This window comes from Enterococcus sp. HMSC076E04 (assembly GCF_001814285.1).
Lineage (GTDB): Bacteria > Bacillota > Bacilli > Lactobacillales > Enterococcaceae > Enterococcus_B > Enterococcus_B lactis.
This window is the reverse complement of the sequence record NZ_KV815579.1, coordinates 1-50,610: the sequence shown is the minus strand read 5'-3', so window position 1 is coordinate 50,610 and position 50,610 is coordinate 1. Positions and strand designations below refer to the sequence as shown.

The following is a 50,610-nucleotide window of genomic DNA, read 5'->3' as shown; positions in this document are numbered from 1 at the left end:
TTTCTTTATCAACATCTTTATCATGCCATGGACTCAATACAAATGGCACTTGCATTTCTTCGAGTATATCCAGATAATTTTCTGGCACACTTTCCTCGTAAATTATAAACGTCCATTTACTAGAACGTTTCTCTTTTTTCTGTTTTTTCATATTATCTGGTCCTTTGATTATTGATTACTGGTACATATTGTCGTAGTAATATGTACCGTTTCTTTCTTCCTGAAAAATACAGCGGAGCTTCTTTGCTCTTGCCGATGGCAAACAAAAGCTCCGCTGTCCTGTTTTATCTAATTCTTGTTCCTTCAAGTTTTAGATAGCTTTTTACTCGCTCAACATTTGAAAATGAATAGTCAGTTAATCGATGGGAAATTTCATCACGTATTATATCTTTGTTATCTGAAATCATGCCATGTATACCAAACTCATTAGGAATTTTCAGCAAGAAAACAACGCTATCATTGTGAACGTCAATAATCGCTTTACTGATTGCCTTATTGTATCTGAGTATCTTGTTTTCTTCTTCCTCATGAGTTGCCCTTATCTGCAAAAATTTTCTTATCCGAGAAGTAATCCAGATTGATTTACCAATGTTTATAACGGAATCCTTCAAAATCCTTGTAATGACTTCAGGTAAGATAATCGTAAGTGTGATTAAAATCGAAACGATTAGCGCCTGTTGCAATCTGTGTTGAACTATCACCACATATTTATTAAGAAATTGATTGTATTGAACCATAGTGCCATTTTCTTGACCTTTCAGGAATATCCCAATCAACTTAATACTGAAACCAGCAATAAATAGTAATACAGAAGTTAATAGCAAGTAGCCATTTAAACGGAACGTCCGCATAAAATACGATTTTTTCATTTTACATTATACCTTCTAATTTATTGAATGTAGGCGTTAGCAATGGAACAATCTGGAAAGGGTGCTCGGAGTCTATCACCTGTATCAATCCCGTCCCCATGCCTTGAGGTATGACTATTCCTTCAAGAGACAAATCAGGGAACAAAAATTGAGTGGTTTTAGAGTTGATATTACCAACTTGGATGAGCACATTTAATTGTTCCCGAACCGATATAGGTATAGCGTTATTATCGAAACGCTGTGAAACTAAGAGCAAATGAACTTTGCTCGCTCTGCCTAATAGCGCTATCTGTGAAAGTAAACTAAAGAATGCGTCTTTTATCGGTTTCGCTACACCGTCACTTAACGCCAAAACTTCATCTATGACGATGGTATAATGTTCAAAATCAGCTGTAGGGTTGTTATACAAAACTTGTTGACGTTGCTGAATTAATTCAAGAGCCTTACTCAATTCGCTATTCACTTCTGATACAAAATCAGACTTGCTTCGACTTGCATTAGGAGCGATAACAAGCACGTTATTCTCTCTACCCCAACGACTTGGCATATCAAACTTAGGATCTACAATAACAATCTTCGATGAATGTTTCAAAACACAGAGAAAATAGGTGAGGGCGTATGACTTTCCTGATCCGCTATTGCCTGCAATAGCAATACTTGTGACTTTATTCAAATCAATTGTCAGATTTTTCATGACAGGAATTTGATTGAGGGCTAAACGGGCTGTAAAGCTTTCAATATCAGTGATAATTAGCCGTTTTGAAATTCCCTTGACCCATGGGAAGAACAGGGCGCGTTTTACGTGAATATCGTCAGTATCTAGTGGAATAAAGTATGCTCCCGATTGTTTGAGCAAGGTATAGTCTGGGTAAAGCATGGCGTTCATAATGAGAAAAAGTTTCTGATACAGAATATTATCAATCAGATAGCTAGCAGGTAGGCGTGGAATGAAGGAGACTCCCTTATCCGCCACCTTTATATCAAACGAGTTGGTGTAACTGGTTTCTCCGCCAATCTGCAAGGCCATATTTAACCCCTGTAATAAATACTTTGCTAATTCTTGCCATGTATTTATTATCATTTCACCACACGAACCCCTTCGGCACGAAAGTAAACATTAGAACGAATTTCAATCGCTTCTAAGTTATCAAGTTTTACTTCCGAAAGAAATGGTGGTAATGACGGCATTTTTGCAAACTTTACTGCAAAAGGATTAACGCCTTCTTGAGAAAAGTAAAGTTTATACCCTTTGACTTCATCCGTACGTTTTTTCTCAATATAGTTGTACTGAGTTTCAACTTCAGATGATACATTGTAGATTGGCTTATCATCTACAATATATTTTCCTGTAGTTTCTGAACTGTAAGAGCTTTGTGAATTATGTGTTTTCATAGTTCTGTACCTCGTCATTTTAATAGTATCGGCTATCAGCAGTTTGCCGACCCGTCCGTCAAGCTGTTTGCAACCAACTTAGCAATTTGTTATCAAGGCCTGCTGTACTTGATGAATTGAGTATGCCAATTTTTTTCTTGAGAGGTGGGGGAGTTTAAAAATAAAAAAAATAAAACCCCCGCACTTTCTGCGAAGGTTTTATGCTTGAACTACTTTTTATTGGTTTTCTTTATCTTTATTTTGGAAACAATATGCTTCTTTTGATCTTCTTGATCAAAGAGTTGATTAAAATCGTCAAACCCAACGTTATAAATAAAAGGCAATAGAACTTCATTAATAAGCACATCCAATGAATGAGGTAAATTTTCAAATGTGAGTGTTTCTGAACTTATATTTTTAAGTCCACTATTATCAACTTTAACATCTTGGAACTCAAAAACTTCACCAACAGGCTCTAAGCTTTCGTGAACATTATAGATAAAATCAATAAAACTTGATACTAAAGACCGGCTACTTTCACCATCATCAAGAATTTCATCTTTATAATTCTTGTAAAATTTTTCAACATCTTCTTTTGTTGATAATGGAATATCCCAAAAGTAACGACTATAGTCCTTTGATTCTTGCATTTCCAAGAGTAATGTAACGATATAATCCTCAAAATAAATTTCTGGGTCTCCCCAGTACACTTCGTTTAAGTCTTTAAAGCCTAAGTTGGTTACTAACGCCTTTGCCAGATCCAAGCTAACCAGTTTAGAATAATTTCCCTCATTTATTTTTTTAGTTGTGTGATATTCCAATACATTAGTCAGAAGTTTAGTGTCGGAATAAACGTCCACCTTTGCAGGACGTTTTGGTTGACGCTCTGCCCACGCATTGTATTTTTCAGCAATGCGTTCTGAAGCTTGTGAATAAATCAATTGAGTAGTTTTGGGATATGGGTTTTCTTTGACTACTTTAACCAAGTTACTCACTCTCCCCGATATTATTCTTAGGCGTATTTTCCGCAACCATGGTCAAATCAATTTGTTCAGTCAAAACATCAAGATAGTCCACTCCAACAGTATCCATTAATTCAGGTATCGTCTTCTGACCATCGCCTTTTGTATAAAATTTCAATCCGCTGATTTTGACATTATCTACGCCGTCCTCAAATTCCATTTCAGCTTGGTGGTCTGTCATATACAGCAATAAGTCTTGTTTCCAAAGTTCGCTAACAAACCTATCACCACTCATTCCTTTTGGCTCAATAAAGATTTGAAAGTAAAAGTCGCTATCTTCAAGGAACAGAATAAAGTCAGGTTGGAAGCCTTGCAAGTGCATTTCCACGGTTTCGCCTGCACGATTGATCCGTGAGCCATATTGGTGTAACTTAAGGTTCTCACTCTTAGCTGATTCACGGTGCATATTCTCATCCACACGGAATAAGTAGACCGCTTTATGATACTTCTGTGTCAACTCCGTCACATGAGCTTTAATCCGCTCTATCAGCTCATATTCCAATTTATTGACGATTGCACGGTCATAGACATAGAAGTCCTCAGCCATATCATAAACAGCTACTTTTTGAGTTGCTTCATTCAAGAGGTTCGCCGTGTCATATTCAGGAACGCGCTTGTTGTAATTTGTTAGGTATTCGCTAATTGGATAGCCAATAAATTTGTTTGTACCACGCTTCTTAACATAGCCAGACTTAAATTTCACTTCATACTCTTTCAAGAGGTCAATCGTGACCTTCAAAATTTCGTCTGGTGTAATATCGCTTGATTTGTATTCCTTGGGAACGTTTAAGAACAATTTCAACTTGCTTGCATTAAGCCAGTTTTCGCCATAGATAAAGTCTTTCATGGAATTAACCAACGGCAAATACTTTTTCAAATTATCAAACTGATAAAACTCTAAACGTTGAATGGCCTTCTTGATATAACGGTCGTCAAATTTAGCAATACTGATTGTTTTAGTCTCAGTCAAAGCAACGGTTGCTTGATAAGATACCTCACGGCTACCATAATTCAGACTTCTGGAAATATCGGTCTTGTGATTGATACCGTATTTTTCAATGGAATCAAACCACTCGTCTGCCACATCCTCAGCTTCGTTGTAGTAGATTTTCCCTGTTTTATAAGTCTCCGTCCGTTTGAAAGCGGGTTTAACCTTGATTTCAACGGGTGGATTCTTTTTATCTTGACCTGTTGGCAAGTCCATTTGTTTCAATGAGCCGACAAGCTGTTTCAGGTATTGTGGCTCATTCATAGTATGATAGTGCAAGGTCTCAAGGAAGAGCTGTTTGTTTGAACTATCGCCATCATAACGGCGGTGATAGCTTTTCACACCATCCAATTCAAACGGATAATAACGAGCACCACGCCCAATGAGTTGCGCTTCGACCATTGTGGCATTTTTGTTTGTCGCAGCTTCCTGTTCAATCCGCACAATATCATAGAGATTGAGAACGTCCCAGCCTTCGGTCAGTTTCGCAACCGCAAAAACAACACGATAGAGGTTATTTGGACTTTCAAGCGTGTTCAAAGCTTCATACTGCCCCTTTTCAAGCATGTTTCCGCTTGTGTCATTGGCGTTTAGCACGTTCCGAGGGTCGAAGTCTTGCTTAATCTCACGAACGATTTTGGCGAGGTCATCTTCATTCTTGAGATAGAAGTTATAAGCAAGCTCCAAAGCTGAACTGTCATTGCTGTCTAAAACTTGTTGACGCTTGATGAAGGCTAACAAATCCGCCACATTCAAATTTTTAATCAGCTCATTAAAGACCTTGTTGGCTTCCATTGAGACCGCAACTTTTGCAGACTTGAACATAATCACGGGCTTAAATGTACCAGTGACACCCTCAGAATAGGCACGATATTTCCTAAATTGAGAAAGCAAGACCACGTTTAGCATTTTATCTTGGTCGCTTGCGGACGTTTCAATCCGCTTTACTTGCTTAGAGTAGCCATCAAACATGAATTGATTTAAGGGATAACGGTAGACCACTTTATCCCGATACTTGTTGTAGATGACTTCCTTGTCAAAGTCTACGGTAGCCGTAAATTCTAGGAGTAGGTTCTTGTGTTCCTTGTCATCGCGGGCCCGTAAGATTTTGTTAATCGCTGACTCCCATGTGTTTTCAGCTTCTTTTTCAGACTTGGTACTTGCAGAATAATGGTGGGCTTCATCCGCCAATACTGCCACAGGTTGATTCTCATAGTCCGCAAGACCCATGGTGTTTTCTTTCAAGACAAATAGGTCATCAGATACCTTTTGAACCGAAGACAACTTGATGTAAATGGTGTTGTCTTGTTGAATCCGTGGGAAGCGTTCGACCTGCTTAATGAAAATGTTTTTGCCATCTATCTCAATCTTGTTTTGGAACAGATACTTTTCACTGTTCTCATTAACCAAGTTATCCTTGGTTTTCATCAAGACCGAGTTGGTATTGACGGTAAACAAGAAATTCTGATAGCCGTGTTCTTGATAGAGGTAGAGTATGAGTCCAGCTATTAAGTCGGTTTTCCCTGAACCAGTTGCCATGTTGAAAAGAACATGTTGAGGGTTCGGTTTAATCTCTGTTTGTGTATAGTGATAATTTCGGATAGCTTTATCCTGATAGGCACGCAACGTATGAATCAAGTTCCCGTTAATATACTCTGGGATTTCATAACTTTGGTGCTGACTGAACAAATCCTTTTCAGCTTGCTCTGCCTGATCCACAAGAGGAAATTGACGAGCGTTAGCAGGTGTTTTCTTTGCTTTTGCCATGCTAGTCACCACCCTCATAGAAATTCTTGTTGAAGGTGTATTCCTCATCAGAAATCATGTCTCGGACGTTGTTATCATCAATTTCTGAATAGTTGTAGTAAAGCCCATTCTTATCCAGCAGTTTCACAAGCAGACGTTTGTTTTCATCAAAGCCTTGTAACCAATCAATCTTGGATAGGTCAGCACGGAAGGAAATGTCAGCAGGTTCATCCGTGTCATTACCTGAGAGCATACGGGCATAGACTGACTTCAATCCTTCAAGGTCTTTAGCGTGGATAACGTCTTGCAAGTAGCCCATGTTTTTAGGGAACAATTCAGCATAGATAAACGAACCGCCACCTTGCCAGTTAACATCCTGTGATAAACCGTTTTTATCTGTTCCAGAGATTACATTGTTAAGTCGGTCAATTTCAAGTTGTGCTTGATTATCCATCTGTTCTAACGAGATAAATTTTCGATTCAACTTCATAGCAGCCGCAGCGGTAGAACCTGAACCGCCAAAGAAGTCAAGGATAATATCTCCCTCATCAGAAGCCATCTCAATTACTTTACCAAGTAATCTTTCAGGCTTTTTACCATTTGGAAAATCAACTTGACCTTCCTTATTCACGTTTTTTGTTTCGCCAACATAGTTCCAGAAAGTTCCAGCTTTTTGTGTTTTATATACAGTTCCAGATTCATCTACCTCAACAACATCAGAGAGCCAAGCAAAGAGATTGAATTTTGAACCTGAATAGTATTGTTTGTATACCTTCCCTTTATTCCTGCCACTTCTAGGGACATACTCGATAGACATAAGTGGGTTTTCACCCATTCCAAGCTCGTTCCACTTATCCATCACACGAGTTCTAATGCTAGATTGAGGCATTGTTCCCCGATAAATCTTATCGTAATATTTTTCGTAAAACTCTCTCTCAGAAAGTCCCTCGTCTTTCATTTGCTTTGAAACTGATGGAAGATTGAAGTTGGTATGCTTGTACATTCTGATTTCATCGCCTGAACCATCAACCGTGGAACCAATGTATTCTTTGTCACCTTCATCCAAGAGTAGATTGTTATATTTCCATGACTTTCCTTCTGTGCGATACTCCTCAAGTTGTTCTGAGATTTCTTGTTTTTCATAAACAGCTGAAAAGGGCTTAGCGTTGTTATAGTTTTTAGAGTACACGGTAATATATTCTACGTTTTTTTTGAGTCGTTTATCTTCCCCACCACCAGAAGCACCCGCAATGTTTTTGAACAAAACCGAGATAGTATTCACATATTGGTTAATTCCAAAAATGGAGTCCATCAAAACTTTCAGATACGCTTGCTCTGAGTCGTCAGTCTGAATAAAGATATAACCATCATCAGTAAGTAACTCGCGGGCAATTTCAAGACGGTTTTTCATGAAGGTCAACCATGCAGAATGATTAAACCTATCGTTATACAGGAATGAATCTGAACCCGTGTTGTAAGGTGGGTCAATATAGATAAGTTTAATCTGACCAGTATATTTTTCTCGTAAAGTATGCAACGCCAACAGATTATTTCCTTTGATAATCAGATTGTCTTTCTCCTTATCAAAAGAAACAATCCCATTATCTACCGCTATGCTGTGCTGTGCTGTCTGATTATCGCCAAAGCGTTTGACATTGACAAATACTTTCTTGTCAAATAGACGGTCAATCTCGTCTTTCTCAATGACCTCGTTTAAGAAGGCGTCATCATAGCCGTCCTCATTATCTTCTTTAGTCATTGAAGCAGTCAAAACGCCATCCTTGAAAGGAAAGTCTAAGACAACATCTTGGCTATCTTGTAGGAATTTTCCTTTTGAAGCCAAGCCAACACGGTTTTCATACTTGGTGTAGCTCGTATCCCAATAGTCGTTATAGAGTACGGCTTCCTCAAGTTGCTCAATTTGAAAGAGCTTTTGCCCTGCCACTTCCTTAATGAAATGTTGCTTGATGAAATCTACCTCAAACAACTTGCTCAAAAGTGCTTCATCATAGTTTCGCAAATCATCCGTAAGTTTGGAACGGTTCAATTCTTCCCCGACAAAATACTTGTCGCCAAAAGATACCAAAGCTGTTTTCAACTCATCAAAAATTTTCGGCTCAATCTTTGCCATCCTATTCATCTCCTTAATTGTTTATCTCTTAAATTATAGCATTGAACGTCTTTCGCCATATAGTCATAACAACAAGAATCCTCCCACCGACAACCATTCAGTGAGAGGATTTTTGGCGACAGTTTTGGCGACAAGTCAAATCATTTTGTGTCTCCGAAAGTCTATTGAGTTTTAGCTAAATGCAGTAAAATCAACGTTTCAAGCGATATAAATTGTCACTTCTTTATTCCCACTCCACTGTTGCTGGTGGTTTAGAAGTGATGTCATACACAATACGGTTGACATGGGCTACTTCGTTTACGATACGTACAGAGATTTTTTGCAAGACTTCCCATGGGATACGGGCAAAGTCAGCTGTCATTCCGTCGATTGAAGTCACCGCACGGATACCGACTGTGTAGTCGTAAGTACGTCCGTCACCCATAACACCGACAGAGCGGATTCCTGGAAGAACAGTGAAATATTGCCAGATATCACGGTCAAGTCCAGCAGCTGCGATTTCTTCGCGCAAGATAGCATCAGATTCGCGTACGATTTCTAGCTTGTCTTCAGTGATTTCGCCAAGAACACGAATACCAAGACCAGGGCCAGGGAATGGCTGACGCCAAACGATTGAATCAGGCATGCCTAATTGAGTACCTAATTCACGGACTTCGTCTTTGAATAGTGTGTTTAATGGTTCGATCAATTCAAATTGCATATCTTCTGGCAGTCCACCTACATTATGGTGAGATTTGATCGTTTGTGCTGTTTCTGTACCAGATTCGATAACGTCAGTATACAACGTTCCTTGTGCTAAGAAAGAGACGCTTTCTTCACCAGCAAGTTTTGTTGCTTCGTCATCAAAAACATATACGAATTCATTCCCAATGATTTTACGTTTTTGTTCTGGGTCAGATACACCTTTCAACTTGTCTAAGAAGCGATCTCTTGCATCGACTTTGATGATGTTCAAGCCGAATTTTCCGCCTAGACTTTCCATTACTTGTTCCGCTTCGCCTTTGCGTAGCAGACCATGGTCAACGAAGATAGATGTCAATTGGTCACCAATCGCTTTTTGTAAAAGAACCCCAACGACACTAGAATCAACGCCGCCTGAGAGACCAAGCAAGACTTTTTTGTCACCAACTTGTTCACGGATTTTTTCTACTTGCATATCGATAAAGTTATCCATTGTCCAGTTACCTTCACAGTGGCAAACATCAAAGGCAAAGTGGCGCAACAATTCGATTCCGTATTCGGAATGACGTACTTCTGCATGGAATTGGATACCATAAAAATTACGTGTTGTGTCTTGGATAGAAGCAATCGGACAATCTTTGCTTGTTCCGACTGTTTCAAAGCCTTCAGGAACTTTAGTTACCAAGTCACCATGGCTCATCCATACTGTTTGTTGTTTTGGTGTTTCTTTAAACAAGACAGCTTGATCGCTTGTTACTTCTAACAAGGCTTTCCCATATTCGCGGTTTTTAGCAGGCTCTACGGAACCGCCAAGTTTGTATGTGATCAATTGCATACCATAGCAAATCCCTAATACAGGAATACCTAAATTGAAGATCTCAGGATCGATCCCAAATGCATTCTCATCATATACACTGTTTGGTCCGCCAGAAAGAATGATTCCCTTTGGATTCATCGCTTTTACTTCTTCTGCAGTAATGCGGTGGCTCAATAATTCGGAAAAGACTCCAAGATCACGAATACGTCTTGTGATCAATTGGTTATACTGACTACCGTAGTCTAATACGATAATCTTTTCAACGTTCGTCATATCGGCAACGTTTGTCAAATTTATTACCCCTATCCCTTTAAATTTTATCTCAAAATAGTCAAACTATTTTAAAATGCTAATATTTTCGCATGAAAATCGAATCGATAATATGATTTTCAGTTTTATGGAGAATTATATCGGCTCTTCCTCGTGTAGGCAAGATATATTCCTGTAAATTTTTCAAATTCACATTTTTCCATACATCTTTTGCCATTTTAAAGGCTTCTTCACGATCTCCGATAGCAAAACGATAATAATAATTCTCTGGATTTTGGAAAGCCGTATCCAGTAACGCGCCAAAACGATCCAAATACCATTTTTCGATCAGCACGGGATCGGCATCGACATAGACAGAAAAATCAAAAAAGTCGCTGACGTAGATTTGCTGATTCGCAGGTAATTGAAGCGTATTAATCCCCTCAACGATCAAGATATCAGGTTGCTGGATCAGCTCGTACTTATCCGGAATGATATCATATACATCATGTGAGTAAACAGGTACTTTTATCTCTTCCTGACCAGATTTTACACGATTCAAGAAGTCGATCAGCATCTCCATATCATAACTTTCAGGAAATCCTTTGCGATCCATGATTCCACGCTCTTTTAATATACGATTTGGATAAAGAAATCCATCAGTCGTGATCAGCTGAACATTTCTTCGTTTGAAGGTACGAGACAAAATCGTCTGCAGCAGTCTGGCTGTGGTACTTTTTCCAACGGCTACGCTTCCGGCAATCCCGATGATAAAAGGCGGTACTTCTACATATTTATGAAGAAATAAACCTTTACTCAAGAACAAAGATTCGAATTCTTTCATATATAGATATATCAGATGAGCAAGAGGTACATAGATATCTCGAACATCCTGCATGGAAATGCGGTCATTCAAACTTTTGATATTATCTAGTTCATCTTGTGTCAAAGGTGCTTGCCCATTACGATAAAATTCTCGCCATTCTTCTCTTGCCACACGGTAGTAGTTCATTGGATCATTCATATTAGCCTCCTGCGTTCTCCCATCAATGGAACTATTTTAACACAAAATAAACACAAACCCCACTACTTAAGAGAGATTGCCAATCTTTTTGTACAATCTTTATAATAGAAAGAAAAGGAGTTTTATTCTTGACTTGCGTACGGATACATAAAAGGATAGACTGTTGACATGAAAGAAACGAGAAGGATGGAAGACATGACAAATCATTACTATTCTGAACGCCCAGATACGGCGCACGATTTTGAACAATGGGCTTTTGAGTTAAAAGGCAGAACCTTTCAATTTGTAACTGATTCTGGTGTATTTTCACGTGAAACAGTGGATTATGGTTCACGTGTCCTGATTGATGCTTTTGATTGGGAAGAGTTACCTGATGAAGGAAAGATCTTAGATGTGGGATGCGGGTATGGACCGATTGGGCTAGCTTTGGCATTTGCGACACAACGGTTTGTTGAAATGGTCGACATTAATGAGCGAGCAGTGAGTCTAGCGCAAGGAAACGCAAAGCGTAACCAAATCGAACAAGTGGACATCCATCAATCGAATATCTATGAAGTACTTCATGAAGAAACCTATGCAGCTATCGTCAGCAATCCGCCAATCCGTGCTGGAAAAAAAGTCGTACATGAAATCTTGACAGGCGCATATCCTCGGTTGAAGCAGGGCGGTACACTGACAATTGTGATCCAGAAGAAACAAGGAGCGCCGAGTGCGCAAAAGAAGATGGAAGAAACATTTGGCAATGCAGAAATCGTCACAAAAGATAAAGGATATTATATCATCAAAAGTGTGAAAGAATAACTAGCTGAAAAATAATAGAGCGACGAAAAAGTGGAACTGGGCGTGCATGTAAGGGTACGTATCAGTTCTTTTTTTGTTGAGAAGTTTTTAAAAACAAAGAACTATTTTTTTCTTCAAAAAGAAATAGTAGGAACAGAGTCGTTGTTTTTTACGATAAAATAAATAAGATACAGAACTTGTATAGAACGCTGCTAAGTTGGTAGATAAAGGAGATTTTTATCAAAAAACATACTTTCTTTTTTTCTCTATTCTTTTCTTGGGGGTTTTGGTACACTGATAGGGAATTTAGATAGAAGGGAGCCACTAGGGTGAAGCTGACCATCAGAGATATTGCAGAAATGGCAGGGGTATCAGTAACAACTGTCTCACAGATTTTGAATAACAAAGGAAGCCGATTTAGTGATAAGACAAGAAAAAAAGTGTTGTCGATCGTGAATGAACATCATTATAAACCCGATTATTTCGCTTCAAATGTGATTAATCGACATTCAAAGACCATCGGAATGATCGTCCCTGATGTCACTGATTTCTTCTTCTCCAAACTGATTGAAGGTGTAGAGAGCTATTTGAATCCTTTGGGCTATGTGATCATGTTATGCAATTCTCGTCATAGCCAAGAAAATGAGATTAAGTATTTACAAGAGCTTTCCCACCGCTCAGTAGATGGAATCTTGCTGGCAACACCAAATATTTTACCTGAGAAATACGCATTAGACAGCGGATTTTATCAAAAAATGCCGATTATTTTAATCGATCGCGGATTGAATCGTCGGGATAACGGACGGCTTATCGTAAAGGAATATGAGGGAGCCTATCAAGCCGTTTCACTATTTATTGAAAGCGGCCATACGAAGATCGGCATGCTGAAGGAAACCACTGGATATTATCAATTAGAAGAACGTTTCAACGGATATCGTCATGCGCTGAAAGATCATGGCCTGCCTTTTAATGGGAAATTTGTTGAACATGGAGAGTTGACTGTCCAAGGTGGCTATACTGCATCAAAAAAACTACTCAAACATAAAGATATCACGGCTATTTTTTGCGGGAATGATGCCATGGCGATCGGCTGCTATCAGGCGATAGATGAATTGGGCAAAAAAATCCCAGAAGATATCTCTGTCATAGGATTCGATGGATTAAAACTGTCAGAATACATGATTCCGCAATTGACGACAGTGCAGCAACCAAGTTTTGATATTGGATTTTATGCTGCACGTTTCCTGATCGATACGATCGAATTTCCTCAAAGAAAAGTTCCGAACAAAGTGTTCGAAACAAAATTAATTATTCGTGAGAGCGTAAAAGTATTGACAAAGGGCTAACTCGGCGGTATATTGCTTATGTAAGCATTTACAAAGGCGAGTTGGTGCTTTTTTTATTTTTAGTAAACCAGTTTACTAAAGTGGTTTACCTTTCCTAAAAATAATGTATAATACCGAATGAAGACAAGGAGGATCAGGCAATGCGAATGGTGGATCTGATTGAAAAAAAGAGGGATGGAAACGAGCTGTCGAAAGAGGAAATCGAGTACATCGTCACGAACTATACGAATGGAAAGATTCCAGATTATCAAGTCAGTGCATTATTGATGGCAATTTTTTATCAAGACATGACAAATGAAGAAATCACGAACTTAACATTGGCGATTGCTAATTCTGGTGATGTCATCAATTTGAGTTCTCTTGAAGGAATAAAGGTAGATAAGCATTCGACAGGTGGCGTTGGTGACACGACCACATTGATTTTAGCCCCCCTAGTAGCTAGTGTCGGAGTGACAGTGGCTAAAATGTCTGGACGCGGTCTAGGTTACACAGGTGGCACATTAGACAAGCTAGAAGCAATTCCCGGATTTCAGATCGAGCTTTCGGATGAAGCATTCGTGCGCATTGTTAATGAAAGCAAAGTAGCAGTAATCGGTCAATCAGGAAACTTGGCACCGGCGGACAAAAAATTGTACGCTTTGCGTGACGTCACAGCGACCGTTGATTCTCTTCCGCTGATTGCCAGTTCGATTATGAGTAAAAAGATCGCGGCAGGAGCAGATGCAATCGTTTTGGATGTGACCACTGGAGACGGTGCTTTCATGAAGAATATCGAAGATGCAAGACGTCTGGCAAAAACCATGACAAGCATTGGCAAACTAGCGAACCGAGAAACAGTGGCGGTAATCTCGGATATGTCAGAACCTCTTGGCGAAGCAATCGGAAATAGTCTAGAAGTTGTCGAGGCAATCGAAACATTACAAGGAAATGGTCCAGAAGATCTAGTAGAAATGTGCTACGCCTTAGGAAGCCAAATGGTTGTCCTTGCTGGCAAAGCTAAAACAATCGATGAAGCAAGAACGTTGCTTCAAGAAGCTCTGGAATCAGGTAAAGCGTTAGCAAAATTCAAAGAAATGATCCAAAATCAAGGGGGAGACCCAACGATCGTGGAACAACCAGAACGAATTTTGACTGCACAGTACACAATGGAGCTTCCTGCTAAACAAAGCGGAGTCGTGTCAAAAATCGTGGCAAACGAATTAGGAATTGCTGCAATGATGCTAGGTGCTGGGCGTAAAACCAAAGAAGACGATATTGATCACGCCGTTGGATTGAAACTGCATAAAAAAATCGGGGACACTGTGACAAAGGGCGAGTCATTATTGACAATCTATAGTAATGATAAAGAAATCTCTTCGGTTGTTGAATTATTATATAAAAATATTGAAATTGGCGAGTCAGCAATGAAGCCAACATTGATTCATGACATTATCACAGAATAAAAGGAAAAAAGCGGATTTTACCGTTTGAAAGAAAAGGGGAAAAGAAATGGAACTAAACCGAATGATCGACCATACTATTTTGAAAGCAGACGCATCTAAAGAAGCTGTGATGCAAATTATCGAAGAAGCGAAAAAATATCATTTTTACTCTGTCTGCATCAATCCAGCATGGGTTGCGCTAGCAAAAGAACAATTACAAGGCGAACCAGTAGCCGTATGTACAGTGATCGGGTTTCCTTTAGGAGCAAACACATCCGAGACAAAAGCATTTGAAACGACAGATGCCATCAATAACGGTGCAGATGAAGTCGATATGGTCATCAATATCGGTGCGTTGAAATCAAAAGATGATCAAAAAGTTCAAAAAGATATCGAAGCAGTTGTTGAAGCAGCAAAAGATCGTGCACTTGTCAAAGTGATCATCGAAACATCTTTATTAGATAGAGAAGAAATCATCCGAGCATGCGAATTAGCAAAAGCTGCAGGCGCTGATTTTGTCAAAACATCAACTGGTTTCTCAACGGGTGGTGCAAAGGTAGAGGATGTCCGCTTGATGCGTGAAACGGTAGGACCTGAAATGGGCGTCAAAGCTTCTGGCGGTATCCATAACGAAGAAGAAGCAATGGCAATGATCGAAGCGGGTGCTACAAGAATCGGAACAAGCGCAGGAGTAGCAATCGTATCTGGTTCAACTGGCGAAGGCTATTAATTTTCAAAGGAGAAACTCATGGCAGAACTCAAACAAGAATGGATCAACACAGCTATTGAAGCGTTAGATAAAGCATACGTTCCTTATTCCCATTTTCCGGTAGGTGCTTGTCTCGTAACAGAATCAGGCAAGATTTATCAAGGTATCAACATCGAGAATGCATCATTTGGATTAACGAATTGTGCCGAGCGCACAGCTTTCTTCAAAGCTGTATCAGAAGGAGAAAGATCGTTTACCCATTTAGTCGTAGCAGGGCACACCCCTGATCCTATTTCTCCATGTGGTGCATGTCGGCAAGTAATGGCAGAGTTCTGCGCCCCTGATATGCCGGTTACGCTAGTGGGAGACAATGGTGTGACGAAGGCAACGACCGTTCGAGAACTACTGCCTTATGCATTTACTGAAAAAGATCTATAACTCATGTTCATTCAGTCAGCTGACTGTTGAAAAATAAAACAATTATTTTAGGAGGCTTTACAGAAATGAAAAAAGCAAAATTATTTGGTTTAGGTGCTGTCGCACTAGCAGCAGGGTTATTTTTAGGTGCATGCGGCAACAACGGCTCTACTGATTCATCCGGTGGCAAAAGCTCATCAGACACAACAACTGCAGCATTGATCACAGATACAGGTGGGGTAGACGACCGTTCATTCAACCAGTCAGCTTGGGAAGGATTACAAAAATGGGGGAAAGATCAAGGTCTTTCACGAGGCAATGATGGCTTCCAATACTTCCAATCTTCAAACGAATCAGATTATATCCCAAATATCGACCAAGCATTGAATGCTGGATTCAAAACGATTTTTGGTATTGGTTATAAACTAAAACCAGCGATCCAAGAACAAGCAACAAACAATACAGGTACGAACTTCGTTATCATCGATGATGTGATTGACGGATTAGATAACGTTGTATCTGCAACATTCAAAGACAACGAAGCTTCTTATCTTGCAGGGATTGCAGCAGCTTACACGACTGAAACAAACGTAGTCGGCTTTATCGGCGGCGTAAAAGGTGAAGTAATCGATCGTTTTGATGCTGGATTCAAAGCCGGTGTTGATGCAGGTGCGAAAGAACTAGGAAAAGAAATCAAAGTATTGAACCAATATGCTGGTGACTTCTCTGCTCCAGATAAAGGACGTTCAATTGCTCAAGGTATGTATGCACAAAATGCAGATATCATCTTCCATGCTTCAGGTGGTACAGGTAACGGTGTATTCCAAGAAGCAAAATCATTGAACGAATCAGGCGACAAAAAAGTTTGGGTTATCGGTGTTGACCGCGATCAAGCAGACGAAGGCGAATACACATTGAACGGCGAAAAGAAAAACTTCACATTGACATCTACACTGAAAGCAGTTGGAACAGTAGTAGAAGATTTGGCACAAAAATCAGCTGACGGTAAATTCCCTGGTGGTGAACACACTGTTTATGGATTGAAAGAAGACGGTGTTGGTCTAACAGAAGGACAACTTTCTGATGAAGCGAAAAAAGCAGTGGATGAAGCAAAAGAAAAAATCATTTCAGGTGACGTAAAAGTTCCAGAAACTCCTGAAGAAAACTAAAACCATTTCTATAGCCTTGTTAGACACATGTTTGACAAGGCTATGGTTTGATTAGAACAAGAATTGTTCATTTATCCAAGCTGCCTTGAGACAGTTTGGATAAGGGAACAACTCCCTGAAGTAATGTTTGTTTCAAAAGAAGAACGCTCACTAAGCGTGAATCTTAGTCAATCGTTGCCCTAGATAGAAATCGTTAGGATGTGAAAAAAAGGTGGTTCAAGAAAATATTGTCATAGAAATGCAGAATATTACCAAAGAATTTGGAACATTCAAGGCAAATGACAACATCAATTTACAAGTAAAGGCAGGAGAGATTCATGCGTTGCTTGGAGAAAACGGTGCTGGCAAATCTACATTGATGAACGTGCTTTCCGGATTATTAGAGCCGACATCAGGGAAAATTTTGATGCGTGGGAAAGAAGTACAGATCACAAGCCCGACAAAAGCCAATCAATTAGGGATTGGGATGGTCCATCAGCACTTTATGCTTGTTGATGCCTTTACTGTAACAGAAAACATCGTGTTGGGAAGCGAACCTAGTCGTGCAGGGATGCTTGACCATAAAAAAGCGCGAAAAGAGATCCAAAAAGTTTCTGAACAATATGGATTATCAGTCAACCCGGATGCTTATGTTCGTGATATTTCAGTTGGGATGGAACAACGGGTAGAAATTTTAAAAACACTTTACCGAGGAGCAGATGTACTGATTTTTGATGAGCCGACAGCTGTATTGACCCCTCAGGAAATTGATGAATTAATCGTGATCATGAAGGAATTAGTCAAAGAAGGCAAGTCAATCATTTTGATTACGCATAAGTTAGATGAAATCAAAGCAGTAGCTGACCGTTGTACAGTTATCCGCCGTGGAAAAGGAATCGGTACAGTCAACGTTAAAGACGTTACCTCACAGCAATTAGCTGATATGATGGTCGGAAGAACGGTTTCATTCAAAACGATGAAAAAAGAAGCGAAGCCTCAAGAAGTCGTTTTGTCTATTGAAAATCTAGTGGTGAAAGAAAATCGTGGATTAGAAGCCGTGAAAAACCTGAACTTAGAGGTTCGTGCTGGCGAAGTACTTGGTATCGCTGGAATCGATGGAAACGGGCAGTCGGAGTTGATCCAAGCTTTGACCGGTTTGCGAAAGGCAGAAAGCGGACATATCAAGCTAAAAGGGGAAGACATCACCAATAAAAAACCTCGAAAGATCACTGAACATGGTGTAGGACATGTGCCAGAAGACCGTCATAAATACGGGTTGGTCCTAGATATGACATTGTCTGAAAACATTGCACTGCAAACGTATCATCAAAAACCTTACAGTAAAAACGGTATGCTGAATTATTCAGTGATAAATGAACATGCCAGAGAATTGATCGAAGAATATGATGTTCGAACAACGAATGAACTTGTCCCTGCAAAAGCTTTATCAGGCGGAAATCAGCAAAAAGCAATCATCGCTCGGGAAGTCGACCGAGATCCTGATCTGTTGATCGTTGCAAATCCAACTCGTGGACTGGATGTAGGTGCGATCGAATTTATTCATAAACGTCTGATCGAACAAAGGGACAAATACAAAGCAGTGTTATTGATTAGTTTCGAATTAGAAGAAATTTTAAATGTTTCGGATCGTATTGCTGTTATCCATGAAGGAGAAATCGTCGGGATCGTTGATCCGAAAGAAACATCTGAAAATGAATTAGGTCTATTGATGGCGGGCTATACCTTAGAAGAAGCACGAAAAGAGTTAGAAAAGGGGGCTGGCGCACATGAATGATCGCAGCGAGAAATTCCGTAATTTATTAGTGCCTGTACTTTCAGTTGTTTTAGGATTGATCTTAGGCGCGATATTGATGGCTGCTTTCGGTTTTCAGCCCATCCAAGGTTATTCTTCTATGTTAGATGCAGCTCTTGGTTCGCAAAGAGGAATCGGTGAAACATTAAGGCAAGCAACGCCGTTGATTTTTACAGCATTAGGGTTTTCTGTAGCTAACTCAGCTGGGTTCTTCAATATCGGGCTTTCTGGACAAGCGCTTTGCGGATGGATCGTCAGTGTCTGGGTGGCACTTGCTTTTCCAGATCTTCCAAAAGTTGTTTTGCTTCCATTGTGTGTGATCCTAGGTGCCTTAGCAGGTGCGATGGCAGCGGCTGTTCCTGGGTTGCTACGAGCATTCTTTGGAACAAGTGAAGTGATCGTAACGATCATGATGAACTATATCTTATTATACGTAAGCACATTTGCTTTACATGAAGTGATGCCTGAAAGCTACCGATCAAGTTTGGACTCTTCCAATATGATCAGTCAAAATGCATCGTTGCGGTTACCTTGGTTAACACAAGCTTTTGGCGGCTCTCGCGTAAACTCAGGTTTGTTTTTAGCAATCATCGCGCTTATTTTCGTTTGGCTATTGATGAAGAAAACGACTTTAGGATTTGAGATCCGTTCCGTTGGTTTGAATCCTTTTGCTTCTGAGTATGCAGGGATGAGCAGTAAACGTACGATCGTTTTGTCGATGGTCATTTCTGGCGCTTTGGCAGGGCTTGGCGGTGTGGTTGAAGGATTAGGAACGTATCAAAACTTCTTCGTTCAAACGACCTCGCTATCTATTGGATTTGACGGAATGGCTGTCTCCTTACTTGGATCTGGATCAGCAATCGGTATTCTTTTATCAGCGATTTTGTTCAGTATTTTGAAGATCGGCGGACTTGGCATGCAGACAGGAGCTGGTGTTCCGTTTGAGATCGTCAATGTATCGATTGCTCTGATTATCTTCTTTGTTGGGATCAATTTCTTGATTCGTTTCGTCATGGCTAAGTTCTTCCAAGGAAAAAAACAAGAAGAAATCGTTGCGACAATCGAAGCGAAGCCAACGAATCAAAACCATGAAGGAGGCGAACTATAATGTCGACTATCGAATTAATTGCCTTGATTCTTACTTCAACACTGGTTTATTCAACACCGTTAATTCTAACATCACTAGGCGGAACGTTTTCTGAACGCAGCGGGATCGTAAACGTAGGGTTAGAGGGAATCATGGTCATGGGTGCTTTTAGTTCCATCGTTTTCAACTTGACGATGAGCCCCTCACTTGGTTCCATGACGCCATGGATCGCTATTTTAGTGGGTGGCGTCGTAGGTATCCTATTTTCTTTGATCCACGCAGTAGCAACAGTCAGCTTGCGTGCTGACCATATCATCAGCGGTACAGTGATCAATCTGATGGCACCAGCTTTAGGTGTTTTCTTGATCAAAGCATGGTATGGGAAAGGTCAAACAGATAACATCACGCAGAATCTGGGATATTTCTCTTTCCCAGGTTTAGCAGATATTCCGGTCATTGGACCAATTTTCTTCAAAAATACATTCTTGCCTGCTTATTGTGCAATTTTGATTGCTGTCATTGCTTGGGTGATCATCTTCAAGACGAAATTCGGCTTACGCCTCCGTTCAGTTGGTGAGAACCCTCAAGCTGCCGATACATTAGGTATCAATGTATATGCTATGCGTTATTCAGGCGTGCTGATTTCAGGCTTGTTAGGCGGTATGGGCGGTGCTGTTTTTGCTCAGTCGATTTCCGGTAACTTTTCAGCTGGGACGATCGTCGGACAAGGGTTCATCTCCATGGCTGCTATGATTTTTGGTAAATGGAATCCTTTAGGCGCAATGGGTGCCTCACTGTTCTTTGGTTTTGCACAAAGCTTGAGTATCATCGGTGCGCAATTACCAGTTATTTCTTCGATTCCACCAGTATTGCTGCAAATTGCTCCATATTTGCTGACAATCATTGTGTTGGTTGTTTTCTTAGGGAAAGCTTCTGGACCAAAAGCAAACGGGAAGAACTATATCAAATCAAAATAATCTTTTAGCGAATAAAAAGGGTGGGTTACGGGAAGTGTTTTTCGTCTCGCCCTTTTTGTTTTAAAGGTAATAAAAATAAAAAGAAAGAAGGAATAATCATGTTTAAACGCGTACATCTGATCGTCATGGATTCAGTAGGAATTGGAGAAGCACCAGATGCCGAGAAGTTCGGTGACGTTGGTTCTGATACATTAGGACACATTGCAAAAGAAGCAGGATTGAACATTCCGCATTTAGAGCAGCTTGGTTTGGGAACGATTCGTCCTCTTGAAGGTGTGGAATCAGTGAAAGATCATCAAGGCTATGCGACGAAATTAGAAGAAGTTTCTGTAGGGAAAGATACGATGACAGGCCATTGGGAAATCATGGGATTGAATATCAAGACGCCGTTTCGTGTGTTTCCGAACGGATTCCCTGATGATCTGATCAAACAAATCGAAGAGTTTTCTGGCCGTAAAGTCGTATGCAACAAACCATATAGCGGAACGGCTGTTATTGACGATTACGGTGAACACCAAATGAAAACAGGCGATTTAATCGTATATACTTCTGCTGATCCTGTCCTTCAGATCGCGGCACATGAAGAAATCATTCCTTTAGAAGAACTATACCGGGTTTGCCAATTCGTTCGTGATATAACAAAAGATGACCCGTACATGATTGGTCGAATCATTGCACGTCCATATGTGGGAGAACCAGGAGACTTCACACGAACAAGCAATCGTCATGATTATGCGTTGGATCCATTCGGACACACGGTCCTCGATTCTTTGAAAGAAGCAGGAAAAGACGTGATTGCTGTAGGAAAGATCAACGATATTTTCAATGGACAAGGAATCACTGAATCTGTCCGCACGAAAAGTAATATGGATGGCGTCGACCAGTTGCTGAACGTTATGAAAAAAGAGTTTACAGGTATCAGCTTTACCAATTTAGTAGATTTTGATGCATTATACGGTCATCGCCGGGATGTAGTCGGTTATGCGCATGCGATTGAAGAATTTGACTTGCGGATCCCAGAACTGCTTGAAGCCATGGAAGAAGACGACTTGCTAATGATTACAGCCGATCACGGAAACGATCCGACATTTACTGGTACCGATCATACGCGAGAATATGTACCGTTATTGGTCTACAGTAAAAAAATGAAAGAACAAGGGGCGTTGCCTCAAGGGTATTATTCTGATATCTCCGCAACGATTGCTGAGAACTTTAGTGTTTCTTCGACTGAAAATGGCGAAAGCTTCTTAAAATTATTAAAATAATCTTTTTAAAATAGGAGAAAGCAAATGACCAAGTTAAGCGAGATGTTACAAGAAACGACCCAGTTTATCCTTGATAAAGGAGTAAAAGAAATTAATTTTGGTTTGATCCTAGGTTCAGGATTAGGTGAATTAGCAGATGAAATCGAAGATGCTGTAATGATTTCTTATGATGAGATCCCGTTCTTTCCTGTTTCGACAGTAGTTGGACATGCAGGACGGCTGGTTTACGGATCTCTAGCAGGCAAAAAAGTGTTAGCCATGCAAGGAAGATTCCACTACTATGAAGGTCATTCCATGCAAACAGTGACCTATCCAGTACGTGTGATGGCCGGACTAGGTGCCCATTCAGTCATTGTGACCAACGCATGTGGCGGTGTCAATGAATCCTTCGTACCAGGAGATTTGATGCTGATTACCGATCACATCAATTTTACTGGTGAAAATCCTTTGATTGGCCCGAATGAAGATGAAATGGGTCCTAGATTCCCAGATATGAGTCAAGCTTATACGCCTGACTATCAAGCAACAGCAAAAGCAGCTGCAGAAAAACTAGGTTTGGATCTTAAAGAAGGCGTATATATGGGCTATTCTGGCCCAACTTATGAAACGCCTGCTGAGATTCGGATGTCTCGGACAATAGGAGCCGATGCAGTAGGGATGTCGACTGTTCCAGAAGTCATCGTAGCAGCTCACAGCGGATTAAAAGTGTTAGGAATCTCTTGTATTACCAACTTAGCAGCAGGCATGCAGGCGAATCTGAGCCATGAAGAAGTTGTAGAAACAACTCAGAGAGTCAAACAATCTTTTAAAGCATTGGTTAAAGAAATATTGACATTATTGTAATAGGAGGAGCAATAAAATGAGTGTGCATATCGAAGCGAAAGAAGGCGAGATCGCCGATAAGATTTTACTTCCGGGAGACCCTTTGCGAGCTAAATATATTGCGGAGACTTTTTTAGAAGAACCAGTTTGTTACAATCAGGTCCGCGGTATGCTAGGCTTTACCGGCAAATATAAAGGCGAACGTATTTCTGTTCAAGGAACAGGGATGGGGATGCCATCAGCCACTATCTATGCCCATGAATTGATCCAGTCATATGGCGTAAAGAAATTGATCCGAGTAGGTACATGCGGGGCATTGTCAAAAGATGTCCATGTTCGTGATTTGGTACTAGCGCAAGGCGCAGCAACCAGCTCTTCGATGATCGAAAAAAATTTCCAAGCCTTTCATTTTCCGCCAATCAGTGATTTCAATCTATTACTGAAAGCATATGAGATAGCTAAAGAAAAGGGCTATACGGTTCACGTAGGAAATGTCCTTTCGGAAGATTCTTTCTACAAAGATGATTTGACAGAGACATTCCAATTAGCTGAACTTGGCGTCTTAGGAGTGGAAATGGAAGCAGCGGCTCTTTATTACTTAGGCGCGAAATACCATGTGCAGACATTAAGTTTGATGACCGTTAGCGACCATTTGATTACTGGGGAAGAAACAACAGCTGCAGAACGTCAATCGACATTCAATGAAATGATCGAAGTAGGATTGGAAACGGCGATTCAAGGGTAAAGTAATAGCTAAATAGCAAGAAAGTGTGACTGCCTAAACTTCTATTAATAGAAATTTGGCAGTCACATTTTTTTGCAGAAACTGTCTCACATAACCTGAAATCAATGACAACCGTTGCTTCAGTTACTTCGAGAGTCCTCCTAAAGTCAACCTAAAGTCAACCTAAAGTCAACCATTTGAATCTCTAAAATGTGAATCGACATTCCTTTTAAATTGCAGACGAATGGCACAATCTTAATCAAATAAAAAAGAACAGAAAGAAGCGAGTTACGCTCTTTCTGTTCCGAACTAGGCCACCAACAGGATGTGACAAATGAGTCATCTTCTGTTGGTGGTTTCGTTTAAATGAATACCTTAATCATTCAATTGCTCATGTGATGATGTTTGAAGAATGAAAAATTCAACTTAAATCAAGTCTGCATCAATAATAAGTGTTTCGAATAATACAGCGTGCTCAAGTGAGGAGCTTGATCCAGGACGTCCTGGTAGGCGATATACTTCTACTCGCTGTCCTGCTTTTCCAGGAATTTCGTGACGTACTTGAATATTACCATCAACTATTCTTGGAATGCTATAGTATGCTGTGCCGTCAAATGTTTCAAAACGATATCTTCCATCAATGTAAACGACCCATCTGTCTTGATTATTGTGAAAAAGTTCAGGTGTCAATGTTAAATAAGCAAATGCTCGAGAGCCTTCTCGCCCTACAGACAACATGTTTGTTTCTGTTACGCCTGTTTCCACTTGGATATTGTCATATTTCGCCCAACCATTCCATGTAGAAGCAAATCGTATAAGGTATGTATTTTCATCGTCTGGAGTCGTAAAAGTAAGTTTGCCACGTTCCCAGTTCTCATTATTATGTTCACTGCTCTCTAATACATCAAAACCGACATCATGATTCATGATCCCTAATTCAACACGTCCTGGTGCTGATTCGCTTGCTGCAACATCATAACTAAATGTATACGTGGTACTTGGTTTTAATGTCACGTATTGATGAACATTTTCACCATTTCTTGCTAAAGCAAAGTTATTTCCATTAACGGTTTGAAGTATGGGATTATTTGGCTCTTGGCCACTAGTGATCCAATGATCAAACCCGTCATTAAAGTCACCATTATGGATATACAATTGTTGCTCAATGGCCTGTTTACTTGTACTAACGAAGTCAGTTGTTGATAGATTTGTTGCGAATGTCGAAACGGATCCTCCTAAACTTAAAAATACCATACCTGCTGCCATCACTGTTTTTAAATTACTTTTGATCATCTTGTCTCTCCTCACTCTATATTTTTATTTTTTGATTTTGTTTGTAAGATGCAGCCGTGTAGTCTGTCTGTATCTCACAAATTAATCATAACCGAGAAAATAGCGGTCGTGTAAACACTTTTTTCTATATAACATTCATCATTAGAAAAAAATGATAAAATAAATAGTTTTATGAGGTTGACTTTTATCTAAACTTCATTTATTAGCAACATAAGAAAAGATGGAGAGTTGTGGTGATAGCTCATACAAATGAAAACTTCCTCTTAGAAACAGGATAAAAGAATGAAATTTAAATAAGTTTCTACAAAAAATGTTCGCTCCACATCTGAATGATTGTCAGACATTCTTTTTTCTCTCAATGCTACGCCTTCTCTCTTCATTTTTTGTTTATTCAAACAGTACTTACTATTATAATCATATAGTTATTATGTAAATTGATGTCATTCGCATTAGATAGCCAAGACTACCGTCTTCCAATATCTAAAAAAACAGCCCCTTCATCTCTTACAATAATAGGAGGTGAGAGGGCTGTCTTATTTACAATAGAGTATCTATTATAGGTAGTATTTTTTAGCCACTGTTAAGTCATCATTTAATTCATAAACAAGTGGTTGACCTGTTGGGATTTCAAGATCCATGATGTCTTCGTCAGAGATACCTTCGATATGTTTAGCTAGAGCGCGTAATGAGTTACCGTGTGCAGCTACTAAAACAGTTTTGTTGTCTAGTAATGCTGGAGCAATTTCATCTTGCCAGAATGGCAAAGCACGTTCTAATGTCACTTTCAAGTTTTCGCCACCAGGAATATCGCGTTTGTCTAACATTGCGTAACGACGGTCGTTTGCTGCAGAACCTTCGTCAGTTTCTTCCATTAATGGAGGAAGAGTATCGTAAGAACGACGCCAGATGTGTACTTGTTCGTCGCCGTATTTTTCAGCTGTTTCTTTTTTGTTCAAACCTTGTAATTTACCATAGTGACGTTCGTTCAAGCGCCATGATTTGATTTGTGGTACCCAAAGTTGATCAGAATATTCTAAGATCAAGTTACATGTTTTGATTGCACGAGTTAAAACAGAAGTATAGGCAACATCAAATTCGATTCCAGCTTCTTTGATTTTGCGTCCGCCTTCTTTTGCTTCTTCGATTCCTTCTGGTGCTAGGTTTACATCAGCCCAACCAGTAAATTGGTTCAATGCATTCCATTCACTAAGACCGTGACGAGAAAAAACTAATTTTGGCATGTTTAGCTCTCCTTTAAGATAGGTTTATATTTCTGAAAATTTCAGTTCTGTTTTATTGTACAATTTTTTGGAAGAGATTTCCATCGAAAAATTGGATAAGATTCTATGAGAAAACGAGTAGAGAAGATAAAAAAACGAACAGCTGCGAAAGCACTGTTCGTTTTTAGGCATTAGATGCATAATTGCTCGATTTCTTTTTCAGGCAAATTGATATATTTATAACATGTTCCAACTGAAACACCGCATTTTGAAGAAATAAATTGGATTGTTTCTTTTTTTTCATAATAGAGACGTCGGATTTTTTTGATCGTTTTTGCATCGATTTTTGGTCTTCCGCCGATTTTTCCTTTTTTACGAGCTTCATCTAATCCAACTAATGTACGTTCTTTGATCAATGCGCACTCCATGTTTGCCAGGTTTTCCATCAATTGGAAATAGATTTTCCCCATTTCGCGCGTATCGATTCCCTCATCAATGCTAACCAAGTGCAGCCCGCGGTCTTTGAATAATTGCGTAAGTTCTGTTAATTGCCGTGTAGATTTGCCCAATCGATGAAGTTGGCAGACGACTAGTGCATCGCCTTGCTGCATGTCAGCAATCACTGACTCCAAATGAACAGCAGTAGCATCGTTTTGTTCCACTTCATATGTCTCATGGAAAATTTCTTGACAACCAAAGTCAGATAATTGTTCAACCTGAGTTGTTAAATCAACATCATTTATGGTTGTGCGTGCATAACCAATAATTTTCATGGTGATTCCTTTCTAGCAGTGATTTTCTAACTGGATATAACAGTAAAAATGTAGCATAAAGTACGTCAAAAAGATAGTTTTTTCGCAAATTTTCCGCTGTCTTTTTTTATTGGATGATCAAGCAATTTTTCTTTATTTATGGCGGATGGCATCAAGAATCTCAACACCTTTTTCTGAGCCAACAACAACTTTTGAAACCATATTTAGGAAAAGTCCATGTTCGACTACCCCAACAAGTTCATCTAAATAGGTAGCTAAGCTTTCTGGTTGTTCAATAACTTCTAGATGCAGATCAATGATATAATGACCACCATCTGTAGTTAGGACTTCGCCGTTTTCGTCTGTACGCAAAACAGGTTGGAATCCTTTTTCGTCAAAAATATGAAGTAGCTGTTGGGAGCCATAAGGGATGACTTCAACTGGGAGTGGGAACTTCCCAAGTTTATGGACTAATTTAGAAGAATCAACGATCCAAATCGTTTCTTTTGAGTACGTAGCGACTATTTTCTCGAAAAGCAAAGCAGCACCGCCGCCTTTTATCCCTTGAAAATCAGCACTGATTTCATCAGCACCATCTATCGTCAGATCGACTACTGGGACTTCATCGATACTCTTTAGCGGTATTCCTAATTTTTCCGCTTGTTCTTTTGTCGCATTTGAAGTAGTGACTCCTGTGATACGTAATCCTTCTTCACGCATACGGCGACCAATCTCTTCTACCATATAATAGGCGGTTGAACCGGTCCCGAGACCAACGATCATCCCGTCCTTTACGAATTTCGCGGCTTCAATGCCAGCTAATTGTTTTAAATTCATCTTTGCATCCACCTTTTTTAGTTTGAGCTTCGTGCTTTCCTCACTATTTTAGCGTGATTTACGGCAAAAAGATACCATTCTTTTTTATTGCAATAAAGCTTTTTCAAAAAAAATTGCATCTCTTGTTGACATGTTTTTTCATTCGTGATATTCTAACAAAGGTGCTTTATCTACAGGTTTCTGTGAAGAAACGTGCTGACTGTTTATCAAAGCATATTTGATAAGGATGCAGACATTGCATTTATTTTTTATCGCAAAAAAAGAACCACCTGGATGTGTGGAACTAGACGCAAATCGTGGGAAGGAGGAAACAAGGAATGCCTACAATTAACCAATTAGTACGTAAACCTCGTAAATCAAAGGTGGAAAAATCTAATTCACCTGCTTTGAACAAAGGATATAACAGCTTTAAGAAAACTCAAACTAACGTAAACTCACCTCAAAAACGTGGGGTAGCAACTCGTGTGGGTACAATGACACCTAAAAAACCGAACTCAGCTTTACGTAAATATGCACGTGTTCGTTTGTCAAACTTAATTGAAGTTACTGCTTATATCCCAGGGATTGGTCATAACTTACAAGAACACAGTGTTGTATTATTACGCGGTGGTCGTGTAAAAGACTTACCAGGGGTACGTTACCATATCGTTCGCGGTGCTTTAGATACTGCTGGTGTTAACGACCGTAAACAAAGCCGTTCTAAATACGGAACTAAAAAACCTAAAGCTTAATTTTAATTATTAAACAAATGAAACTTGCTTCTATTATATAGAAGTAATTACTATGAACAATATTTCGGAAGGAGGAGTTACGGATGCCACGTAAAGGTCCTGTTGCAAAACGTGATGTTTTACCAGATCCTATTTATAACTCAAAATTAGTAACTCGCTTGATCAACCGTGTAATGGTTGACGGAAAACGCGGGATTGCAGCTAACATTATCTATAATGCCTTTGATTTGATCAAAGAATCTACAGGTAACGATCCATTAGAAGTGTTTGAACAAGCAATGAAAAACGTTCAACCTGTTCTTGAAGTTAAAGCACGTCGTGTTGGGGGTTCAAACTACCAAGTACCAGTTGAAGTTCGCCCTGAACGCCGCGTTACTCTAGGTCTTCGTTGGGTAGTAAACTACGCTCGCTTGCGCGGTGAACACACAATGGAAGAACGCTTAGCAAAAGAAATCATGGATGCTGCAAACAACACAGGTGCTTCTGTTAAAAAACGTGAAGACACTCATAAAATGGCTGATGCCAACCGTGCGTTTGCTCACTATCGCTGGTAAGATTCTCTCTGTTTGGTCGGCTTTTATAAGTCGACCTCAGATAGTGTCCTTATTTTTAGCAACTAGATAGTAAAGAGAGGAGAAACAAGGAGAATGACCAGAGAATTTTCTTTACAAAACACTCGTAATATCGGTATCATGGCCCACATCGATGCTGGTAAAACGACTGCTACTGAACGTATCTTGTACTATACTGGTAAAATCCATAAAATTGGTGAAACTCATGAAGGAGCTTCACAAATGGACTGGATGGAACAAGAACAAGAACGTGGTATTACGATCACTTCTGCTGCTACTACAGCACAATGGAAGGGTCATCGAATCAACATCATCGACACACCAGGACACGTAGACTTCACAGTTGAAGTTGAACGTTCATTGCGTGTACTTGATGGTGCTGTAACTGTTCTTGATGCACAATCAGGTGTTGAACCTCAAACTGAAACAGTTTGGCGTCAAGCAACAACTTACGGTGTACCTCGTATCGTATTTGCAAACAAAATGGACAAGATCGGTGCTGACTTCTTATATTCAGTATCAACTTTACATGACCGTTTGCAAGCAAACGCTCACCCAATCCAATTACCAATTGGTGCGGAAGACGACTTCACAGGAATTATCGACCTTGTAACAATGAAGGCTGAAATGTATACAAACGATCTTGGAACAGAGATCGAAGAAACAGAAATTCCTGAAGAATACCGCGAATTAGCTGAAGAATGGCGCGAAAAATTGGTTGAAGCTGTAGCTGAAACTGATGAAGAACTTACTTTGAAATACTTAGAAGGTGAAGAAATCACTGAAGCTGAGTTAAAAGAAGGTATCCGCCGCGCAACAGTTAACGTAGAATTCTACCCAGTACTATGTGGTTCAGCATTTAAGAACAAAGGGGTTCAATTACTATTGGACGCTGTTCTTGATTACTTGCCATCACCGTTAGATATCCCAGCTATCAAAGGGATTGACCCTAAAACTGATGAAGAAGTAGAACGTCCTGCAGACGACAGCGCTCCTTTCTCAGCTTTAGCATTTAAAGTTATGACTGACCCATTCGTAGGTCGTTTAACTTTCTTCCGTGTGTACTCTGGTGTTTTAAAATCAGGTTCATACGTACAAAACGCAACAAAAGGCAAACGCGAACGTGTTGGTCGTATCTTACAGATGCATGCCAACTCTCGTTCAGAAATCTCTGAAGTTTACGCTGGAGATATCGCTGCTGCTGTTGGGTTGAAAGACACAACTACTGGGGACACACTATGTGATGAAAAGAATCTAGTTATTCTTGAATCAATGGAATTCCCAGAACCAGTTATCCAAGTCGCTATTGAACCTAAATCAAAAGCTGACCAAGATAAAATGGGTGTGGCTTTACAAAAACTATCTGAAGAAGACCCTACTTTCCGTGCTGAAACAAACGTGGAAACAGGCGAAACAATCATCGCTGGTATGGGTGAACTTCACTTAGATATCATCGTTGACCGTATGCGTCGTGAATTCAAAGTTGAAGCTAACGTAGGTGCGCCTCAAGTATCTTACCGTGAAACTTTCCGTGCTGGCACTCAAGCCGAAGGTAAGTTTGTACGTCAGTCTGGTGGTAAAGGTCAATACGGTCACGTATGGATCGAATTTACACCAAACGAAGAAGGTGCTGGTTTCGAATTTGAAAATGCGATCGTCGGTGGGGTTGTTCCTCGTGAATACATTCCAGCTGTTGAAACTGGTTTGAAAGATGCTATGGAAAATGGTGTCTTAGCTGGCTATCCATTAGTAGATATCAAAGCTAAACTTTACGATGGTTCATACCATGATGTCGATTCAAATGAAACTGCCTTCCGTGTTGCTGCTTCTATGGCATTACGTGCAGCAGCTAAGAAAGCTAATCCAGTAATCCTTGAACCAATCATGGCTGTAGAAGTTGTTATCCCTGAAGATTACTTAGGTGATGTTATGGGCCACGTAACTGCTCGTCGTGGACGTGTTGAAGGTATGGAAGCTCGCGCTGGCGGCCAACAAGTTGTTCGTGCGATGGTTCCACTTGCTGAAATGTTTGGTTATGCTACAACTCTTCGTTCTGCTACTCAAGGTCGTGGTACATTTACAATGACATTTGACCACTACGAAGATGTACCAAAATCAGTACAAGAAGAAATCATTAAGAAAAACGGCGGAAAAGCTGAATAATTTCTTAAAACCGGATAGTCCTGCAAAGAGATTATCCAAAGAGACTATATTTTTAATATAGTTTCGTGTAAAATAATTATCGATGATATGGGCATGTGGTGTACCTTGTGTACATCATATACCTATCAGACAAATAAAAAATATATTGTATTTTTAGGAGGACATTTTAAAATGGCAAAAGAAAAATTTGACCGTTCTAAACCACACGTTAACATTGGTACTATCGGACACGTTGACCATGGTAAAACTACATTAACAGCTGCAATCACAACTGTACTATCTAAGAAAAACGGCGGCCAAGCTATGGCTTACGATCAAATCGATGGTGCTCCAGAAGAACGCGAACGCGGAATCACAATCTCAACAGCTCACGTTGAGTATGAAACAGATACACGCCACTACGCTCACGTTGACTGCCCAGGACACGCGGACTACGTTAAAAACATGATCACTGGTGCTGCTCAAATGGACGGAGCTATCTTGGTAGTTTCTGCTGCTGATGGCCCAATGCCTCAAACTCGTGAACACATCCTATTGTCTCGTCAAGTTGGTGTTCCTTACATCGTTGTATTCTTGAACAAAGTAGACATGGTTGATGACGAAGAATTACTAGAATTAGTTGAAATGGAAGTTCGTGACCTATTAACAGAATACGAATTCCCTGGTGACGATGTTCCTGTAGTTGCTGGATCAGCTTTGAAAGCTTTAGAAGGCGACGCTTCATACGAAGAAAAAATTCTTGAATTGATGGCTGCAGTTGACGAATACATCCCAACTCCAGAACGTGACAACGACAAACCATTCATGATGCCAGTTGAAGACGTGTTCTCAATCACTGGACGTGGTACTGTTGCTACAGGTCGTGTTGAACGTGGACAAGTTCGCGTTGGTGACGAAGTTGAAGTTGTTGGTATTGCTGAAGAAACTTCAAAAACAACAGTTACTGGTGTTGAAATGTTCCGTAAATTGTTAGACTACGCTGAAGCTGGAGACAACATTGGTGCTTTACTACGTGGTGTTGCACGTGAAGACATCCAACGAGGACAAGTTTTAGCTAAACCAGGTACAATCACACCTCATACAAAATTCTCTGCAGAAGTATATGTGTTGACAAAAGAAGAAGGTGGACGTCATACTCCATTCTTCACTAACTACCGTCCACAATTCTACTTCCGTACAACTGACGTAACAGGTGTTGTTGAATTACCAGAAGGAACTGAAATGGTTATGCCTGGCGACAACGTAACAATGGAAGTTGAATTAATCCACCCAATCGCTATCGAAAACGGTACTAAATTCTCAATCCGTGAAGGCGGACGTACAGTTGGTGCCGGTGTCGTTACAGAAATCAAAGCTTAATTGAATTAAGCAAAACTAAGCAACATTTATTCGGACGTAATCGCTCGGAATGAAGATCTCAGGATCTTTGTTCCGAGCTTTTTTATTTATTGCAGGATCAGGAAAGAAAAGACAGGGCATTATAATAGAAGGAACGCGAAATAAAAGGGTTAGTGTTTTCTAAATGAAACTTTATGAAAACAAAATGTTTTTTACAAGAAAAAGCCTTGCGTTGTGAGTTTATATATATTATAATGACAAAGGTGCGTTTACTTTAGTGAATTGCACAGACGTAATCAGAATGATTTCGTCGGCTAAGAAACGAGAGGTTGCGACACGCCCGGACGCTTTGCCACGAACGAGCGTGACGGAAATTTTCGTGGAGCTATGTCTACTTTTCAAAATAGGCGAAGGAGGGAACAAGATGGCAAAACAAAAAATTCGTATCCGTTTAAAAGCGTATGAACACCGTATTTTAGATCAATCAGCGGATAAAATCGTGGAAACTGCAAAAAGAACTGGAGCTAGCGTGTCTGGTCCAATTCCATTACCAACTGAACGCAGTCTTTACACAATCATTCGTGCGACTCATAAATACAAAGATTCACGCGAACAATTCGAAATGCGTACACACAAACGTCTTATCGACATTGTGAACCCAACACCAAAAACTGTTGATGCTTTGATGAAGCTAGACTTACCATCTGGTGTAAACATCGAAATCAAATTATAAAACTAAAACAAAAATAATGGAGGTGTACTCATGACCAAAGGAATCTTAGGGAAAAAAGTGGGAATGACACAAATCTTCACTGAATCTGGTGAATTAATTCCAGTTACTGTTGTAGAAGCTACGCCAAACGTAGTACTACAAGTGAAAACAATGGAAACGGATGGCTACGAAGCTATTCAAGTTGGTTACCAAGATATGCGTGAAGTTTTATCAAACAAACCTGCGAAAGGTCATGTTGCAAAAGCAAACACGGCTCCTAAGCGCTTCATTCGTGAATTCAAAAATGTTGAGCTAGGAGAATATGAAGTAGGAAAAGAAATTACAGTAGATGTTTTCCAAGCAGGAGACATTATTGATGTAACAGGTACTACGAAAGGTAAAGGATTCCAAGGGGTTATCAAACGCCACGGACAAAGCCGCGGACCAATGGCTCACGGTTCTCGTTACCATCGTCGTCCTGGGTCAATGGGTCCAGTTGCACCTAACCGTGTATTCAAAAACAAACGTCTTGCTGGCCGTATGGGTGGCAACCGCGTAACTATCCAAAACTTGGAAGTTGTACGTGTAGATGCAGAAAGAAATGTTATCTTGATCAAAGGTAATGTTCCTGGAGCGAAAAAATCTTTAATCACTATCAAATCAGCTGTGAAAGCTAAATAATTGTAGGAAGAAAGGAGGAACTAAGGAATGCCGAATGTAGCATTATTCAAACAAGATGGAAGCCAAAACGGTGAAATCACACTTAACGAAGAAATCTTCGGAATTGAACCTAATGAAAGTGTTGTTTACGATGCAATCGTAATGCAACGTGCGTCATTAAGACAAGGAACACACGCGGTTAAAAACCGTAGCGCTGTTCGTGGCGGTGGACGTAAACCATGGCGTCAAAAAGGAACAGGTCGTGCACGTCAAGGATCTATCCGCTCACCACAATGGCGTGGAGGTGGCGTAGTCTTTGGACCAACACCACGTTCTTACAGCTACAAACTTCCTAAAAAAGTTCGTCGTTTAGCAATGAAATCTGTATTGTCAGAAAAAGTTGCTGAAAACAACTTGGTAGCAATCGAAGGCTTGAACTTCGACGCACCAAAAACAAAAGAATTCAAACAAGTTCTTGCTAACTTATCTATCGACTCTAAAGTATTGGTTGTTCTAGAAAAAGGTAACGACTTTGCTGCTTTATCAGCACGTAACTTACCAAACGTTTCTGTAGTAACTTCTGATAATGTGAGTGTGCTAGACGTTGTATCAAATACAAAAGTGTTAGCAACACAAACTGCTCTTACTCAAATTGAGGAGGTGCTTGCATAATGAACTTACTAGACGTAATCAAACGCCCAGTGATCACTGAAAAATCAATGCTTGCCATGGATGACAAGAAATACACTTTTGAAGTGGACACTCGCGCAAACAAAACTTTAGTAAAACAAGCGGTAGAAGCTGCTTTTGACGTTAAAGTCAAAAACGTGAACATCGTGAACGTACGTGCGAAATTCAAACGTATGGGCAAATATGCAGGATATACAAAAAAACGTCGCAAAGCGATCGTTACATTGACTGAAGATTCAAAAGAAATCCAATTATTCGAAGCTGCTGAATAAGCACTAATAGATAACTCATTAAATTAGGAGGGAAAAACGTGGCGATTAAAAAGTACAAACCTACCTCAAATGGTCGTCGTAACATGACAGGTTCTGATTTTGCTGAAATCACAACATCAACACCTGAAAAATCATTGTTACAACCATTGAAAAACCATGCTGGACGTAACAACAACGGCCGCATCACTGTACGTCATCAAGGTGGCGGACACAAACGCCAATATCGCGTGATCGACTTCAAACGTAACAAAGACAACGTTGTTGCAACTGTTCAAACGATCGAATATGATCCAAACCGTTCAGCTAACATCGCGTTAGTACACTATGAAGATGGAGTGAAAGCTTACATCTTAGCACCTAAAGGACTAGAAGTGGGTATGAAACTTGTTTCAGGTCCAGAAGCAGATATCAAAGTCGGAAATGCTCTTCCATTAGAAAACATTCCAGTTGGTACTGTTATCCACAACATTGAAATGAAACCTGGTAAAGGTGGACAATTGATCCGTTCTGCTGGTACAAGTGCTCAAGTACTTGGTAAAGAAGGCAAATACGTATTGATCCGCTTGAACTCTGGTGAAGTTCGTATGATCTTAGCTGCATGCCGCGCAACAATCGGTTCTGTAGGTAACGAACAACACGAATTAATCAACATCGGTAAAGCTGGACGCTCTCGTTGGATGCGTAAACGCCCAACTGTACGTGGTAGCGTAATGAACCCTAATGATCACCCACACGGTGGTGGTGAAGGTAAAGCTCCTATCGGACGTAAAGCACCAGTTTCTCCTTGGGGTCAACCAGCTCTTGGTTACAAAACTCGTAACAAAAAAGCTAAATCAGACAAACTTATTGTTCGTCGTCGCAAAAATAAATAATTACTTTGACCATGTGTCGCACATTTTGAGAGGAGGTTCACCATGGGTCGTAGTTTAAAGAAAGGACCTTTTGTCGATGAGCATTTAATGAAAAAAGTTGAAGCTCAAGCAGGGGTTGAAAAGAAAAAAGTTATCAAAACTTGGTCACGCCGTTCAACAGTTTTCCCAAGTTTTGTTGGATATACCATCGCAGTTTATGATGGACGTAAACATGTACCAGTTTACATCCAAGAAGACATGGTAGGACACAAATTAGGTGAATTTGCACCTACAAGAACTTATCGTGGACATGCTGCTGACGATAAGAAAACGAAACGCTAATTTGAGGGGAGGATAAATCCAAATGGCAGAACAAATCACATCAGCTAAAGCAACTGCAAAAACAGTTCGCACTTCACCTCGAAAAGCCCGTTTAGTAATTGACCTTATCAGAGGTAAAAGTGTCGCAGATGCAATTTCAATCTTGAAATTCACACCAAACAAATCTGCTGGAATCATTGAAAAAGTATTGATGTCAGCAGTTGCGAATGCAGAAAATAACTTTGACTTAGATGTTGAAAACTTGGTAGTAACCGAAGCTTTTGTTAACGAAGGACCTACAATGAAACGTTTCCGTCCTCGTGCAAAAGGATCAGCTTCTCCAATCAACAAACGTACAAGTCATATCACGGTAGTCGTATCAGAAAAATAAGGAGGGATAATCAGTGGGTCAAAAAGTACATCCAATTGGAATGCGTGTAGGCATCATCCGCGACTGGGATGCTAAATGGTATGCTGAAAAAGAGTATGCTGAGTTCTTACACGAAGATTTAAGAATCCGTAAATTTATTTCAACTAAACTTGCTGATGCTGCTGTATCAACAGTTGAAATCGAACGTGCAACAGGTCGCGTAAACATTTCAATTCACACAGCTAAACCAGGTATGGTTATTGGTAAAGGCGGTTCTGAAGTCGAAAGCCTAAGAAAAGAATTAAACAAATTAACTGGTAAAAGAATCCACATCAACATCGTGGAAATCAAAAAACCAGATCTAGATGCAAAATTAGTAGGTGAAGGAATCGCACGTCAATTAGAAAACCGTGTTGCTTTCCGTCGCGCTCAAAAACAAGCGATCCAACGCTCAATGCGTGCTGGCGCTCAAGGGATCAAAACTCAAGTATCTGGTCGTCTAAACGGAGCAGATATCGCTCGTTCAGAAGGATACTCAGAGGGAACTGTTCCTCTTCATACTTTACGTGCGGACATTGATTACGCATGGGAAGAAGCAGATACAACATACGGAAAACTAGGAGTTAAAGTGTGGATCTATCGTGGAGAAATTCTTCCAACTAAAAAAAACACTGAGAAAGGAGGGAAATAATCATGTTAGTACCTAAACGTGTAAAACACCGTCGTGAATTCCGCGGAAAAATGCGCGGGGAAGCTAAAGGCGGAAAAGAAGTAGCATTCGGTGAATACGGTTTGCAAGCTGTTGATTCACATTGGATCACAAACCGCCAAATCGAAGCTGCTCGTATCGCAATGACTCGTTACATGAAACGTGGTGGGAAAGTATGGATTAAAATTTTCCCTCACAAATCTTATACTGCCAAAGCAATTGGGGTACGTATGGGTTCTGGTAAAGGGGCACCTGAAGGATGGGTTGCACCAGTAAAACGTGGTAAAATCATGTTTGAAATCGCAGGCGTTCCTGAAGAAGTAGCTCGTGAAGCGTTACGTCTAGCTTCTCACAAATTACCAATGAAAACTAAGATCGTAAAACGTGAGGAAATGGGTGGTGAATCGAATGAAGGTTAAAGAAATCAGAGAATTAACCACTGCCGAAATGCTTGATCAAGAAAAACAATTAAAAGAAGAATTGTTTAATCTTAGATTCCAATTAGCAACAGGTCAATTAGAAAACACTGCACGTATTAAAGAAGTACGTAAATCGATTGCACGCATCAAAACTGTGTTGCGTGAACAAGCTAAGTAATTATGGAAGGAGGCCATTAAGCGTATGACTGAAGGAAGAAATCAACGCAAAGTTTATCAAGGTCGCGTGGTTTCAGACAAAATGGATAAAACAATTACCGTTGCTGTCGAAACAAAGAAAAACCACCCTATCTATGGCAAACGCATGAACTATTCTAAGAAATACAAAGTGCATGATGAAAACAACACAGCAAAAGTTGGCGACATCGTGAGAATTATGGAAACTCGTCCATTATCAGCTACAAAACGTTTCCGTTTGTTGGAAGTAGTCGAAGAAGCAGTTATTATCTAATAACACGAGATTTTCCTATATAGATTGAATGCAAAATCTGAAAGGAGGATACACAACGTGATCCAAGCAGAAAGTCGTTTAAAAGTCGCTGATAACTCAGGCGCACGTGAAATTTTGACGATCAAAGTCCTTGGTGGATCTGGTCGTAAAACTGCTAACATCGGTGATGTGATCGTTGCTACGGTTAAACAAGCAACGCCAGGTGGGGTTGTCAAAAAAGGTGACGTCGTTAAAGCCGTTATCGTTCGAACAAAATCAGGAGCTCGTCGTACAGACGGTTCATATATTAAATTTGATGAAAATGCTGCAGTGATTATTCGTGATGATAAAAGCCCTCGTGGAACACGTATCTTTGGGCCAGTTGCACGTGAACTACGTGAAAACAACTTCATGAAGATCGTTTCACTAGCACCAGAAGTTTTATAATCTTGAGACACTTATCAAAGGAGGTGCGAAACAGTTATGTTTGTTAAAAAAGGCGATAAAGTTAAAGTTATCACTGGAAAAGACAAAAACAAAGAAGGCGTTGTACTAGCAGCGTTCCCGAAAAAAGATAAAGTTATTGTCGAAGGTGTAAATGTCGTTAAAAAACACCAAAAACCTTCTCAAGCTGCTCCTCAAGGTGGAATTGTTGAGATGGAAGCGCCAATTCATGTTTCTAACGTGATGGTGGTTGACTCTACTGGTGTAGCTGGCCGAGTTGGCTACAAAGAAGTAGACGGCAAAAAAGTCCGTGTTTCTAAAAAAACCGGTGAAGTTTTAGATAAATAAAAGTTTAAGGAAGGAGGGTCTTACTGAATGAACCGCCTAAAAGAAAAATATCTTAAAGAAGTAACTCCATCATTGATGGAAAAATTTAACTATAGCTCTGTTATGCAAACACCTAAAGTTGAAAAAATCGTCATCAACATGGGTGTTGGTGATGCGGTATCAAACGCTAAAAACTTAGATAAAGCAGTTGAAGAATTAACTTTGATCACTGGTCAAAAACCAATGATTACAAAAGCTAAAAAATCAATCGCTGGATTCCGTTTACGTGAAGGAATGCCAATTGGTGCAAAAGTTACATTGCGCGGAGAAAGAATGTACGAATTCTTAGACAAATTGGTTTCAGTTTCACTACCACGTGTACGTGACTTCCATGGTGTAAGTAAAAAAGCCTTTGACGGTCGTGGAAACTATACTTTAGGTATTAAAGAACAATTGATCTTCCCAGAAGTAGATTATGATTTAGTAGATAAAGTACGTGGTATGGACATCGTTATTGTAACAACAGCAAACTCTGATGAAGAATCTCGTGAGTTGTTGACACAATTAGGCATGCCATTCCAAAAATAATTAAAGGAGGCGAACTACGTGGCTAAAAAATCAATGATTGCTAAAAACAAACGTCCTGCAAAATTTTCAACACAAGCTTATACTCGTTGCGAACGTTGCGGACGTCCACATTCAGTTTATCGTAAGTTCCATCTTTGCCGTATTTGCTTCCGCGAACTTGCCTATAAAGGTCAAATTCCCGGCGTGAAGAAAGCTAGCTGGTAAAAAGTAAATTCGCATAAGAAGGAGGTAAAAGATCAATGGTCATGACAGATCCAATTGCAGATTTTCTAACTCGTATCCGTAACGCAAACATGGTTAAACATGAGTCTTTAGAAGTACCTGCATCAAAAATTAAACGTGACATCGCTGAAATCTTGAAACGTGAAGGTTTCGTTCGTGATGTTGAATACATCGAAGATGACAAACAAGGCGTGATCCGTGTTTTCCTAAAATTTGGTAAAAACGGCGAACGTGTTATCACAAACTTAAAACGTATCTCTAAACCAGGTTTGCGTGCTTATGTCAAAGCTGACGAAGTACCAAAAGTATTGAACGGTTTAGGTATCGCAATCATTTCGACTTCTGAAGGTGTTGTCACTGATAAAGAAGCTCGTGAAAAAAATATCGGCGGCGAAGTTATCGCTTACGTATGGTAATCAAGTAGAATCTACAAGGAGGTGTCTTTAAGTGAGCCGTATCGGAAATAAAGTCGTTGTGATCCCTGAAGGAGTAACAGTTACTCAAGAAGGAAACAACGTTACAGTTAAAGGACCAAAAGGTGAATTGACTCGTACTTTCTCAGCAGATATCAAAATGAATATCGAAGGAAACGAAGTGACTTTCACTCGTCCAAACGACAGTAAAGAAATGAAAACAATTCATGGAACAACTCGTGCGAACTTCAACAACATGGTTGTAGGTGTCAGCGAAGGATTCCAAAAAGCGTTAGAACTAATCGGGGTTGGGTACCGTGCACAATTACAAGGATCAAAACTTGTATTGAACGTTGGTTACTCACATCCAGTAGAAATCACACCACCAGCTGGAGTAACTGTTGAAGTACCAGCTAACACACAAGTAATTGTTAAAGGTGCGAACAAAGAAGAAGTTGGCGAATTAGCTGCAAATATTCGCGGAACTCGTCCTCCAGAACCTTATAAAGGTAAAGGTATTCGTTATGTTGGCGAATATGTACGCCGTAAAGAAGGTAAAACTGGTAAATAATCGTTTAGAAAAATTGCATAGAAGCCAGCAGCAGGAAAAAGGTATTTGGCTGAAGTTTACCTTCAAAAAAATAAATTTTTACTTGTGCCGCAGCTTCTATTTTTCGAAACGTATTTACTGCTTGAAATAGTAGTACAATAAAAATAAAGAGGTGACAATTGTGATTACAAAACCAGATAAGAACAAAACACGTCAAAAGAGACATCGTCGTGTACGTAACAATATCTCTGGTACTGCTGAGCGCCCACGCTTGAACGTTTTTCGTTCTAACAAAAACATCTACGCTCAAATTATTGATGACGTAGCGGGTGTAACGCTAGCAAGTGCCTCTACCTTGGATAAAGAAATTTCAGGTGGAACAAAAACAGAAGCAGCACAAGCTGTCGGTAAACTAGTTGCTGAACGTGCAGCTGAAAAAGGCATTAAAGTAGTAGTCTTTGACCGTGGTGGATACCTTTACCATGGCCGTGTGCAAGCTTTAGCTGAAGCTGCTCGCGAAAATGGACTAGAATTTTAGAAGAAGGAGGAATACCATTCATGGTTTATATCGATCCAAAACATTTGGAATTAGAAGACCGCGTTGTTGCAATTAACCGTGTAACAAAAGTTGTTAAAGGTGGACGTCGTCTACGTTTTGCTGCTTTAGTTGTTGTCGGTGACAAAAACGGACACGTAGGATTTGGTACAGGTAAAGCTCAAGAAGTTCCTGAAGCAATCCGTAAAGCAATTGAAGATGCGAAGAAAAACTTAGTTGAAGTACCTATGGTTGGTTCAACAATCCCACACGAAGTAATCGGTGCTTTTAGTGGTGGTAGAATCCTAATGAAACCTGCTGTAGAAGGTTCTGGGGTTGCTGCTGGCGGACCAGTTCGTGCCGTATTAGAATTAGCTGGGGTAGCAGATATCACTTCTAAATCTTTAGGCTCAAATACACCAATCAACGTTGTTCGCGCAACAGTTGAAGGTTTGAAACAATTGAAACGTGCAGAAGAAGTTGCAGAACTTCGCGGCAAATCAGTTGAAGAATTAATCGGATAAGGAGGACAACAATAATGGCTGAATTAAAAGTTACTTTAAAACGCAGTATTATCGGACGTCCTCAAAACCAACGCGATACAGTTAAAGCGTTAGGTCTTACAAAGATTAACAGTTCAGTGGTTAAGCCTTCTAATGAAGCAATTAAAGGCATGATCAATACTGTTTCTCACCTAGTGGACGTTGAAGAAGTTTAATTAAAAAAAATCAGAACTAGAACATTAAGGAGGTGCCAAACCTATGAAACTTCATGAATTAAAACCTGCTGAAGGTTCACGCCAAGTACGTAACCGTGTTGGTCGTGGTACTTCATCTGGTAACGGAAAAACTGCCGGACGCGGACAAAAAGGACAAAAAGCCCGTTCAGGCGGTGGTGTGCGTTTAGGATTTGAAGGGGGACAAACACCATTGTTCCGTCGTTTACCAAAACGAGGATTCACAAACGTGAACCGTAAAGACTATGCAGTCATCAATCTTGATGTATTGAACCGCTTTGAAGACGGAGCTGAAGTAACTCCTGTTGCTTTAGTTGAAGCTGGAATCGTGAAAAACGAAAAAGCTGGAATCAAAGTATTAGCTAACGGGGAACTAAACAAGAAATTAACTGTGAAAGCAGCAAAATTCTCTAAAGCAGCTCAAGAAGCAATTGAAGCGGCTGGTGGATCAATCGAGGTGATCTAATGTTTAGACTATTAAAAGATGCTTTTAAAGTAAAAGACATTAGATCGAAAATCCTATTTACTGTATTTGTGTTGTTTGTATTTCGCCTAGGTGCACATATCACTGTACCAGGCGTAAATGCTGCTTCATTGCAAAACCTTTCTTCTTTGCCATTTTTCAACATGTTGAACTTGGTAAGTGGTAGTGCGATGCAAAACTTCTCCATTTTCTCAATGGGGGTTTCACCATACATTACTGCTTCTATCGTCATTCAGCTTCTTCAAATGGACATCGTGCCTCGATTTGTTGAATGGTCGAAACAAGGGGAAGTGGGTCGTAAAAAATTGAATCAAGCCACTCGATATCTGACATTAGTATTGGCATTTATCCAATCTGTCGGTATCACTGCTGGATTCAACCAATACGCTCAATTAGGTTTCGTGAATAATCCTAACGTAGCAACTTACGTAACGATCGGTTTGATTCTAACAGCCGGTACGATGTTTGTTACTTGGCTAGGAGAACAGATCACAGAAAAAGGTATCGGAAATGGCGTATCAATGATCATTTTTGCAGGTATCATTTCTAGATTGCCTGAAAGTATCAGAGAAATTTATGAAGATTACTTTATAAATATCGATCCTTCAGACATATGGAAATCTGCTATTTTTGTGGCCATTTTATTAGTAGCGGTCTTATTGATCGTGACATTCGTAACATTTTTCCAACAAGCTGAACGCAAGATCCCGATCCAATATACGAAACGTGTCGCTGGCGCGCCTACAAGCAGCTATCTGCCGTTGAAAGTAAATGCAGCTGGAGTTATTCCAGTTATCTTTGCTAGTTCGTTTATTGCTACGCCAAATGCTGTTTTACAAGCATTGAGTGGTAGATTCGGTTCTGAAAACTGGTATAAAGTGATGATGGAGATCTTTAACTATAATACAGCACCTGGTGCTACGATTTATACGATTCTGATCGTTGCCTTCACTTTCTTCTACGCCTTTGTACAAGTAAACCCTGAGAAATTAGCGGAAAACTTGCAAAAGCAAGGAAGTTATATACCAAGCGTACGCCCTGGTAAGGGGACTGAAGAGTATGTCTCAAGATTACTGATGCGTTTAAGTACAGTTGGTGCAGTCTTCCTTGGTTTAGTGGCATTACTTCCAATCATTGCTCAAATGGTTTGGGATCTTCCACAATCAATCGGATTAGGCGGTACAAGCTTACTGATCGTTATCGGTGTAGCTTTAGAAACTGCGAAACAGTTAGAAGGCTTAATGCTGAAACGTAAATATGTTGGATTCATTGAGTAAGAAAGCGTGTTGAGGTTCTTCCTCAACACACGTTCTCACACATTTATTAGGAGGGAAAACAATGAACCTCATTTTAATGGGGCTGCCAGGCGCAGGTAAAGGAACACAAGCTGAAAAAATCATTGACGCTTATGGTATTCCGCACATCTCAACAGGAGATATGTTCCGCGCAGCGATGCAAAACGAAACAGCTCTTGGCCTGGAAGCAAAGTCTTATATGGATAAAGGTGCATTAGTTCCTGATGAAGTAACAAATGGAATCGTGAAAGAGCGACTAGCTGAACCAGATACAGAGAAAGGCTTCTTATTAGACGGCTTTCCACGTACACTAGATCAAGCAAAAGCTCTGGACGCAATGCTAAAAGATTTGAATAAAAAAATTGATGCTGTCATCGATATCCATGTTGGTGAAGAAATCTTGGTCGAACGTCTAGCCGGCCGATTTATCTGCAGCAATTGTGGAGCAACTTACCATAAAATTTTCAACCCTACAAAAGTTGAAGACACATGTGATCGTTGCGGTGGGCATGAATTCTATCAAAGAGAAGATGATAAACCTGAGACGGTTAAAAATCGTCTGGCTATCAACATCAAAAATAGTGAACCAATCTTGGCTTATTATAAAGAACAAGGTTTGCTAAACACTATTGATGGTGCTCGTGAAATCGATGCTGTATTTGCAGATGTACAAAAAATCATTGAAAAATAGCACGATTGCCCGTAGCCGACTTGCATTATGCAGTTACTCTTGTCAAGTTCAATAAATTATGATAGAATATGTCAGTCCGACTTCTAGAGAATCCTCTAGATGATCCATTTTGAGAATTTTGAGGTGGGAACTGCAGTTTCCGCCATTTTATCGTGTGAAAATGCGAAACAAGTACAAGGAGGTACTGTGCGTGGCAAAAGAAGATATGATTGAAGTCGAAGGTACAGTCGTCGAAACTTTGCCGAATGCAATGTTTAAAGTTGAACTAGAAAACGGACACCAAGTTCTTGCTACTGTTTCAGGTAAAATTCGTATGCATTACATCCGTATCTTACCTGGTGACAAAGTAACGGTTGAATTGTCTCCATACGATCTTAACCGTGGCCGTATTACTTATCGCTTTAAATAATTGTACTCCGTAAAACTACAGGAGGTATTATCATGAAAGTAAGACCATCAGTAAAACCAATGTGCGAACATTGTAAAGTAATTCGTCGTAAAGGACGCGTTATGGTGATTTGCCCAGCAAATCCAAAACATAAACAACGTCAAGGATAATTGGAGGTGCTATAAATATGGCTCGTATTGCAGGAGTAGATATTCCTCGTGATAAACGTGTGGTAGTTTCACTTACTTATATCTATGGTATTGGTAACACTACTGCTAAAAAGATCTTAGCTGATGCTGGTGTATCTGAAGATGTTCGCGTTCGTGAATTAACGAATGAACAAACAGATGCTATCCGTGCAGAAGTAGATAAATTAAAAGTTGAAGGGGATCTTCGTCGTGAAGTGAACTTGAACATCAAACGTTTGATGGAAATCGGTTCTTACCGTGGAATCCGTCATCGCCGTGGATTGCCTGTTCGTGGACAAAACACGAAAAACAATGCACGTACTCGTAAAGGCCCAGCTCGCGCTATCGCTGGCAAGAAAAAATAATTCTTAAGTGAAGGAGGTTAAAACTTCATGGCAGCAAAAAAAGTGAATCGTAAACGCCGTGTGAAGAAGAATATAGAAGCAGGTATTGCACATATCCATTCTACATTCAATAACACTATCATCATGATCACTGATACTCACGGAAATGCATTAGCGTGGTCATCAGCTGGTTCATTAGGTTTCAAAGGAAGCAAAAAATCAACTCCTTTTGCCGCTCAAATGGCAGCAGAAACTGCTACAAAAGCAGCAATGGAACACGGATTAAAGACTGTTGAAGTAACAGTTAAAGGACCTGGTTCTGGACGTGAAGCAGCAATTCGTTCATTACAAGCTACAGGTTTAGAAGTGACTGCAATTCGTGACGTGACTCCAGTTCCTCATAATGGTGCCCGCCCTCCAAAACGCCGTCGTGTTTAATGAGTGCCGCTCATTTTGAGTTTTATCAGTAACGTCATTGAACAAGACACTTTTCGTTTTGAAAGGGGTAAAGATAAGAATGATTGAGTTCGAAAAACCAAGAATCGCAAAAATTGATGAAGAAAAAGATTATGGCAAGTTCATCGTTGAACCTCTTGAAAGAGGGTATGGGACTACTTTAGGGAATTCCCTACGTCGTATTTTATTATCTTCTTTGCCAGGTGCTGCCATCACTAATATTCAAATCGATGGTGTACTGCATGAATTCTCTACCATTAAAGGTGTTAGAGAAGACGTCACTCAAATCATCTTGAACATTAAAGGCTTAGCGCTGAAAATGTATGGCCAAGAAGAAAAAACCCTTGAAATCGATATTACCGGACCTGCTACAGTAACTGCTGGCGATATTATCGTTGATAGTGATGTAGAAATTCTTAACAAAGATATGTACATCTGTAGTGTCTCTGAAGGAGCTACGTTCCATGCTCGCTTAACAGTGAAACCTGGACGTGGTTATGTTCAAGCAGATGAAAATAAAAAAGAAGATATGCCAATTGGCGTTCTTCCAGTCGATTCAATCTACACACCTGTTCGTCGTGTGAACTATCAAGTTGAGAACACACGTGTTGGACACCGTGAAGATTTTGATAAATTGACGATGGAGATTTGGACAGATGGTTCAATCGAACCGTTGGAAGCAATGAGTTTATCTGCGAAAATCATGACTGAACATTTGGATATTTTTGTGAACTTAACTGATGAAGCAAAAAATGCTGAAATCATGGTCGAAAAAGAAGAAACACAAAAAGAAAAAATGTTGGAAATGACGATCGAAGAGTTAGACTTGTCTGTTCGCTCTTACAATTGTTTGAAACGTGCAGGAATCAATACTGTACAAGAACTTACAAATAAATCTGAGCCTGAAATGATCAAAGTCCGTAACTTAGGACGTAAATCATTAGAAGAAGTTAAAGCAAAATTGCACGACTTAGGTTTAGGTTTACGTAAAGAAGATTAAAACCTTTTACGAAGGAGGGAAACCAACGTGAGTTATCGTAAACTAGGACGCACATCTAGCCAACGTAAAGCGATGTTGCGTGATTTAACAACTGATTTATTAATCAACGAACGTATTGTGACTACTGAAGCTCGTGCGAAAGAAGTTCGCTCAACTGCAGAAAAAATGATCACTTTAGGTAAACGCGGAGATTTGCATGCACGTCGTCAAGCTGCGGCTTTCGTACGTAATGAAGTTGCCAGCGTGCGTGAAGAAAATGAGGACATCGTCATTGAATCAGCTTTACAAAAACTATTCAACGATATTGCACCTCGTTACGCAGAACGTCAAGGCGGATACACACGCATTTTGAAGACAGAACCAAGACGCGGTGATGGTGCACCAATGGTTGTCTTAGAACTTGTCTAAAATCACACTAATAACATCACTTTATAGATGATTCTTTTAGAGTGTTATGATGTTGGAAGATATTTTTCCGAGTCTAGCTCAGCGCTGCTCCTCAAGCGAATATCGCTTGGGGAGTAAGCACTCATCATAAAGTGTTTTTTTATACCTTCAATTAACTGTCATGACAGCTCTGCTTGAAGGCATAAAAAAACATTTTAAGCGAGAAATAATTGAAAATTTTGTCTTTTTTTGATAGTGTTAGTAGGAACTTTAGGATGAAGAAGGAGTAATCATGGAGCCAATTATTGAATTAGAGAAAATAAATTACAAATACCAGCCAGATGATCTTCGCCCCGCATTGAAAGATGTCTCCTTTACAATTGATAAAGGTGAGTGGATCGCTATTATTGGACACAACGGTTCAGGAAAATCGACACTTGCCAAAACAATCAATGGGCTACTTCTGCCAGAATCAGGGGTCGTGAAAGTCGGAAATCAAGTATTGGATGAAGAAAACATTTGGACGATCCGGCAAATGGTTGGAATGGTTTTTCAAAATCCAGACAATCAGTTCGTTGGTTCGACAGTAGAAGATGACGTTGCGTTTGGTCTTGAAAATCAAGGGATTCCCAGAGAAGAAATGCTGATACGTGTGAAAGATGCACTTGAGAAAGTTAGAATGGCTGAGTTTGCTACACGCGAGCCTGCTCGTTTATCAGGAGGACAAAAACAACGTGTTGCTATTGCCGGCGTGGTTGCCTTACGACCTGATATCATTATTTTAGATGAAGCAACAAGTATGCTAGATCCAGAAGGCCGTGAAGAAGTGATTTCTACGATCAAGAAGATCAAAGAAGAAAGTCAATTGACCGTTATATCTATCACTCATGATATTGATGAGGCAGCTAATGCTAATCGGATACTAGTGATGAGACAAGGAGAACTTGTCCGTGAAGGTACACCAAAAGAAATCTTTTCTGCGGGGCCTGAACTGATCGATTTAGGTCTAGATCTACCATTTCCTGAAAAACTGAAACGTGCACTGAAAGAACGTGGGGTAGATGTGCCAAGTGAATATATGACAGAAGAAAGGATGGTGGATTGGTTATGGACATCCGTTTTGAACAAGTAGACTTCACTTATCAGCCGAATACACCATTTGAACAACGAGCCTTATTTGACATCAATATGACGATCAAAGAAAACAGTTATACTGCATTAGTAGGGCATACCGGAAGCGGGAAATCAACTTTACTCCAACATTTGAATGCGCTTGTTAAGCCAACAAGCGGTACCGTCCATATTGGAGAACGCGACATTCAGCCAGATACGGATAATAAAAATCTAAAGCCTATCCGAAAAAAAGTCGGCATCGTCTTTCAGTTTCCAGAAGCACAGCTATTCGAAGAAACGGTGGCAAAAGATATTGCCTTCGGTCCTAAAAACTTTGGTGTCAGTGAAGAAGAAGCGCTGATACTAGCAAAAGAAACATTAGAACAAGTTGGACTGGATGAAAGCTATTTGGAACGTTCACCATTTGAACTTTCAGGAGGGCAAATGCGTAGAGTAGCAATCGCTGGTGTGCTTGCCATGAAGCCTGAAGTACTTGTATTGGATGAACCAACGGCAGGACTTGATCCTCAGGGAAGAAAAGAAATGATGGAGATGTTTTGGCGTCTTCATAAGGAACAACAGATTACTATTGTTTTAGTGACGCATTTAATGGATGATGTAGCCAATTTTGCAGACTATGTCTATGTACTGGAGAAGGGGCGAATCGTTAATAGCGGGCAGCCTCAAGAGGTTTTTCAAAACATCGAATGGCTAAAAGAAAAACAGTTAGGTGTACCTACTGCCACAGAATTTGCAGAAGAATTAATGGCTAAAGGGATGGACTTCACTACCTTACCTTTGACAGCTGAAGAATTAGCAAACGCCATCATCCATTCTGCTGGAGGAAATGCCCATGATGAATAAATTGATATTTGGTCGTTATATGCCAGGAGATTCCTTGATCCATCGATTGGATCCCCGAGCCAAATTATTAGCCAGTTTTTATTTTATTGGTATCATTTTTTTAGCAAATAATTGGGAAACATATCTTGTATTGGCAGTTTTCACATTATTTTCTGTCTTCTTATCAAAAGTAGACTTGAAATTTTTTATCCGAGGTATTCGCCCATTGATTTGGCTGATCCTCTTTACTGTAGCTTTGCAAGTCTTGTTTACTAGTGGCGGAGAAACTTATTGGAGTTGGGGTGTTTTCCATATCACTGAATTTGGTGTGATGAACGGTCTCTTTATTTTCTGCCGATTCGTGTTGATTATTTTTATGTCGACGCTACTCACGCTTACTACACCGCCTTTGGAATTATCTGATGCGATTGAGTACTTGCTTCGTCCATTGAAAGCCGTACGGTTCCCAGTCCACGAAATTTCTTTGATGCTGTCGATTGCGCTTCGTTTTGTGCCTACATTGATGGATGAAACAGAAAAGATCATGAACGCTCAGCGCGCGCGTGGTGTTGACTTTGGTGAAGGCAATCTAGTTCAGAAAATGAAAGCAGTCATTCCTTTGCTGATTCCTTTATTTGTTAGCAGTTTCAACCGAGCGGAAGATCTTGCGACCGCTATGGAAGCAAGGGGCTACAAGGGCGGGGAAGGAAGAACGAAATATCGTGTCTTGCATTGGCATAATAGAGACACGATGGTTATCATTGCTTTTATATTATTAACCGTGCTGCTGATCTTTTTAAGAGGATAAACGTTCAATGGACCGCTATCTATCCTTTTCTTGCTAATCTATTTGCAAGAAAGGATGCGAACAGTGTATGACAAGAAGCATTAGGGTCTGTGGCAGACTAATGTCACAGGCCTCTTTCTTTTATTTGAAAAAAAGAACAAACAACATTATCTGGAAAAACCACTATTTCTAGACAACTTTTTAGAAACAAAGGAGAGAAAACCATGGTACGTTACAAAGCAATCATTGCATACGACGGAACAAATTTCAATGGGTTCCAGAAACAGCCAAATGGACGTACTGTTCAAGAAGAAGTAGAAAAAACATTACAAAGAATGGCAAACGGGAAAGAAATCACGGTCTTTGGTTCGGGAAGGACAGATGCCGGAGTACATGCAATCGGGCAAGTGATCCATTTTGATTATCCAGAAGAACGCCCATTAGAACGAATGCGTTTTGCGTTAGATACCCAGTCACCAGAGGATATCGCTGTAAGAAAAGTAGAAATCGTTTCAGAAGAATTTCATGCAAGATATTTGGTCAAAGAAAAAACTTATCAATTTCGAGTGGATATAGGCAAGCCACGCAGTCCCTTTCGACGTCATTATGCCAGTTATTATCCTTACCCACTTGATTTGGGAAAAATCCAGCGGGCGCTACCTGATTTATTGGGGACCCACGATTTCACCTCTTTTTGTGCATCAGGAAGCTCGATAGAGGATAAAGTACGTACGATCTATGAGGCTAAGATGGAGGTCAATGAAACAAAAGACGAACTGTTGTTTACTTTTAGAGGAAATGGCTTCTTGTATAAGATGATACGTATCTTAGTAGGAACGCTATTGAAAATTGGTAATGGCCGATTGCCTGAAGATAGTATCCCAGCGATTATTGCGAAAAAAGATCGTAATGCAGCAGGACCTACAGCACATCCTGAAGGACTTTATTTGTATGAAGTGAAATATGAATAAGAGGTTGTAAAAAAGCTGTCTTGCATCAAGCAATAAGAACAGCCAAACCAAAATAGCTCCTCATATTTTTCGTTTGGTTGGGC

At 40.0% G+C, this 50,610-nt stretch carries 62 protein-coding genes; 49 read left to right on the top strand and 13 right to left on the bottom strand.

The genetic code is table 11. The annotated features are described in order from the left end of the window. From HMPREF2961_RS03910 to coaA, 9 genes are all read right to left on the bottom strand, one after another. On the bottom strand, positions 1 to 151 hold a 151-nt coding region (locus HMPREF2961_RS03910), incomplete at its 3' end, for a Rep family protein (RefSeq protein ID WP_218083191.1). A gap of 133 nt (positions 152 to 284) precedes the next feature. Continuing rightward, positions 285 to 869 carry a hypothetical protein gene (locus HMPREF2961_RS03905; RefSeq protein ID WP_070703988.1) on the bottom strand — a complete coding sequence of 195 codons (585 nt, stop codon included), beginning with the start codon at positions 867 to 869 and terminating at the stop codon, positions 285 to 287. Position 870: 1 nt separating this feature from the next. After that, positions 871 to 1,950, bottom strand: a complete 1,080-nt coding sequence (locus HMPREF2961_RS03900; RefSeq protein WP_070703985.1) for an ATP-binding protein — start codon at positions 1,948 to 1,950, stop codon at positions 871 to 873. Next, positions 1,947 to 2,261, bottom strand: a complete 315-nt coding sequence (locus HMPREF2961_RS03895; protein ID WP_070703982.1) for a hypothetical protein — start codon at positions 2,259 to 2,261, stop codon at positions 1,947 to 1,949. Before HMPREF2961_RS03895 ends, HMPREF2961_RS03900 begins: the two co-directional genes overlap by 4 nt. Before the next feature lie 209 nt (positions 2,262 to 2,470). After that, a complete protein-coding gene (locus HMPREF2961_RS03890; protein ID WP_070703979.1) occupies positions 2,471 to 3,226 on the bottom strand; it encodes a hypothetical protein in 756 nt (251 codons plus the stop codon). 1 nt (position 3,227) lies between these two features. Further along, on the bottom strand, positions 3,228 to 6,017 hold the full coding sequence (locus HMPREF2961_RS03885) for a DEAD/DEAH box helicase family protein (RefSeq protein ID WP_070703976.1): 2,790 nt from the start codon (positions 6,015 to 6,017) through the stop codon (positions 3,228 to 3,230). Position 6,018: 1 nt separating this feature from the next. Then, the gene (locus HMPREF2961_RS03880) at positions 6,019 to 8,127 is read right to left on the bottom strand and encodes a DNA methyltransferase (protein ID WP_070703973.1); all 2,109 of its coding nucleotides are present in this window, start codon (positions 8,125 to 8,127) and stop codon (positions 6,019 to 6,021) included. A gap of 223 nt (positions 8,128 to 8,350) precedes the next feature. Beyond that, complete coding sequence (gene guaA, locus HMPREF2961_RS03875) at positions 8,351 to 9,916, bottom strand: glutamine-hydrolyzing GMP synthase (protein WP_070703970.1); 1,566 nt, start codon at positions 9,914 to 9,916, stop codon at positions 8,351 to 8,353. A 58-nt stretch (positions 9,917 to 9,974) separates the two neighbouring features. Next, a complete protein-coding gene (coaA, locus tag HMPREF2961_RS03870) occupies positions 9,975 to 10,898 on the bottom strand; it encodes a type I pantothenate kinase (protein ID WP_002288627.1) in 924 nt (307 codons plus the stop codon). 195 nt (positions 10,899 to 11,093) lie between these two features. Here coaA and HMPREF2961_RS03865 point away from each other — a divergent pair, with 195 nt between their 5' ends. From HMPREF2961_RS03865 to deoD, 12 genes are all read left to right on the top strand, one after another. Beyond that, positions 11,094 to 11,699 carry a class I SAM-dependent methyltransferase gene (locus HMPREF2961_RS03865; RefSeq protein WP_002309852.1) on the top strand — a complete coding sequence of 202 codons (606 nt, stop codon included), beginning with the start codon at positions 11,094 to 11,096 and terminating at the stop codon, positions 11,697 to 11,699. Between the two features lie 308 nt (positions 11,700 to 12,007). After that, positions 12,008 to 13,024: a LacI family DNA-binding transcriptional regulator gene (locus tag HMPREF2961_RS03860; protein ID WP_002291103.1), complete on the top strand. Its 1,017-nt coding sequence runs from the start codon at positions 12,008 to 12,010 to the stop codon at positions 13,022 to 13,024. A 140-nt stretch (positions 13,025 to 13,164) separates the two neighbouring features. Beyond that, positions 13,165 to 14,466, top strand: coding sequence for a pyrimidine-nucleoside phosphorylase (locus HMPREF2961_RS03855; protein ID WP_002315498.1), 1,302 nt, complete (start codon positions 13,165 to 13,167; stop codon positions 14,464 to 14,466). 46 nt (positions 14,467 to 14,512) lie between these two features. Next, positions 14,513 to 15,175: a deoxyribose-phosphate aldolase gene (deoC, locus tag HMPREF2961_RS03850; RefSeq protein WP_002291107.1), complete on the top strand. Its 663-nt coding sequence runs from the start codon at positions 14,513 to 14,515 to the stop codon at positions 15,173 to 15,175. An 18-nt stretch (positions 15,176 to 15,193) separates the two neighbouring features. Beyond that, entirely contained in the window at positions 15,194 to 15,592 is a 399-nt protein-coding gene (locus HMPREF2961_RS03845) for a cytidine deaminase (RefSeq protein ID WP_002291109.1), read from the top strand. A gap of 65 nt (positions 15,593 to 15,657) precedes the next feature. Beyond that, positions 15,658 to 16,740 (top strand): BMP family lipoprotein, encoded by a 1,083-nt coding sequence (locus HMPREF2961_RS03840; RefSeq protein WP_002315500.1) that lies wholly within the window; start codon positions 15,658 to 15,660, stop codon positions 16,738 to 16,740. A gap of 211 nt (positions 16,741 to 16,951) precedes the next feature. Next, a complete protein-coding gene (locus tag HMPREF2961_RS03835) occupies positions 16,952 to 18,514 on the top strand; it encodes an ABC transporter ATP-binding protein (RefSeq protein WP_002291113.1) in 1,563 nt (520 codons plus the stop codon). Next, positions 18,507 to 19,640, top strand: coding sequence for an ABC transporter permease (locus tag HMPREF2961_RS03830; protein ID WP_002291115.1), 1,134 nt, complete (start codon positions 18,507 to 18,509; stop codon positions 19,638 to 19,640). The genes HMPREF2961_RS03835 and HMPREF2961_RS03830 overlap by 8 nt, the downstream gene beginning before the upstream one ends. Then, positions 19,640 to 20,596 (top strand): ABC transporter permease, encoded by a 957-nt coding sequence (locus tag HMPREF2961_RS03825; RefSeq protein ID WP_002309847.1) that lies wholly within the window; start codon positions 19,640 to 19,642, stop codon positions 20,594 to 20,596. The genes HMPREF2961_RS03830 and HMPREF2961_RS03825 overlap by 1 nt, the downstream gene beginning before the upstream one ends. Before the next feature lie 98 nt (positions 20,597 to 20,694). Then, complete coding sequence (deoB, locus tag HMPREF2961_RS03820) at positions 20,695 to 21,861, top strand: phosphopentomutase (RefSeq protein ID WP_002291118.1); 1,167 nt, start codon at positions 20,695 to 20,697, stop codon at positions 21,859 to 21,861. A 24-nt stretch (positions 21,862 to 21,885) separates the two neighbouring features. Further along, the gene (locus HMPREF2961_RS03815) at positions 21,886 to 22,704 is read left to right on the top strand and encodes a purine-nucleoside phosphorylase (RefSeq protein WP_070703967.1); all 819 of its coding nucleotides are present in this window, start codon (positions 21,886 to 21,888) and stop codon (positions 22,702 to 22,704) included. A gap of 16 nt (positions 22,705 to 22,720) precedes the next feature. Further along, a complete protein-coding gene (deoD, locus tag HMPREF2961_RS03810; RefSeq protein ID WP_002291121.1) occupies positions 22,721 to 23,428 on the top strand; it encodes a purine-nucleoside phosphorylase in 708 nt (235 codons plus the stop codon). A 405-nt stretch (positions 23,429 to 23,833) separates the two neighbouring features. Here deoD and HMPREF2961_RS03805 read toward each other — a convergent pair whose 3' ends face one another. From HMPREF2961_RS03805 to rpiA, 4 genes are all read right to left on the bottom strand, one after another. Beyond that, on the bottom strand, positions 23,834 to 24,700 hold the full coding sequence (locus HMPREF2961_RS03805; protein ID WP_025477285.1) for a carbohydrate binding domain-containing protein: 867 nt from the start codon (positions 24,698 to 24,700) through the stop codon (positions 23,834 to 23,836). Positions 24,701 to 25,254: 554 nt separating this feature from the next. Continuing rightward, positions 25,255 to 25,941 carry a 2,3-diphosphoglycerate-dependent phosphoglycerate mutase gene (gene gpmA / locus HMPREF2961_RS03800; RefSeq protein ID WP_002294321.1) on the bottom strand — a complete coding sequence of 229 codons (687 nt, stop codon included), beginning with the start codon at positions 25,939 to 25,941 and terminating at the stop codon, positions 25,255 to 25,257. 170 nt (positions 25,942 to 26,111) lie between these two features. Then, entirely contained in the window at positions 26,112 to 26,693 is a 582-nt protein-coding gene (locus HMPREF2961_RS03795) for a recombinase family protein (protein WP_002315503.1), read from the bottom strand. A gap of 132 nt (positions 26,694 to 26,825) precedes the next feature. Next, positions 26,826 to 27,509: a ribose-5-phosphate isomerase RpiA gene (gene rpiA, locus HMPREF2961_RS03790; protein ID WP_002309842.1), complete on the bottom strand. Its 684-nt coding sequence runs from the start codon at positions 27,507 to 27,509 to the stop codon at positions 26,826 to 26,828. A gap of 317 nt (positions 27,510 to 27,826) precedes the next feature. Here rpiA and rpsL point away from each other — a divergent pair, with 317 nt between their 5' ends. From rpsL to truA, 37 genes are all read left to right on the top strand, one after another. Then, a complete protein-coding gene (gene rpsL / locus HMPREF2961_RS03785) occupies positions 27,827 to 28,240 on the top strand; it encodes a 30S ribosomal protein S12 (protein ID WP_002294318.1) in 414 nt (137 codons plus the stop codon). Positions 28,241 to 28,323: 83 nt separating this feature from the next. After that, positions 28,324 to 28,794 (top strand): 30S ribosomal protein S7, encoded by a 471-nt coding sequence (gene rpsG, locus HMPREF2961_RS03780; protein ID WP_002290440.1) that lies wholly within the window; start codon positions 28,324 to 28,326, stop codon positions 28,792 to 28,794. A 93-nt stretch (positions 28,795 to 28,887) separates the two neighbouring features. Next, positions 28,888 to 30,975 (top strand): elongation factor G, encoded by a 2,088-nt coding sequence (fusA, locus tag HMPREF2961_RS03775; protein WP_002309841.1) that lies wholly within the window; start codon positions 28,888 to 28,890, stop codon positions 30,973 to 30,975. A 171-nt stretch (positions 30,976 to 31,146) separates the two neighbouring features. Next, on the top strand, positions 31,147 to 32,334 hold the full coding sequence (gene tuf, locus HMPREF2961_RS03770) for an elongation factor Tu (protein WP_002290442.1): 1,188 nt from the start codon (positions 31,147 to 31,149) through the stop codon (positions 32,332 to 32,334). Positions 32,335 to 32,737: 403 nt separating this feature from the next. Beyond that, positions 32,738 to 33,046 carry a 30S ribosomal protein S10 gene (gene rpsJ, locus HMPREF2961_RS03765; protein WP_002290443.1) on the top strand — a complete coding sequence of 103 codons (309 nt, stop codon included), beginning with the start codon at positions 32,738 to 32,740 and terminating at the stop codon, positions 33,044 to 33,046. A gap of 30 nt (positions 33,047 to 33,076) precedes the next feature. After that, positions 33,077 to 33,706 carry a 50S ribosomal protein L3 gene (rplC, locus tag HMPREF2961_RS03760; RefSeq protein WP_002290445.1) on the top strand — a complete coding sequence of 210 codons (630 nt, stop codon included), beginning with the start codon at positions 33,077 to 33,079 and terminating at the stop codon, positions 33,704 to 33,706. A 27-nt stretch (positions 33,707 to 33,733) separates the two neighbouring features. Next, on the top strand, positions 33,734 to 34,357 hold the full coding sequence (gene rplD, locus HMPREF2961_RS03755) for a 50S ribosomal protein L4 (protein ID WP_002290446.1): 624 nt from the start codon (positions 33,734 to 33,736) through the stop codon (positions 34,355 to 34,357). Then, positions 34,357 to 34,647, top strand: coding sequence for a 50S ribosomal protein L23 (gene rplW / locus HMPREF2961_RS03750; RefSeq protein WP_002290449.1), 291 nt, complete (start codon positions 34,357 to 34,359; stop codon positions 34,645 to 34,647). The genes rplD and rplW overlap by 1 nt, the downstream gene beginning before the upstream one ends. Before the next feature lie 38 nt (positions 34,648 to 34,685). Continuing rightward, a complete protein-coding gene (gene rplB, locus HMPREF2961_RS03745; protein ID WP_002290451.1) occupies positions 34,686 to 35,519 on the top strand; it encodes a 50S ribosomal protein L2 in 834 nt (277 codons plus the stop codon). Between the two features lie 42 nt (positions 35,520 to 35,561). Beyond that, positions 35,562 to 35,840, top strand: coding sequence for a 30S ribosomal protein S19 (rpsS, locus tag HMPREF2961_RS03740; protein ID WP_002288655.1), 279 nt, complete (start codon positions 35,562 to 35,564; stop codon positions 35,838 to 35,840). A gap of 22 nt (positions 35,841 to 35,862) precedes the next feature. After that, positions 35,863 to 36,210 carry a 50S ribosomal protein L22 gene (rplV, locus tag HMPREF2961_RS03735; RefSeq protein WP_002290452.1) on the top strand — a complete coding sequence of 116 codons (348 nt, stop codon included), beginning with the start codon at positions 35,863 to 35,865 and terminating at the stop codon, positions 36,208 to 36,210. A 13-nt stretch (positions 36,211 to 36,223) separates the two neighbouring features. Beyond that, positions 36,224 to 36,880 (top strand): 30S ribosomal protein S3, encoded by a 657-nt coding sequence (gene rpsC / locus HMPREF2961_RS03730; RefSeq protein ID WP_002288659.1) that lies wholly within the window; start codon positions 36,224 to 36,226, stop codon positions 36,878 to 36,880. 2 nt (positions 36,881 to 36,882) lie between these two features. Further along, entirely contained in the window at positions 36,883 to 37,317 is a 435-nt protein-coding gene (rplP, locus tag HMPREF2961_RS03725; protein WP_002288661.1) for a 50S ribosomal protein L16, read from the top strand. Next, positions 37,307 to 37,495, top strand: a complete 189-nt coding sequence (rpmC, locus tag HMPREF2961_RS03720) for a 50S ribosomal protein L29 (RefSeq protein WP_002288664.1) — start codon at positions 37,307 to 37,309, stop codon at positions 37,493 to 37,495. The genes rplP and rpmC overlap by 11 nt, the downstream gene beginning before the upstream one ends. 24 nt (positions 37,496 to 37,519) lie before the next feature. Further along, positions 37,520 to 37,786, top strand: coding sequence for a 30S ribosomal protein S17 (rpsQ, locus tag HMPREF2961_RS03715; RefSeq protein ID WP_002288668.1), 267 nt, complete (start codon positions 37,520 to 37,522; stop codon positions 37,784 to 37,786). Positions 37,787 to 37,843: 57 nt separating this feature from the next. Further along, complete coding sequence (rplN, locus tag HMPREF2961_RS03710) at positions 37,844 to 38,212, top strand: 50S ribosomal protein L14 (protein ID WP_002288669.1); 369 nt, start codon at positions 37,844 to 37,846, stop codon at positions 38,210 to 38,212. Between the two features lie 36 nt (positions 38,213 to 38,248). Further along, on the top strand, positions 38,249 to 38,557 hold the full coding sequence (gene rplX / locus HMPREF2961_RS03705) for a 50S ribosomal protein L24 (protein ID WP_002288670.1): 309 nt from the start codon (positions 38,249 to 38,251) through the stop codon (positions 38,555 to 38,557). A 27-nt stretch (positions 38,558 to 38,584) separates the two neighbouring features. After that, positions 38,585 to 39,124: a 50S ribosomal protein L5 gene (gene rplE / locus HMPREF2961_RS03700; protein WP_002288671.1), complete on the top strand. Its 540-nt coding sequence runs from the start codon at positions 38,585 to 38,587 to the stop codon at positions 39,122 to 39,124. Between the two features lie 18 nt (positions 39,125 to 39,142). Then, complete coding sequence (locus HMPREF2961_RS03695) at positions 39,143 to 39,328, top strand: type Z 30S ribosomal protein S14 (protein WP_002288673.1); 186 nt, start codon at positions 39,143 to 39,145, stop codon at positions 39,326 to 39,328. Between the two features lie 35 nt (positions 39,329 to 39,363). Beyond that, positions 39,364 to 39,762: a 30S ribosomal protein S8 gene (gene rpsH, locus HMPREF2961_RS03690; protein ID WP_002288675.1), complete on the top strand. Its 399-nt coding sequence runs from the start codon at positions 39,364 to 39,366 to the stop codon at positions 39,760 to 39,762. 31 nt (positions 39,763 to 39,793) lie between these two features. After that, a complete protein-coding gene (gene rplF / locus HMPREF2961_RS03685) occupies positions 39,794 to 40,330 on the top strand; it encodes a 50S ribosomal protein L6 (RefSeq protein WP_002309839.1) in 537 nt (178 codons plus the stop codon). A gap of 160 nt (positions 40,331 to 40,490) precedes the next feature. Then, positions 40,491 to 40,847, top strand: a complete 357-nt coding sequence (gene rplR / locus HMPREF2961_RS03680; protein WP_002288679.1) for a 50S ribosomal protein L18 — start codon at positions 40,491 to 40,493, stop codon at positions 40,845 to 40,847. 20 nt (positions 40,848 to 40,867) lie between these two features. After that, positions 40,868 to 41,368 carry a 30S ribosomal protein S5 gene (gene rpsE / locus HMPREF2961_RS03675; protein WP_002288681.1) on the top strand — a complete coding sequence of 167 codons (501 nt, stop codon included), beginning with the start codon at positions 40,868 to 40,870 and terminating at the stop codon, positions 41,366 to 41,368. Between the two features lie 14 nt (positions 41,369 to 41,382). Further along, on the top strand, positions 41,383 to 41,562 hold the full coding sequence (gene rpmD, locus HMPREF2961_RS03670; RefSeq protein WP_002290455.1) for a 50S ribosomal protein L30: 180 nt from the start codon (positions 41,383 to 41,385) through the stop codon (positions 41,560 to 41,562). A 43-nt stretch (positions 41,563 to 41,605) separates the two neighbouring features. Beyond that, positions 41,606 to 42,046, top strand: coding sequence for a 50S ribosomal protein L15 (gene rplO, locus HMPREF2961_RS03665; protein WP_002288687.1), 441 nt, complete (start codon positions 41,606 to 41,608; stop codon positions 42,044 to 42,046). Next, positions 42,046 to 43,341, top strand: coding sequence for a preprotein translocase subunit SecY (gene secY, locus HMPREF2961_RS03660; RefSeq protein ID WP_002288688.1), 1,296 nt, complete (start codon positions 42,046 to 42,048; stop codon positions 43,339 to 43,341). The genes rplO and secY overlap by 1 nt, the downstream gene beginning before the upstream one ends. Positions 43,342 to 43,402: 61 nt before the next feature. Beyond that, on the top strand, positions 43,403 to 44,050 hold the full coding sequence (locus tag HMPREF2961_RS03655) for an adenylate kinase (RefSeq protein WP_002288690.1): 648 nt from the start codon (positions 43,403 to 43,405) through the stop codon (positions 44,048 to 44,050). A 190-nt stretch (positions 44,051 to 44,240) separates the two neighbouring features. Next, entirely contained in the window at positions 44,241 to 44,459 is a 219-nt protein-coding gene (gene infA / locus HMPREF2961_RS03650; RefSeq protein ID WP_002288695.1) for a translation initiation factor IF-1, read from the top strand. Between the two features lie 32 nt (positions 44,460 to 44,491). Beyond that, on the top strand, positions 44,492 to 44,608 hold the full coding sequence (gene rpmJ, locus HMPREF2961_RS03645; protein ID WP_002288710.1) for a 50S ribosomal protein L36: 117 nt from the start codon (positions 44,492 to 44,494) through the stop codon (positions 44,606 to 44,608). Between the two features lie 17 nt (positions 44,609 to 44,625). Then, complete coding sequence (gene rpsM, locus HMPREF2961_RS03640) at positions 44,626 to 44,991, top strand: 30S ribosomal protein S13 (protein ID WP_002288713.1); 366 nt, start codon at positions 44,626 to 44,628, stop codon at positions 44,989 to 44,991. 27 nt (positions 44,992 to 45,018) lie between these two features. Further along, positions 45,019 to 45,408, top strand: a complete 390-nt coding sequence (gene rpsK, locus HMPREF2961_RS03635) for a 30S ribosomal protein S11 (RefSeq protein WP_002288714.1) — start codon at positions 45,019 to 45,021, stop codon at positions 45,406 to 45,408. 79 nt (positions 45,409 to 45,487) lie between these two features. Next, positions 45,488 to 46,426: a DNA-directed RNA polymerase subunit alpha gene (locus HMPREF2961_RS03630; protein WP_002288715.1), complete on the top strand. Its 939-nt coding sequence runs from the start codon at positions 45,488 to 45,490 to the stop codon at positions 46,424 to 46,426. 27 nt (positions 46,427 to 46,453) lie between these two features. Next, on the top strand, positions 46,454 to 46,834 hold the full coding sequence (rplQ, locus tag HMPREF2961_RS03625; RefSeq protein ID WP_002288716.1) for a 50S ribosomal protein L17: 381 nt from the start codon (positions 46,454 to 46,456) through the stop codon (positions 46,832 to 46,834). A gap of 271 nt (positions 46,835 to 47,105) precedes the next feature. Next, a complete protein-coding gene (locus tag HMPREF2961_RS03620) occupies positions 47,106 to 47,945 on the top strand; it encodes an energy-coupling factor ABC transporter ATP-binding protein (protein ID WP_002290456.1) in 840 nt (279 codons plus the stop codon). Next, complete coding sequence (locus HMPREF2961_RS03615) at positions 47,921 to 48,790, top strand: energy-coupling factor ABC transporter ATP-binding protein (RefSeq protein ID WP_002315504.1); 870 nt, start codon at positions 47,921 to 47,923, stop codon at positions 48,788 to 48,790. Before HMPREF2961_RS03620 ends, HMPREF2961_RS03615 begins: the two co-directional genes overlap by 25 nt. Continuing rightward, complete coding sequence (locus tag HMPREF2961_RS03610; RefSeq protein ID WP_002315505.1) at positions 48,780 to 49,577, top strand: energy-coupling factor transporter transmembrane component T family protein; 798 nt, start codon at positions 48,780 to 48,782, stop codon at positions 49,575 to 49,577. Before HMPREF2961_RS03615 ends, HMPREF2961_RS03610 begins: the two co-directional genes overlap by 11 nt. 203 nt (positions 49,578 to 49,780) lie before the next feature. Further along, a complete protein-coding gene (gene truA / locus HMPREF2961_RS03605) occupies positions 49,781 to 50,527 on the top strand; it encodes a tRNA pseudouridine(38-40) synthase TruA (RefSeq protein ID WP_002315506.1) in 747 nt (248 codons plus the stop codon). Positions 50,528 to 50,610 lie beyond the last annotated feature (83 nt).

Bases quoted from the DNA above. Each gene is read 5' to 3' on its own strand.
- deoB (WP_002291118.1), top strand. From the start codon at position 20,695: ATGTTTAAACGCGTACATCTGATCGTCATGGATTCAGTAGGAATTGGA.
- rpsM (WP_002288713.1), top strand. From the start codon at position 44,626: ATGGCTCGTATTGCAGGAGTAGATATTCCTCGTGATAAACGTGTGGTA.
- rplV (WP_002290452.1), top strand. From the start codon at position 35,863: ATGGCAGAACAAATCACATCAGCTAAAGCAACTGCAAAAACAGTTCGC.
- HMPREF2961_RS03805 (WP_025477285.1), bottom strand. From the start codon at position 24,700: ATGATCAAAAGTAATTTAAAAACAGTGATGGCAGCAGGTATGGTATTT.
- HMPREF2961_RS03845 (WP_002291109.1), top strand. From the start codon at position 15,194: ATGGCAGAACTCAAACAAGAATGGATCAACACAGCTATTGAAGCGTTA.
- HMPREF2961_RS03795 (WP_002315503.1), bottom strand. From the start codon at position 26,693: ATGAAAATTATTGGTTATGCACGCACAACCATAAATGATGTTGATTTA.
- rpmD (WP_002290455.1), top strand. From the start codon at position 41,383: ATGGCTGAATTAAAAGTTACTTTAAAACGCAGTATTATCGGACGTCCT.
- rpsL (WP_002294318.1), top strand. From the start codon at position 27,827: ATGCCTACAATTAACCAATTAGTACGTAAACCTCGTAAATCAAAGGTG.
- HMPREF2961_RS03900 (WP_070703985.1), bottom strand. From the start codon at position 1,950: ATGATAATAAATACATGGCAAGAATTAGCAAAGTATTTATTACAGGGG.
- deoC (WP_002291107.1), top strand. From the start codon at position 14,513: ATGGAACTAAACCGAATGATCGACCATACTATTTTGAAAGCAGACGCA.
- HMPREF2961_RS03885 (WP_070703976.1), bottom strand. From the start codon at position 6,017: ATGGCAAAAGCAAAGAAAACACCTGCTAACGCTCGTCAATTTCCTCTT.
- rplW (WP_002290449.1), top strand. From the start codon at position 34,357: ATGAACTTACTAGACGTAATCAAACGCCCAGTGATCACTGAAAAATCA.
- rplD (WP_002290446.1), top strand. From the start codon at position 33,734: ATGCCGAATGTAGCATTATTCAAACAAGATGGAAGCCAAAACGGTGAA.
- HMPREF2961_RS03855 (WP_002315498.1), top strand. From the start codon at position 13,165: ATGCGAATGGTGGATCTGATTGAAAAAAAGAGGGATGGAAACGAGCTG.
- HMPREF2961_RS03620 (WP_002290456.1), top strand. From the start codon at position 47,106: ATGGAGCCAATTATTGAATTAGAGAAAATAAATTACAAATACCAGCCA.
- HMPREF2961_RS03630 (WP_002288715.1), top strand. From the start codon at position 45,488: ATGATTGAGTTCGAAAAACCAAGAATCGCAAAAATTGATGAAGAAAAA.
- rplX (WP_002288670.1), top strand. From the start codon at position 38,249: ATGTTTGTTAAAAAAGGCGATAAAGTTAAAGTTATCACTGGAAAAGAC.
- rpsK (WP_002288714.1), top strand. From the start codon at position 45,019: ATGGCAGCAAAAAAAGTGAATCGTAAACGCCGTGTGAAGAAGAATATA.
- rpmC (WP_002288664.1), top strand. From the start codon at position 37,307: ATGAAGGTTAAAGAAATCAGAGAATTAACCACTGCCGAAATGCTTGAT.
- rpsJ (WP_002290443.1), top strand. From the start codon at position 32,738: ATGGCAAAACAAAAAATTCGTATCCGTTTAAAAGCGTATGAACACCGT.
- deoD (WP_002291121.1), top strand. From the start codon at position 22,721: ATGAGTGTGCATATCGAAGCGAAAGAAGGCGAGATCGCCGATAAGATT.
- secY (WP_002288688.1), top strand. From the start codon at position 42,046: ATGTTTAGACTATTAAAAGATGCTTTTAAAGTAAAAGACATTAGATCG.
- truA (WP_002315506.1), top strand. From the start codon at position 49,781: ATGGTACGTTACAAAGCAATCATTGCATACGACGGAACAAATTTCAAT.
- HMPREF2961_RS03895 (WP_070703982.1), bottom strand. From the start codon at position 2,261: ATGAAAACACATAATTCACAAAGCTCTTACAGTTCAGAAACTACAGGA.
- gpmA (WP_002294321.1), bottom strand. From the start codon at position 25,941: ATGCCAAAATTAGTTTTTTCTCGTCACGGTCTTAGTGAATGGAATGCA.
- rpsG (WP_002290440.1), top strand. From the start codon at position 28,324: ATGCCACGTAAAGGTCCTGTTGCAAAACGTGATGTTTTACCAGATCCT.
- rplO (WP_002288687.1), top strand. From the start codon at position 41,606: ATGAAACTTCATGAATTAAAACCTGCTGAAGGTTCACGCCAAGTACGT.
- HMPREF2961_RS03655 (WP_002288690.1), top strand. From the start codon at position 43,403: ATGAACCTCATTTTAATGGGGCTGCCAGGCGCAGGTAAAGGAACACAA.
- fusA (WP_002309841.1), top strand. From the start codon at position 28,888: ATGACCAGAGAATTTTCTTTACAAAACACTCGTAATATCGGTATCATG.
- tuf (WP_002290442.1), top strand. From the start codon at position 31,147: ATGGCAAAAGAAAAATTTGACCGTTCTAAACCACACGTTAACATTGGT.
- rplE (WP_002288671.1), top strand. From the start codon at position 38,585: ATGAACCGCCTAAAAGAAAAATATCTTAAAGAAGTAACTCCATCATTG.
- coaA (WP_002288627.1), bottom strand. From the start codon at position 10,898: ATGAATGATCCAATGAACTACTACCGTGTGGCAAGAGAAGAATGGCGA.
- rplC (WP_002290445.1), top strand. From the start codon at position 33,077: ATGACCAAAGGAATCTTAGGGAAAAAAGTGGGAATGACACAAATCTTC.
- HMPREF2961_RS03610 (WP_002315505.1), top strand. From the start codon at position 48,780: ATGATGAATAAATTGATATTTGGTCGTTATATGCCAGGAGATTCCTTG.
- HMPREF2961_RS03905 (WP_070703988.1), bottom strand. From the start codon at position 869: ATGAAAAAATCGTATTTTATGCGGACGTTCCGTTTAAATGGCTACTTG.
- rpiA (WP_002309842.1), bottom strand. From the start codon at position 27,509: ATGAATTTAAAACAATTAGCTGGCATTGAAGCCGCGAAATTCGTAAAG.
- rpmJ (WP_002288710.1), top strand. From the start codon at position 44,492: ATGAAAGTAAGACCATCAGTAAAACCAATGTGCGAACATTGTAAAGTA.
- HMPREF2961_RS03815 (WP_070703967.1), top strand. From the start codon at position 21,886: ATGACCAAGTTAAGCGAGATGTTACAAGAAACGACCCAGTTTATCCTT.
- HMPREF2961_RS03615 (WP_002315504.1), top strand. From the start codon at position 47,921: ATGGACATCCGTTTTGAACAAGTAGACTTCACTTATCAGCCGAATACA.
- HMPREF2961_RS03880 (WP_070703973.1), bottom strand. From the start codon at position 8,127: ATGGCAAAGATTGAGCCGAAAATTTTTGATGAGTTGAAAACAGCTTTG.
- rpsS (WP_002288655.1), top strand. From the start codon at position 35,562: ATGGGTCGTAGTTTAAAGAAAGGACCTTTTGTCGATGAGCATTTAATG.
- rpsQ (WP_002288668.1), top strand. From the start codon at position 37,520: ATGACTGAAGGAAGAAATCAACGCAAAGTTTATCAAGGTCGCGTGGTT.
- HMPREF2961_RS03830 (WP_002291115.1), top strand. From the start codon at position 18,507: ATGAATGATCGCAGCGAGAAATTCCGTAATTTATTAGTGCCTGTACTT.
- HMPREF2961_RS03825 (WP_002309847.1), top strand. From the start codon at position 19,640: ATGTCGACTATCGAATTAATTGCCTTGATTCTTACTTCAACACTGGTT.
- HMPREF2961_RS03865 (WP_002309852.1), top strand. From the start codon at position 11,094: ATGACAAATCATTACTATTCTGAACGCCCAGATACGGCGCACGATTTT.
- rpsE (WP_002288681.1), top strand. From the start codon at position 40,868: ATGGTTTATATCGATCCAAAACATTTGGAATTAGAAGACCGCGTTGTT.
- rpsH (WP_002288675.1), top strand. From the start codon at position 39,364: ATGGTCATGACAGATCCAATTGCAGATTTTCTAACTCGTATCCGTAAC.
- HMPREF2961_RS03840 (WP_002315500.1), top strand. From the start codon at position 15,658: ATGAAAAAAGCAAAATTATTTGGTTTAGGTGCTGTCGCACTAGCAGCA.
- rplP (WP_002288661.1), top strand. From the start codon at position 36,883: ATGTTAGTACCTAAACGTGTAAAACACCGTCGTGAATTCCGCGGAAAA.